Origin of the sequence: Varibaculum prostatecancerukia (assembly GCF_943169825.2) — a bacterium.
In the GTDB taxonomy this organism is placed as follows: domain Bacteria; phylum Actinomycetota; class Actinomycetes; order Actinomycetales; family Actinomycetaceae; genus Varibaculum; species Varibaculum prostatecancerukia.
Window position 1 is genome coordinate 1325757 of sequence record NZ_OW968402.1, and the last position, 57295, is coordinate 1383051.

Here is a 57295-nt window from a genome sequence, read left to right on the forward strand (position 1 = left end):
TTTCGTTGCAGCGTGCTTACCGGCAATGGTGACATTCCCTTTATTTTCCCTGGTAGCGTGCAGCGCTCACACTACCTCATCAGCTTTGCTATCAGCAGCTGGCTATCTACCCTATTCCTTGCCGTCTTCAGCGCTACCCTGGCTTGGGCCGGAACATCACTGTTATTCCCAGGCGCTAATCCCGCCCCGATCATATTGGCTAGTTTGGTATGGGCGCTACAAATCATTCTCATTCACGCAATACAAACGGTCGCAGCCACTTTTAAACCAGGCATCGGCATGCCCCTTGCGGCCGGATTCGGAGCCTACCTACTAATAACGATGTCAGCGATATTTATCCAGGAGGGCAACAAAACTCCCCTTGGCCTCGCCCCCATAATCAACAACCTCGCTCAAGACACACTCGAGGCACCTTGGGTCTGGCCAATCACCAGCAGCCTACTGCTAATCATTGCGCTACTTTTCACCGCCACTTACGTATACAACAGAGTAGAACTTAACTAAAAGCCAAACACGGGCGAGAAAAATAGATCCAACCGAAAAATAGAAATAGAACCACCATCACAAGCACTACAGCTAACGCCACCTATCATCCGTTAGCGAGTTAAACCCCAAAACCCTATTCGAACAGGGAAAACAAGATACTAGGTAACGCAAAACCCAAACCCGCTAACGCAAGCGATTTTTCACACCCCCCTAAGCGATACTCGCTAACGCAAAAGGGTACTTATCAAATCCGACGTCTAAGTGGAGCGAGTGACGGGAATCGAACCCGCATGACCAGCTTGGAAGGCTGGGGCTCTACCATTGAGCTACACTCGCAACTGGCTTTCGCTTCGAGTTAACGGAAGCCGCGAGAAACAGTGTAACCTATTAGAGGTCTGAACTGAAAACTGACGGGGCGTGGCGCAGTTTGGTAGCGCACCTGCTTTGGGAGCAGGGGGTCGCAGGTTCAAATCCTGTCGCCCCGACTTAGTGATGTCCCGCGACATGTGTCCTCATATGTCGCGGGATTTTTGCTTTCTAGCATGGTCTTTAGCTGCATAGTCTGCCTGTACGCGCGGAAAAGAGGTTTTTCCTCCCGCCCAAAGTTCGGAAAATACTTGCGTATTTCCCAAACTTTATGCCCACCGCACCCACTCGAATAAAACCTCTTCCCCGCGCTTTTCTTGCCCAATCCGTGTGGAACTAACTCGTTTTCCCGCCTCTAAAAAACGACCAGAACGGGGTTACTAAACGGGAGAAAACTCCCTACCCTTAGGCAGGAGGAAAAACCAATGCCCCTGCTTGAACTCCAGGTATGGCGACTATGGTGTCCGGCACCTAGAGACCACAAAAGAAATCTGTATTAACCGCTTGACACAGCCACCTCAACGGAGTTACTGTATTACTACATTGATACAGTAACCGAAAGGATTGAAAGGAGGGGACATGGAGCTAAACTCAGCGATTCCGATCTGGAGCCAGCTGCGCGACGAATTTTCTCGCCGCATCACCACCGGAAGCTGGCCACCGGGAAGCAAGATTCCCAGTGTGCGCGACCTGGCGCAAATGGTGGGCGCCAATCCGAATACGGTGCAGCGCGCCCTATCCGAACTAGAACGCGAAGGACTGGCGGTATCAGAACGTACTGCGGGACGGTTTGTCACCCAAGATCAGGACAAGATCTGGCTGACTCGCCAGAAAGTATTCCGGGAGCACACCGACAAGTTCGCCGCCACCATGAAAAAAGCTGGGGCTACCCTACCCCAAACACTCGACTTAGTAGAAAAACAATGGAAGCAGGGAGAATCTCATGACTGACAACCAGTTAAACCAGTTCCCACCCCCTCCGTCTTCACCCCAAGGCGGAAACCCCGAGCAGCTGGCAATGGCGAGCCCTTCAACCGCCAGCGCCGCTCCCCAGCAGGCTGTGCCCGCTATCGAAATAAAGGGAGTGTCGAAGTTTTACGGCTCCCAGATCGGGCTGGCCAACGCCAACCTAACTTTGCCAAGCGGGGGCATAGTCGGCCTCATGGGGCCAAACGGGTGCGGAAAAACGACCTTAATGAAAATCTTGGCGGGGGTGATGCAAGATTACGAGGGCGAGGTTCGGCTTTTCGGGAAAACTCCCGGAGCAGAAACCAAAGCTTTCACCTCCTACCTACCCGACAGTTCTTTGCTGGCTGATAGCCTCACTCCGCGCTCGGCAATCCGCCAATACCAGGATTTCTTCACCGATTTCGATTCGGCGAAAGCCTACGAAATGGTAGATTTTTTCCGTCTTCCGGCCGATCGAAAGCTATCGGCAATGTCCAAAGGGATGCGCGAAAAACTCCAAGTAGCGCTGATCATGTCGCGAAATGCGCGCGTCTATCTGCTGGATGAGCCCATTAGCGGGGTAGATCCGGCGGCCCGGGACGTCATCTTGCGGGCAGTTATTTCCCGCTTCAATCCCCAGGCAGTGATGCTGCTATCTACCCACCTGATCAGCGATGTCGAGCCCGTAGTCTCTACTGCCGTCTTCATGTCGGCAGGACAAGTATTTTTAACCGGAGATGCAGACCAACTCCGCAGCACCTATCAAACCAGTCTGGACGGACTATTTAGGGGGATGTACCGATGATTACTAAAATAATGAAACACGATTTCCTGGCACTGCGTAAACCGCTAGGTATTACCATCGGTTTTACCTTGCTGACCGCAATCTTGAGCGCGATAGCCGTCTCAATTTTACGTAACTCCGTAGCCGCAGGGGCTACCATATTCTTATTGGCATTCTTAGGAATGCTAGCTGCCTACCTGGTGTATTCGATAATCCTTCTGGTTCACTATTACCGTTCCATGTACGGCAAAACTGGGTATTTCACCATGTCAATCCCGGCGCGTCCGACCGAGCTATTTTGGGCAAAAAGCCTTTTTAATCTCTTAGCGCTCTTCTTTTTCGCGCTAGTGTTTTTTGGCGGAGGACTACTTCTATTCACGTCTATATTTTTAGAAGATACCACTGGCGCCGCTCTAAAATCCTTCTTTACAACCAAAGAGACCTGGCAAGTAGCGTTTCTAGTTCTTATGACTCTGTTACTATCCTCGATTTCCAGTGTTTTCTTCTACCAGTTCATAGTTACCGCCGGAAACGGCAAACCTTTCCTGGATCGTTTCGGAAAAATTGGCGGCCCGATATTAGTGGCGGTACTGACCTATGTGGGAATGCAATTTATCGGCTTCCTGCTGATGCTTCTCCCTGGGCAACTGGTATTTTTCGCCCCCGATGCCCCATTCATTTCTCTGGATTGGGATGGAGTTTTCTTCATTATAATTGGACCGATTGACCCCAGTGAGTCTAATCCTGTGGAGCCGCCAGCAGTTCCAATCTGGTGGCTGCTCGGCACCGGTGTGCTCACGGTGGTCGCAGGTTATCTCACTACTATCTTCCTAAAGAAAGGTACTTCCCTGCGCTAAGAAAAGTGAATGACAGAAGGATCCCTCGGTATCCTCCGGGGGATCCTTCATTCGGGAAGCAAACAAGAAAAACCATAAAGGAAAGCCCCTAGCAGGAAACTGCTAGGGGCTTTTTCTTAACTTCGAGCTTTACTCGAAATCGTCTGCCGGGCTGTACAGCCCCAGCTTTACCGCTTTGGCCAGGTGACGAGGTGCCACATAGGAACGTCCATCATTGCCCTTGACCGAAGTAAGCTGGGGTGCCTTGGCTTTCCAAGCAGACCGCCGGGTGCGAGTATTCGCACGAGACATTTTGCGCTTTGGTACTGCCATCACGGACTCCTCTAACTAATACAAATAGAAAAATAACCTATATAACTGTGCCATTTATAGCGGAAAGATTCCAGTTTCAACCATGTGATTTGTCTCGCGAGCACGCTATTTCGGGAAAACGGGACTCCCAAAGCAATTTTTTCCGAGGACGCACTTGGGACGCACTTGCCCCAAAACCTCAAACCTCCCCCTCCCCCGCCTGGCTAGTAGATAGGATCGAGCTATGCGCACTATCTACGCCCCTGCCCGCAGCGAAATCGAGATTAAACGTTCCCGTTTCATTGCCTCCTTAGCGCGCACCGATAGTGAAGAGGACGCCCGCGCGTTTATCGCGCAGATTCGCAGTGAGTTCCCCGATGCTCGCCACCACTGCACTGCTTTTATTATTCACCAAGACTCCGGACCAGATACCGCCCGCAGTAGCGACGATGGGGAGCCGGCAGGCACTGCCGGAGGCCCGATGCTAAACGTGTTAACCGAATCGGGATTAACTAATCTGACCTGCGTAGTTACCCGCTATTTCGGGGGTACAAAACTGGGTACGGGCGGGTTAGTGCGCGCCTATTCCGGCGCGGTACAGCAAGTGTTAAAGGACGCCCAAACGGTGCGGATTGTTACCCAGCCTTCCTACCAGCTGCAGCTACCGATCAGTGAAGCCGGAAAAATCGAGGCAAAACTTACCCAAAACGGTTACCAGATCCTAGATCGAGACTTTGCCGAAGAAGCCACTTTGCGATTCGCTGCCCCGCTGGAAACTAGCCAATCGCAGATCGAAAGCTATCTGTCGAGTATTAGTGGCAGGGAAATCAACGTAGAGACCGCGCCCGATATCACCCGAGAAGTGCGGGAGTAAATGCCACCCAGACAAGTTCGTTTATTAGACCTTTTTATTTACCTCTGCTCGACCGACTAACAAATCAGCTTGCACGCAGCTTCCCGCGCCTACTTGCGCCCCCGGAACAAGAAAACTGGCGACTAACAGCCATCCCCAAGTTTTACTGAGCGCATAAAAGTTGCGCCGCAAAGAGTTAAGATGTTAGAACTTGAAGTGACCGAGTTTTCACGCCAGATTGGAGAGGCAAATGCGTTTTCCCGTTTCCTCCCGCTGTCGCGTATGTCGCTAGGGGCATCCCGCCGACCGCCCAGGCGCGGGTTGTCCCACGGGGCAGTAGGTTATTTTCCGCCCCGACCCCAGATCTTTAAAGCTGGATACCCAGCATTTTCACTTAAAATAATTTGAAGGAAAAGCATGAATATCGCAAAAGACGTAACTGAATTAGTAGGCCGCACTCCCCTAGTAAAAATCAATCACCTGCTGCCGGCAGATTTTGACGGCGAAGTAGTAGCCAAAGTCGAATCATTTAACCCCGCCTCCTCGGTTAAAGACCGGGTGGCCTTAGCGATGGTGAACGCCGCCGAAGCATCTGGAAAGTTAAAGCCCGGCGGCACCCTGGTGGAGTCGACTTCTGGAAATACCGGGGTAGCCCTCGCGATGGTAGGCGCCGCCCGCGGCTATAAAGTGGTGATCACCATGCCAGAATCTATGTCCAAAGAGCGCCGCGCCCTGATGCGCGCCTTTGGAGCCGAGCTGGTACTTACCCCGGCAGCAGAGGGGATGCAAGGGACTGTGGACGCCGCCCAGAAAGTGGTGGCAGAACGCGAAGGAGCCATTTTGGCTTCTCAGTTCACCAACCCCGCTAATCCCCAAGCGCACTATAAAACCACTGCCGAAGAAATCTGGGCCGACGCGCACGGGAAAGTTGACGCTTTCGTGGCCGGGATCGGAACCGGGGGCACCGTCACCGGAGTAGGCAAGCGGCTAAAGGAACTAAATCCCGATATCCAGGTTTTCGGGATTGAACCGGCAGAATCCGCCCTACTCACCAAGGGAGAGGCCGGGGCGCACGGGATTCAAGGCATCGGGGCAAACTTTGTGCCTGAGATTCTTGATTCGGCAGTAATGAACGAAATCCTGACTATAAAAACTGAGGACGCAATCGCGATGGCGCGCCAAGCCGCCGCTAAAGAAGGGCTGCTAGTGGGGATTTCCGCGGGTGCCGCCTTGGTGGGAGCGTTGCGTTTAGCGCAGCGCCCTGATATGAAAGGTAAACGTATCGTGACTTTGCTGCCCGATACTGGCGAGCGTTACCTCAGTACCCCGCTGTTCAAAGATCTAATGGACTAGGAGAAAAAATGGCGAAGCCGGAACCGACTTTGGTGCAACTATGTAAAGAAGATTTAGCGGCTGCCATCAATTCGGATCCGGCTGCCCGCAACAAGTTAGAAGTGGCGCTAACCTATCCGGGAGTGCACGCAGTCTGGGCGTACCGCCTGGCACATATGCTGTTCAAGAAAAACTTGAAACTGCTGGCCAGGATAGTTTCTTCGATTTCCCGCAGCTATACCGGGGTGGATATTCACCCCGGGGCTCGCCTGGGGCGGCGTCTGTTCATTGACCATGCCAACGGGGTAGTAATTGGGGAAACCACCAAGATAGGTACCGACTGTGTATTGTTTCACCAGGTCACCTTAGGTGGGGTGTCGATGTCAAAAGGGAAACGGCACCCCACCCTGGGGGATCGGGTAATGGTAGGAGCTGGCGCCAAAGTTCTCGGCCCGATCCACGTAGGCTCCGATGCTCGGATTGCCGCCAATGCGGTAGTAGTACGCGATGTGCCTGCGGGGTGCTCTGCTATCGGGGTACCCGCGCGGGTAACTCCGGGATGCAAGCAGCAAAAGACCGCTGAACTGATTATCGACCCCACCTTGTTTATTTAGGGCAAGGACTCGTTTTTAGGGTGCCGGCAGCCTACCTGCAGGGATCACGCCCCGGAAGGTAGCGGCCACGCCGGGCAGTAATATCTGGTTTAGGCAGTAAACGTGCAAAATGAGGCGGCACGCCCTCGAAAGAATTCATGGGAGGACGCAATCACGCCGATACCGGGCAAAACTGGTTTAACAGTGGATTAAAATCCGGCTATCGGTGAACGCACGCGCCAAGGCGGAAGCATCTTCGACTACAATTTAGAAGTAACAAGCTAGTTGTGGAGGAAAAATGATTAGCACAGTTCCGGAAATAGTTACAGGAGTTACTCGCGGGGATGCTGACGCCTGGGAGCGGGCACGTTCCCTGCTCACCGACTACTACTGCCAGGCACACAATCCGCGGATTACCCTGTTTTCTCTGACCTCCAAGTTTTCCCCCAGTTTTCCGCTACAACCCCAAGCCGGCGTCTCCTCTGGGGAGGATGCCTGTAACCTGCGCGACTGCGATGTTGTAGCGTTAGCGAACCTAGATATTGAGGTCGATAGCGATAGCCTGGATCAACTTTTTGCTTCCGAACCACTGCCCGAACTTATGGGGCAAATCCCCATCGACACCCAGTTGGTAGATATTCCGCTCCAGGTATTCGAGGACGAAACTGGCCCCTTGTCACAGGTATGGACGGCGCTAACTAAAGATCCGCTGGTGCTAAAACCGAAGGAAGCGGCGGCGCTTTTAGCTCGGCTGCGTCCGGCGGCGCTCCCTCTTTTTTCGAAGGCTGACCGCCGCCCCTGGGGAGAAGTCAGTGACTATGTTCAGTTCTGCCTAGACCTTCATGATCTGTTATTAGCTGACCGCGGACGGCTCGCGCACCAGCTTTATTACCTGCGGGAAGCCTTGGAACTGCCCGAATGGGTTTCGCAAGTACAGCTTTTACAGGCATTAGTATTCGCGGCTTCGCAGGAACAGCGGGCAGCCGAAAAAGAACGGCTTCGCCAAGAAAAAGCGGCTCGCCGTCAAGAACGAGAGGAAGAAAAACTCCGCAAAAAACTAGCTAAGCGCTCTAAGAAGCAGCGCAAAAAACTTGCGAAACAGCAAAAGACGCAAAGCGAGGCACAAAAAGCTGCTGAGGCTAAGGCTAAGAAGGCTCAGGGCAAAGAGTCTCCGAAAGCCGCCCCCGCTAACCAGGTAAAAGAGCGCACCGGAAATGCTCGCCATTTAGGAGGGGAAGAACCGGCTGACTTGGGTAACTCCCGGCAAGCGTTGAACCGTCGCGGACGGCACGTGCGCGAAGATGACGGGGACGACGGTTTCATCTCTACCGACCCGGTATCCCTCTAAGGTAACTCTTGCCCCAAAGGTTCTTCCTGTCCCTTAGCTAGCATCTGCAGCTAAGGGACAGGAACTTTTTAATCCTCTCCCTCTAATATGAAACTATGACGAGTTTTGATCTGGAAACCTACACCCAAGGTTTAACTGACTTTATTACGGCATCCCCCTGTGCCGCCTTCACGGCGCACACCCTGTCTGAGATATATAGCTCCCAGGGCTTTAAACCAGTCGATCCCTCGCAGCCTTGGCCGCAAAAACCCGGACGCTACTTTTTACGCCGCAAGGGCGCCCTCATCGCCTGGATCGTACCTGCGGGCTCCCCCAAAGGGTTCCGGATCATCGGCAGCCACACTGACTCTCCGGCATTCAAACTTAAACCCACCCCCGATAGCCTCAGCCCCGATGGTTGGGGGCAGCTAAACGTAGAAGTTTATGGGGGGATGCTCCCTAACTCTTGGTTAAACCGAGAACTAGGAATCGCCGGGGTCGTTTATGACCGCTCCGGACGTTGCCATCTGGTGCGCACCGGAGCAATCGCGACTATCCCCCAACTAGCTCCCCACCTAGATCGCGAATCAGCCAACAAACTGGAATTAGACCGGCAGCAACACTTGCATCCCCTCTGGTACGTAGGAAGCTCTCAGCGCCGAATCCTTGAGGTAATCGCAGAGCAAGCCGGTCTCAACGGAGCCGGTGAGATCTCTAGCCATGAGCTCTACACTTTCGATACTCACGAACCCCAACGGCTAGGAACTAACCGCGAGTTCCTGGCATCGGCCCGGCAAGATAATCTGCTATCCGTTTACAGCGCCACTCAAGCCCTATTAAGCCTGGCAGAAAAGGACTTTCAGGGAGAAAATATTCTGGTCAGCGCAGCTTTTGACCATGAGGAAGTCGGTTCCCACACCGAAACCGGGGTCGCCGGGCCGCTACTGGAACAGGTTTTACGCCGCTGCGCCCTCACTGAAAATAAACCTGACGCGTTTGAACGGATGCTGGCGGAGTCCTCGTGCCTATCAGCAGATGTTGCCCACTCAGTAAACCCCAACTATCCCGAAAAACACGACCCCGACACCCGGCCGATGATGGGAGCCGGACCGGTACTCAAACTCAACGCCTCCCAGCGGTACGCCACCGATGCGCAGGGCTGGCATATTTGGGAGGACGCGGCCAGGCGCTGCGGGGTTAAAACCCAATGCTTCGTATCCAACAATGCCGTCACCTGCGGGTCAACTATCGCCCCCATGACTGCTACCCGCCTGGGGATCACCACTATTGATGTGGGGGTACCGATTTTATCAATGCACTCTGCCCGGGAAATATGTGCCCTTGGCGACCAGGTGGAGATAGCTAAGATAATGCAGTCTTACCTGCAGAAATAACTGTTAGTGGTGGGCCATACTGGTTTCGAACCAGTGACCTCTTCCGTGTGAAGGAAGCGCGCTACCCCTGCGCCAATGGCCCCTTGAACTGAAACTACGTTACCGGATTTTGAGGGCGCAAACCAAATCCACCAATCTTCTGGTACGCTTCTGGTAGCACGGGAGCTTTCGAGCTGAGAGGAAGCAAAACGCTTCGACCGTTACACCTGATCCAGGTAATGCTGGCGCAGGAAGCTGGTTCACCTGTGCGCATATTTAGGAGGCACAGATGGACCGGGAACAACAGCTAAAAGTGGTAAATAACCAGTGGCCACCCCTTAGCGCCTGTAAAGCCACCGAAGTTTTAAATGAAATCCCAGAGTTTCGCGAGGAGCGAATCGCTAAGCTCTCTCCCTCTTCACGCCCCATGGCTGCCGCCGGCTTGCTGAAAACCGCTAGCGGCAAACAGGTATTTTTAAAGCGCTACCACCACCATCTGGTCAGCGAAAATGAGCTGGAGGCTAAGCACTCCTTTGTTAATCAGCTGGCAGAAAGCGGCTTTTCTACCCCGCGTTTTTTCTCTTTCAACCCCAGGGGGACCGTGCTCCGCTTAGGAGAGTGGATTTTTGAGGCTTCCCAAGGCGCCCCCGGGCAAGACCGCTACCGGGATCTGCGCTCCTGGCTACCCCCGAAAACCAGTGAAGAGGCGGTGGAACTGGGGAGGGTAGCTGCCCGCTTACGCCTGGCCAGTCAAAAAATAAAACCGCTGTCGCTAGAACCCGGCCCCTATCAAAACCGGATAGAGCTAATGCTGGGAGACCCGTTGGCGCGCCTAGCAGACTTCTTAAATACCCATCCGGTACTTGATACCTATTTGAAGGAAAATGGAGCCGACCTAGCGGGAGCGCTGGAGCCTTTGCGACCCTTAGCAATAACGCTTACTCCTTTAAAGAGCGCCCCGCGCTACTTTACCCATGGCGACCTGCATGTTTCCAATACTTTTTGGGAAGGAAATGAAATTACTTCCCTGATTGATTTTGGACTCGCCTGCCCAAATCCCCCGCTTTTCGACCTGGCGGTGCTCCTGGAGCGCCACAGCATCGACTGGATAAGTATTACCGAGGGTAAAACTGACAGCTACTGGCCGGAAGTCGCCGGTGACTTACTAAGTGGCTATGGGCAGGTCTTGCCGCTGTCCGGAGAAGAAATCGAGATGCTCGGCGCCATGATTGCCCTGTGTAACGTAGAGTTTTCCCTTTCTGCTATCGAATACGACCTGCTCGCTCCAATCGATCCGCAGATTAAAGACTGGGCCTGGAATATTGGGTTCCAGGGTCATAGCCAATGGTTTCTGACCGAACCAGGCAAAAAATATTTATCAACCATCAATCAACTAGCGAAAGAAAGAGCATGCGAAAAATAGCTACCGCATTAGCCTGCACTCTAGCCCTAACCCTGGCGGGGTGTTCCACCGGATCTAGTTCCGCAACTAAAGATCCCGAATTGAAGAACACTTCGGTGATTTTAGACTGGACTCCTAACACTAACCACACCGGGATCTATGTCGCCAAAGAAAAAGGTTTTTACCGGGAAGCGGGACTAAACGTAAAGGTAATGGGTTTTTCTAAGAGCGGCGTGGAATCAGTAATGGCTGCCAAAGGCGCGGATTTTGGGTTCTCTGGCACCGACTCTATCGCCTCCTCGAAGGCCTCGAACCTGGGAATCAAAATGGTGTTCAACCTGCAACCGAAATCCTCCTATATGGTGGGATTTTTGGATAAGGCTGATATCCAGCGTCCCCGGGATTTAGACGGTAAAACCCTCGCTGACTTCGGGGGCGGCTATCAACATATCGCCACCAGAATGCTGATTCAAAAGGACGGCGGAAAGGGCGATTTCAAGAAGGTAGTCGCCGGTGCCCAAACCTTACAGGCGGTAGAGAATGAACGCGCCGACTTTGCGGAACTGCTGTCTACCTGGGAGGGAATCGAGGCGGAACAGAGCGGCTATAAACTACGCTACTTTGACTACGAAAAGTACGGGGTGCCTACTACCCCGGCGCTGCTCGGGATATCCACTCGCGCAGATCTGATCAAAGATAATCCGCAGCTAGTGCGCGCCTTCGTGCAAGCCACCCAAAAGGGTTACCAGTGGGCGATAGACCACCCCAAAGAGGCCGCTAAGATCCTGATGGATGCTAATCCGCAGGCAAAGCTAGATGCCAAATTGGTTAACGCCTCCCAGGAGAAACTTTCCAAAGAATATTGGCCAGATGCGGCCGGCACTGTCGGTCACGCCGATATGGACAAGTGGCAAAGCTACTTGGACTTCATTATTGAGCAAAAACTGGTTGCTGACGGAGATGGAAAACCCTACACGCAAAAGATTTCCGCCCCCGAGGTAGTAACCAATGAATTCCTAGCCAAAACCAGCAGTAAATGAAACATAGCTCGCGTCTAGTCGCCGCCGGACTGGTCCTGTTAACCCTGGCTCTGTGGGAAGGGGTGTGCCGTCTGGGGCAAGTTAACCCCAAGCTGCTACCTGCCCCCAGCGTGATTATAAAAGCGGGGATAGCAGACTGGCCGGCGGCCTCGCTCGCCACGCAAGTAACTTTGATTGAAGTACTGGCGGGTACCTCGCTAGCGATTATTTCCGGGATAGCGATTTCTTTCGCCCTGTGGCGGGCGAAAACATTCGGTAAAGCGGTGATGCCGCTGCTGGTAATCTCCCAAACGATTCCTGTAGTAGCCATCGCTCCCCTGCTGATTATCTGGTTCGGCTTTGGTATGACCTCGAAAATCCTCCTGGTGGCCTTGTTTGGGGTTTTCCCACTTATCGTGGCTTTCACTAAAGGGCTATCTGCGCCCTCGCGCGACCAGATAGATGTGGCGCGCTCTCTGGGAGCCTCCCCCGCCTGGATATTCGCCCATCTGCGAATGCCGGCAGCCCTGGGAGACTTTATGACCGGACTACGCATCGCGGTCACCTACGGTCCCGCCACTGCCGCCACTGCCGAGTTCGTGGGGGCAGAAAATGGTTTGGGGATTTATCTACTCACTGCCCAAGGATCTTTCCGAACAGAACTAGTGTTCTTCGGAGCCGGAATCTTGACCTTGATGACCTTAGCAGCCTACCTGCTGGTAGAACTGGCCGAACGCATCTTAATCCCCTGGAAGAAGGCAAAATGAGCCTACTAGAAATATCAGAGGTAACGAAGAAATTTACTACCCCGCCCCTGATTGCCTTGGAGGACGTGGGGATAACTATCACTGCAGGAACGGTAACGGCCCTGGTGGGACCCTCAGGTTGCGGAAAATCGACCTTGCTGCGGATAATCGCCGGTCTCAGCTCCCCAGATCAGGGAAAAATCACTTGGTCTGTGCCAGAACCCCTAGTTGCCTTGATGCCGCAACGCGATGGACTATTTTCTTGGAACACGATTGAAGATAACGTGGCCCTCCCGCTACGTATCCGGGGAGTGACCCGCCGGGAAGCCCGCGAGCGCGCCCGCGCCCTCCTCGCTCAGTTTGAGCTACAACAATTTTCCCGCGCCTACCCGGCGCAACTGTCCGGGGGGATGCGTTCGCGAGTTGCTTTTTTGCGCACTATGCTCGCCAAACCGACCTTAATCGCCCTGGATGAACCTTTCGGGGCTCTCGATCAAATAACCCGGGCTCAAATGCAACGCTGGCTCTGGCAAGCTACTCGCAGCCGCGGTTTAACCCTCCTGCTAGTCACGCACGATATTGCCGAGGCAGTAACCCTAGCTGACCGCGTGTTGGTGATGTCCGAGCGCCCGGGCCGCATCATCGCGGACGTAGCGATCCAGATTCCGGAACGTGCCGAGTTTTTATCGGCAGACTCACCGGCAGCGACCGGAAGTTCTACTCACCGGACCGGTCTACGTACCACACCTAAATTTGTGACCGCTTATCAAGAAATCGAAAACGCCCTCTGGGGCAATTAAATAAGGAGAAAAAATGGATTTAACCCGAATCCGCTTGGAATATGTAGTTACTTGGCCTAACCACGCAGGCCTTTTCGTCGCCCGCAAAAAAGGGTGGTACCAAGAAGCGGGACTAGATGTTGATATCTCTTGGGACGGTTTCGACCGCGGCACCCCCGCACAGCTAACTGCTAAAGGCGAGTTCCAGTTTGCCTCCATTAGGCTGGGAGAACTGCTGGAAACCCGCCACAGCGACCACCCCTTCGTAGCCGTCGCTACCTTTAATCAAAACCAACTAGGTGGGGTGATTACTCTCCAGGAGAAGGGGATTCGCCGTTTTCGAGATTTAGAAGGAAAAACCGTCTCAATTCCGCCGGTTAAACGGCTCATCCAAATGGTAGTGGAAGCCGTCGAAAAAGATGGCGGTGATTTTTCCAAGGTAAATGTCGTGGATCCCGGAGTATTCGAACCCGATATTCGCGCAGTTGAAAAAGGCAAATATGACGCTATTTTCAATGTTCTAGGCTGGGAAGCCTACCAGGGCAGTAAACCATTCTCCGAGGTAGTCCAACTATCCTTTGACGAAATGGGAGTTACTCCCCACCACGCCTATTTCCTGTGCGTGGAAGAAAGCTATCTGCGTAGCCACGAAGATCAGGTACGGGCGTTCCTGGCTGCCACTGGCCGCGGCTACGATTTTGCTCGTGACCAGCAGCCAGAAACCGTAGACATTCTGGCTTCTACTATGTGCGCTAGTGAAGAGGATACCTTGACCGCGTCCCTCAAATTCATGGCACCGTCCTGGCATGCACCCTCGGGGCGCTGGGGCGAGATGGATGCGGAAGTGATTCGTTCCTACACCACTTGGATGAGCGAAAACGGCTTTACTACTGCTACCTTAGCGGACGTGGAGGGTGCTTGGACTAACGAGTACCTGCCCGAAAAGTAGGCATCGTCAATAGAGTTTTCGGCTCGGGTACCTAAAATTGCTAGCAAAACTAGCAGGTATCCGAGCCGAAACTTTTTGGTCCTTAGTCCTGTTGCGGATTAGCTTTCTGGTGCCGCTGAGAGTACCAAATCGACAGCAACGCGGTACCTACGAGGACCACTAGGATGTAGCCCATCGAAAAGCCAATAGAAGGTTCGGGGACCACCTGCGCCCATTTTTCTATTCCCAGGAAGGGGGCTTCGTGAGCGGCGTGGATAATCAGTTTTACCCCGATGAATCCCAGGATTAGGGCCAGGCCGTAATGTAGGAACGCCAGGCGTTCTAAGAGCCCATCTACGAGGAAGAACAGTTGCCGCAGCCCCATCAGAGAGAAAGCGGTAGCGGCGAAAACAATGAAGGGGTGTTTAGTTAGGCCAAAAATCGCGGGGATAGAGTCAAACGCGAACATTAGATCCGCAGATCCAATCGCGATAATCACCAAGAACATGGGGGTTACATAGGTTTTCCCGCGGTGGCGATAGAGCAGTTTTGCTTCTCGGAAGCCTTCGGAGACCGGCAGTACCCGCCGCACCAGGGTAGTGAATTTATTTTCCTGGTACCCTTCTGCAGATTCCCCCTCGTCCTCTTTGGTTATTCCTTCCCGCGCCTGACTGATCGCGGTGTAGATCAAGAACAGACCGAAGAGGTAAAAGATCCAGGCGAACTCGTTGATCAAAGCGGCGCCTATCAGGATAAATGCTAGGCGCAGTACCATAGAGATCACGATTCCTAGCATGATCACTTTTTGCTGATAGGCGCGGGGAACTTTGAAACCATTCAAGATAATAATGAATACAAACAGGTTATCCAGGGACAGCGACCATTCGGTGATCCAACCTGCCCAATACTGTGCGGCTAGATTCAGATCCCATTGCAGCCACACCACTAATCCGAAGGCGGCCGCAATCGCCATATAGATACCGGACCAGATAGCGGCCTCTTTAATAGTGGGTTCGTGGGCTTTGCTGACGTGTCCGCGGAAATCTACAATCAGCAGCGCCAGAATAATCACTGCCAGCAACACCCAGTTCCACCAGTGAATTACCTCGTGTCCAGGGGTGGCATTAAGCGCAGGCATCAGACCCATGCAGCGTTCTCCATTTCGTTGGCGTTGTCTATGCTCAGGTCTTCTTCCGCCTTTTCAGGCCGAACCAGCCGGGCAAGTTTGCCGTGATGACGACTGGCCTGTTGATGGAAGTACTCCCCTTCCGGATTTACTTTCCTATTCTAACGTGTTTTAAGCGCAACCCCGAACCGTGATCTGGCCAATGCCGCCTCTCCCAATAGGTACCAATAATCGCTAGTCCGGTGAGCGAAATGGCGCTGCAGATAACCACGACCAGCCATTGTGAGAAAGATAGGATCTCTAAGGCAAAGAAATTTCGCACCACCGGAACCGCGATCGCCGCGATTACTAGGGTGATCATGGCGACAACTAGACCTCCGCGCCAACTGCGCAGCGGCTGAGACAGGATAGCCAGTAGCCCCAATGCCCCGATTGCCAATACAATAGTGGCCGCCGAAGTAGCTGCCTCGGTGCGACCCAACCACAGGTAGGCGCCAATCGAAGTGGATCCACACAGTAACCCCGCAGGTATGGATAGCTGGCCCACCCTACGCAAGAAACCGGGACGGTAACGGCGGTTGGAGGGCGCAAGGGCTAAGAAAAACGCGGGGATTCCGATAGTACTGGAAGAGATCAGGGTCAGATGCCGAGGCAGATAGGGGTAGCGAATACCTAAAATCCCGACTAAGAGTGCTAGCAAAGCCGCATAGGTAGTTTTTGACAGGAACAAGGTTGATACCCGCTCCATATTTCCCAGTACCCGTCGTCCCTCCCCTAACACTTGGGGCAGGGCCGAAAATTTAGAATCTAGCAGTACTGCTTTCGCCGCGGACTTGGTGGCTTGGGCAGCGTTTCCCATGGCAATCCCCAAATCTGCATCCTTTAAAGCCAGAGCATCATTTACTCCATCTCCGGTCATCGCCACGGTTTTACCCGCGGCCTGTAAGGCTTGCACCAGGGCGCGTTTTTGTTCCGGGGTAACCCGGCCAAATACCCGATGTTTCTCCAGAATTCGCGTGATCCCGGGGGCGTCCTCCGGTAGCTTTCGAGCGTCAAAACCTTCGGTCTTAATCCCCACTCGTCCTGCCAAAGCGGCTACTGTCTGCGGGTTATCCCCCGAAATGATCAGAACATTTACCCCTTCTTGGCGAAAAAAGTCCAAGGTTTGCGCCGCATCTTCGCGCAGGCGTTCGGCGAGCACTATTAACGCGCTCAGCCGCAATCCCGATGGTATAGCGGGATGCTCCGGGTCGATTTCCTGATTTTTAGCCTGTGCCAACGCCAGCACCCTCGCGCCTTGCCCCGCCCAGGTTGCGGTTTGTTCTAGCGCGGGACCGTCAGCTGCCAATATAATCTCGGGCGCTCCCAGTACCCAGGTATCACCCCCGCTGACCACCGCTGACCATTTACGAGCAGAATCGAAGGGCACTAGCAGCGGGTTCTCCAAAGCTGGCGGCATAGTTTCCAAATCGCTAACTATCCGATCATAGATAGCTGCCGAAGTGTCATTTTCGCGCTCGCGAGTCAAAGCTTGCAGGGCGGCGGGCGCCCCTGCAGCTAAATCACCAGCCGACACTAGTTTATTTTCACCGGGGAGGGCGAAGCCGCGCGCCGCAATCTCCCCAGTAGTAAGGGTGCCGGTTTTGTCTAGACAAAGAGTGTCTACTCTGGCCAGGACTTCTACTGCCGGCAATTCTTGGATCAGCACCCCTTGACGCGCCAGTTTTAAGGAGGCCGCCGCAAAGTTTATAGAGGTGAGCAACACCAGACCTTGAGGAATCATCCCCACGATTCCCGCTACTGCCGCCACAACTACCGGTCCGATATTCCCCCAGTTAACCTGGTTAAGTCCCCCCAGGTTACGAATTTGTGCTGCCCCCAGGAGCACGATTACCAGCGGTAAACAATAGGTGATGACTTTCAGAATCTTGTTGATTCCTTCTTCCAATTCCGAATGTGCCATCTGGAATTTTTTAACTTGCAGCGCCATCTCGTTCGCCCAAGAGTGGCTACCAACCGCGCTCACCTTTACATATCCATCTCCGGCTACCACCGCGGCACCGGAAAAAATTTCTTCGCCCTGGGCTCGCGCCCTCGGAACTGACTCCCCAGTAAGGTTAGATTCATCCAGGTAGAGGCCACTGGTGGCAACTACAGTCCCATCGGCAGGCACCTGGTCTCCCCGTCGCAAATGCAACAAGTCCCCCTGCACAATCTGGCGAGGAGAGATTTCTTTTTCTACCCCACTTCGCACCACCATCACCGGGTTTTCTTGCAGAATACTGATTTTTTCCAGCACCCTTTTGGCCTTGAGTTCGCTAATGATGCCAGTGAGGGCATTAACCACCATCACGATCCCAAAAACAGTGTCTGCCCAATGACCGAAAATCAAGGTGACTACGATACAGCTCGCCAGAATCGCATTAAACAAAGTAAACACATTGGCGCGCAGAATCTGCCGGACTGTACGGGTAGCTCGCGGGGTGAATTGGTTAACCAGTCCCGCCTGCGTAAGTCTGGTGACCTCCTCTTCGCTGAGTCCTGCCAAAGCGCCTTCCGGTAGTTCGCTAAGCTCTTCCCCACTGACCGAGGGCGTTAATGCTGGTTGTGTGTTTCCCGCCGCGGGAAAGGGAGGAGTTAGCGCGTCACCCTGAGTAGAGGGGCCGTGACCTTTTTCGGTTTCGCTCAATTCGCCTCCCGCATTTGCCGTAATTCTTTCTTGAGATCGCGCACTTCATCTCGCAGCCGCGCGGCCACCTCGAATTGTAGCTGCCGGGCGGCCTCTTGCATCTGGGAGGTGAGCTCCACAATTAAATCCGCAAGGCTAGCTTCGTTCTTATCTGCTAGCCGTGCCCGTACATCCTGCCCGGTTTCCCGGCGGGTCTGCGCATCAGGCCCGCTGCCCGCGCCCCGATATCCAGTGCCTAGCAAAGATTCGGTATCGATTTCTTCACGCGCCAACATATCGGTGACATCCGCGATCTTCTTACGGAGGGGCTGGGGGTCAATCCCGTGCTCGCGGTTGTAGGCCATCTGTTTTTCCCGCCGCCGCTCGGTTTCCTCAATCGCTGCGCGCATAGAATCGGTAACCTGGTCAGCATACATATGTACTTCCCCGGATACGTTACGGGCAGCGCGTCCTACGGTTTGGATCAGGGAGGTGGTCGAGCGCAAGAAGCCTTCCTTATCGGCATCAAGAATCGAAACTAGAGACACTTCCGGCAAGTCCAGGCCTTCTCGCAGCAGGTTAATCCCCACTAGAACGTTGAAGCGTCCCATCCGCAGTTCGCGCAGCAGCTCTACCCGCCGCAAAGTATCTACGTCCGAATGCAGGTATTCCACCAATACTCCCCGCTCCGCTAGGTATTCGGTGAGGTCTTCGGCCATTTTCTTAGTCAGGGTAGTGACCAAGACTCGCTCGTTCTTTTCGGTGCGTACCAGGATTTCTTCCATCAGGTCATCGATTTGTCCCGCGGTGGGTTTAACTACGATCTTGGGGTCTACCAGCCCGGTGGGACGAATAATCTGTTCGACTACCCCATCGGAGCGTTCCAATTCATAGGGGCCGGGGGTAGCCGAGAGATACACGGTTTGCCCAATCCGTTCTTGAAATTCTTCCCATTTCAAAGGCCGGTTATCCATCGCTGAGGGCAGGCGAAAACCATAGTCCACCAGGGTGCGTTTGCGGGACATATCCCCGTGGAACATGGCTCCGATCTGGGGAACCGTCACATGGGATTCATCGATTACCAGCAGAAAGTCTTCGGGAAAATAGTCGAGGAGGGTGTTTGGAGGGCTACCCGGTCCGCGCCCATCGATATGGCGGGAATAGTTTTCGATGCCCGCGCAAGTGCCGATCTCCCGCATCATTTCCAGATCGTAGGTGGTGCGCATCTGCAGGCGCTGTTCTTCTAAGAGTTTTCCCTGTTCATGGAAGTATTTCAGCCGCTCCCCTAGTTCCTCCTCGATTCCGTCTAGGGCGCGTTGCATCCTCTCTGGCCCCGCCACATAGTGGGAGGCGGGGAAAATAAACACCGAGTCTTCCTCATCAATTACTTCCCCGGTGATGGGATGCAAAGTTGCCAAAGAATCGATTTCATCCCCGAACATTTCGATACGGATCGCCATTTCCTCGTACATGGGAATAATGTCAATAGTGTCTCCCCGCACCCTAAATGTCCCCCGGGTAAAAGCCATATCGTTACGGGTATATTGCATGGTGATAAAACGTTTAAGTAGTTCGTTACGTTCTATTTGCATCCCCACTTCTAAGGGGACCATCCGCGCCACATATTCTTGGGGAGTACCCAGGCCATAGATGCAGGACACCGAAGACACCACGATTACGTCCCGGCGGGTGAGCAGGGAGTTGGTGGCAGAGTGCCGCAGCCTCTCGACCTCGTCATTTATAGAAGAATCTTTTTCGATATAGGTGTCAGACTGGGGTACGTAGGCTTCCGGCTGATAGTAGTCATAGTAAGAAACAAAGTATTCCACCGCGTTATCGGGAAAAAGTTCACGCAACTCCGCCGCCATTTGGGCGGCCAGAGTTTTATTGGGCTCCATTATCAGTGTGGGGCGCTGTACCTGCTCTACCAGCCAGGCAGAGGTCGCGGATTTGCCGGTCCCGGTTGCCCCTAGCAGGACAATGTCTTTTTCTCCGCTGTTGATTCGCTGGGTGAGCTCGGCAATCGCCTGGGGTTGATCCCCAGACGGTTTATAGGGTGCCTGCACTTTAAACGGCTTTTTTGCCCGGCGCAGATCCAGTTGCTCACTCACGTCCCCCAGTCTACTAGGGGCGACAGGATATGCAGTTTTAAGCCAGCCGTCTATAAGCGTTAAGAATCACGTCTTGGTGATTTGCTGGATACTGCCAGGCACCGATAAACTCAGGGAGGTAACGGGCTGTGGCGCAGTTTGGTAGCGCACTTGACTGGGGGTCAAGGGGTCGCAGGTTCAAATCCTGTCAGCCCGACAAATGCGCTGGTAAAATACTGTTTAGGGCAACAGGATTTCCAGCTAAATAGTAAATCTACTCTCAAAACCACTCTCATTACCCGGAAAATTAAGATGCTTTTCTCCACATGGCGGGTGTTATGGGTGGGTGATTTTGGAGGGTGATTACAGCTCCAGTTCATTCACCTTCTGCTGGACAGCAGCACGGATGCGAATCGCGTCTAATACCTCCTGCTCCTCTAGCGTGAGCGCTTCGCCTCGCTGAGCTTGCTTCTGCTGCTTGCGCGGTTTTCACCAGGGCGGATTGTGACCCGACTGGAATCGCAAGATATCAAAGTTTCACCGCAAAGCGTGGATCATTTTTAGGTCTGATGCTCGAAGCTCATATGTTTTACCCGTGCCGCCGGGCCGCACAAGCCCGTTGCGGCGTCAGTCCGGCAACACGGGGCTCAGCGGCAGCGGTTCGGGCAAATCCAGTGTGATACTCAAGTGTAGCGCGGGGTCGGCAAACACCCTCCCGTTGGAAGTCATCGCGAGGGCGCGATACTCCCCACCCAGAACGCCCTTCTGAGTCAATTCGTGCAGCAGGGGGGTTCCTCCCGCAATCAGCGCGGTAGAGAGAGCCTCGCAACTCATCGCGTCAGGTCCCACCACAAGTGCCGCACAAATATCGGTAAACGCGAGCTGCCCGTCCAGACCGCGAATGTGGCTGCGCACCAGACTGGGGACAATCTGGGTTTGCGGCAGCATTGAATTAGAGAGGGACTCGTTTTCTATCTGCAGGTCTCCCAAGAATTCCCGGCCTGTCCAGGGAGATTGCACTCTGATGATGGCCCGGCGGTCCGGCGCCACAATCGACGAACCCCCGAAGGACACCAAGATGTCGCTACCCCCTGATTCTTGAATGAGAGAAGCCAGCTGCGCAGCCGCGTAACCTTTCGCGATACCTCCCAAATCTAGGCCCCCAGCCCCCACACCGTCGGTGAGGCGAGCCTGCTCGCCCCGCAACTGCAGCGTTTCGACGTCCCAGCCCAGGCACGGAAATAGTTTAAAAAAACCCCCGGTGCGCTGCGCCCATTCCTGAGCAGCCCCAAACACCGCGGCACAGTGCGGCCCGACATCTCTCCACTCGGTATCCAAGCGGCTCACGGGAGAATCCGCCCGAAACCGCGACAGGTCATCCTCCAACTGCGCCACCCTTTGCGGCAGACTTACCCGGAGAACCTCCGCAACCTGGGGAGTGCTGCGCCACGATGCCGACACCAGCGTCCCCATCGCCGCAAAGGTAATCGTGGTTTCTCCTGGTGGAGTCGGCGCGAGGTACACGAACGCCTACTTTTGCGCGGCTTCCATAGCCGTCTGAACCGCATCGAGGAACAGCCGATGTGACAACGATGCCCCGGACACCTTATCGACCTTATTTTGATCCCCGGTCTTCTGGAACTGCTGCACATAACGCTGTTCAGCGCTGATAGCGGATTGGGCGCGCTGGTAAAACTCCGTGTCTATCCCGCCGCTAGCGGTTTTCCCGTAATTTTCGTCATGTGCCGTCCCGTCTTTGTCATAGAGACGAAACTCAGCGTCAACCACCTGACCGTGCTTAATCGTGAAGCGAATTTTGCCGACCGTACCGTCCTCTTCGGGCTGCGAGCTGCCCGCGTATTGCCCGTCCGGCAAGGTCGACGCCGCTGGGTAAGACCCGCAGCCACTGAGGGCGACCATGCCGATTGCGAGTAGCGCCCCCGCGGTCGCTTTACGCATCGTTTCGTCCCTTCTCAAGCGTTTGGGGGTCACATTTTTCTGCGGTTTGCGATTGGTTGTGGACTTCTCTGACGATTTTCCCGTGATCCAAAATGATTTGGCGCTGCCCTTGCCGAGCAACGTTGGCATCATGGGTGACGACCAGCAGGGTCGTGCCCTCCCGATGCAGCTGCGAAAAGAAGTCGATAACGATGTTTTCGTTTGCCTCATCGAGGTTTCCGGTCGGTTCGTCGGCCAGGATGACGGAGGGGTGGTTGATGAGGGCACGAGCCACGCACACGCGCTGCTGCTCCCCTCCAGACAGTTCATGAGGGAGGTGGGTGGCGCGAGCGGACATGCCCACCCGGTCTAGTGCCTCCATTGCCTCGGCTTCATCGGGGAGGGAATGGTAGTACTGGGCCATCATCACGTTTTCTACCGCCGAGAGGTGCTTTACCAGGTGGAACTGTTGAAAGATGAGGCCAATCTTGCGGCGACGCACCGCGGCCAATTCCAGTTCACCCATTTTGTCCAGACGCTCGCCCTCCAGGTAAACCAGTCCTTCGGTGGGGGAATCCAGACAGCCCAGAATGTTCATCAAAGTTGACTTGCCCGAACCGGACGGCCCCACTACCGAGAGCCACTCGCCGCGAGTTATGTCGAGGCTGACATTATCCAGCGCCGCCAACTCGCCGTATTTTCGAGACACCTTCTCAACTCGATAAATCAATTGTTCATCATTATTATCTGCCATAGCATTCTCACTCTCCACCAAGAACATTTATAGGATTAATCCGGGCAATACGTTTAGCCGGCCACAGAGAACCGATAACCGCTACCGCTACCGAAAAAACAATCGTGAGGACTAAAATTATCCAGTTAATTTCTACTCGTGCCAGGAAAACTTTTTGCAATATGTAATCGGCCAGACCGATTCCCAGCAAGACCCCTAAGAAGCCTCCGAACAGCCCTAACATTATCGATTCCCCGATAAGTTCCGTGAATACGTCCTTGCTCAAAGCCCCCAATGCCTTTTTCAGCCCAATCTCGCGAGCGCGTTCCGAGACAATCGAACTCAGTGTCGCGGATACCGCAATCAGCATTAGCGCGGAAATAATAATACTGACCAACCAAATTAGGTTGCTTAGAGTATGGGCAATGCGGGTTTCATTTTGGGTAGTTCGACGCACCACTTCAGCGTCAACCCCGTTGACCTTTTTTCCGATGGTTTTCGCTAAAGCGCTCAATTGGGAAGTATCACCTTTCAGTGAATATTCCACCAAACTGTAGCCATCGGCAACCCCACCCATAGCGGTGTAACTGTCCGGGCTTAACACCGCCAGGTCGTCCTCGGGGCCGCCGGTGCGCAGCAGCCCGGAGATTTCCAGCTGTTTGCCAGCCCGGTTGTCATGCCCCGAATCGTCCCCCCCGGTGTTTTCCCGCAGCTGCGCCACCTTGAGGCCAATCAGGTCACCGACGTGCAGACGGAATTTTTCTGCGAGGTTCACCCCTAACAGGATCTGTTCGCTGCCCTGCGGCACTTTCCCGTCGATTGACCAGTAGGGTCGGACTGACCGGGCGTCGGCAAATTTCGTCACCATGAGGGGGACGGGCTGCTGACCGTAGAGCAGGTTACCGTAACTGTAGCCGGCCCGCCCCATCAGACTCTCGCCGCACTGCCGGTCGATGGCAGACACCGTTTCCCGAGTAATTACATTGGAACCTTGCGGCAACACCACCAGGTTTGCCCCAAACGAACGCAGTTCCTTAGCGATGTAATCGGGAACTGTCACCGCCACCAGCCCCAACCCGGACAGGATGGAGGCACCCATTGCGATTGCCAGGGAAGCAATCATAACCCGGGAGAAACGGTGCGCAAAGGCTTTCCAAATGATGCGCACGAACATGCGTTTGTGTGAGTTCATTCCCGCCTACTTTCTGTGCAGAACCCGCGCAGGTTGCAAAGTCACCAGCGCCCGGATGGAAGGTAAACAGCCCAGCAAAACCGTCAGCCCCACGATGACCGCCATCAAGGGGAAAACCACTGGGCGGATATTGATACTGACCCCAAATACCAGGTGTCCGACCAGTTGGGCCAGACCGATGCCGCCCACACATCCGAACGCGGCCCCGACCAGGCTCACGATGAAGGTTTCCGTCAAAATCATCAGCACCACAAACAGATTACGCGCCCCCAAAGCTTTCATCAGTCCGATTTCGGCGGAACGTTCCATCACCGAGGCAGTCACCAGGTTAGCAATACCCAGAGCGGAACCCGCCATGGCCAAAATCGCCACCAAAGTCATAATGAGCTGGGTTTTTTCCAGGATCGCACCCTCACTGTCGGCGATTTGGTGGACGGGGGTGGCTACGGCGTTAGTCATGACTTCCTCAATCTGATAGGCGATTGAGGACGTGTAAGCGGTGCAGTACCAGGTTTCCCAGTCCTCAAGAGATAGTGAGCTGGGATCGCGGGCAGCGCGGCGGGACAAGTCATTTTCCGGCGTGGTGATAGCACGCACCTCTACCCGGTCGACCTGGCCCGGACGACCCGAGAGGCTCTGAGCTACGCTCAAATCCGCAAACAGTTGCCGGTCTTCATTGGAACCGGAAGTAAAGATACCGCTGATAGTCAAAGTTGGACTGGGTGCGGAGCCAGCTAATCCGGGCGGGGGTTTCAAGGTCAGAGAGTCCCCCAGATGCCAGCCGTTTTGCTGAGCCAGTTTCGTTCCGACCATGACTTCATCGGCAGCCTTTGGCCAGTTGCCTTGGACTTCCCACCAGTCGCGCATATCCGCCATGCCGGTATCGACTTTTTCCCCAGTGGGGATGGCTAGCTTCTTGCGAAACCAGGTCCCGACTACGTCAATGTCTTGGCCTGAGGAAGCAGCCTTGGTTCCCAGGAACGGAGCGAAGTTTTCGATGTTGTAAGCCCAAAATATGGTTTTCAGTTTTGCCAGCTCGGATTCCTGCAACGCTCCGGACTGGGAATTCGCCGAGCTACCCGTATCCTCGAAATCATAGAGTTGGGAAACTACGGATTTTCCTTGCGGTAGCACTTGGATATTGGCACCGTAAGAGCCAAGTTCCTGCTTGATTTTATCCCCGACATCCAGCATGACCGCCAGCATGGAAGTTGTGAGACCTGCCCCTAATAAAATCGTTAGCGCAATCATGAGGCGTTTACCGACCTGCCGACGTAACGCCTTGAAAATCATCCTGAAAAAGAACATGGAAACTTATACCTTAGAGCCTTAGATTATTTTGGTTTTAAAGATTTTGGCGTGCCCACTCAGCTCGTCAGCAAAAAACCGTAATTCTTTCGGGCCCACTTCATACTTAATCGGAATAGGGTTACAGCCACCGGGAAAGCCAATAGTTTGAATATTCATCATGACCCCGCAGCGCCGGCAAATGACTTTCCCGCCGTCTTCGTAATAACCGGATTCGCCGCAGATTTCGCAGGCATCCAGACCGCAACCGTAGGCTACGGCGTTCTTTTGAATGACGATGAAACGAACTTGCGTCCCGTCCTTGGTCACGTAGGCGAAACGATGCAGGTGTCCATCAGACACCAGCTCCCGACTGACGGAAACCACATTTCCTTTCACCGTGGAAGGCTCTATCGGGGATAACTCCGGAACAGTCTCCGCCACGCGCCTGCCAACGGTCAAGGCAGAAACGAAAACAACCGTGCCACCCAAGGCCAGCTCTAAAAAGTGTCGGCGAGTAATCCGATCCGCTTTCTCTAAACGGGCTTCGGGGCCAGAAACATTGACGGATTTGGAACCGAACCAAATGGCGATGATGCCAGGAATGGCGGTCAGCACCACCAGGGCCAGCAGTATGACGGTGTTGGCATTTTGAATCCACAACACGAGTTCAAAGATGGTCCGTGAGCGTGGCAGGAAACCACGTATGGCGAGTTGTTGATACAACAGAATGGAACGCGGACCGATAACTACCAAAAATACCGCGGTAGTGATTGCCAAACGCACCATGGCGGGAACCAGCCTGGTGGCGCGCACGTAGGCCCAGCCGGCGATGACCACCAGCAGCGACCCGAAGGCGAATCCAGAAAAGCGCGCCAGCGATTCTGTTTCTAACGGAGAGGACCCCATCAGCACAATTTCGTCGGTAGAAAATGCGTATTCAAAGCCGAAATTGATGATGATACTGACGGCAGTCAACAGCGAGGCCACCAGCAGCGCCCTATGTTTAGCGCTCTGTTTAATGTCATAGAGGTCGGCGGCACCAAACCACCAAGACATTCCCAGGAAGCCCAGCGAGCAAATCAGCATGACTGGAACCAGATAGAAGTTCATGGTCGGAACATCTATCAGATTCGTGTTCAGCCGAAGCCATGCCAGTGTCGCCGCCGCTAGGGCTGCCACCACCAACACCACGGTGGTAATCCGAGCCACGACTCGGCGTTCCATCGGGGTGTGCGGTCGCGTTGCCAGCAAGATTGCCAGCGGCACGAATAACGGCAGCCCGTAGCGGAGGGCGACAACAAATAACTTGAGCAATGAAACCTACTTAGAGAACCTGCCCGTCCCACTGCCAGTTCTTGAACTCAAACTTCAGCGGTTCTTTCCAGAAACGGCCCTTGACCCCGGAGGAATCCTTACCCGTGTGCAGCATGAACTTGTCTTCCGGAGAGGGGATGGTGATGGTCACATCGTACAGGCCGGGCTTGAGCTTGATGTTGTTACCGTAGTGAGGACCGTCAGAGGCAATCATCGGCATCATGGTGCCCAGGTCAGTTTCCTCACCGGTCTTTTGATCCTTAACTGTAACCTTCATATCGTCCAGGTAAGGCATGAAAGTATCCGCCGGGTACCCGAATTCTTCTGCCTTCTTGTTGGTAGAAGCATCAATCTCGAAGTGCATATCGGACTCGGAAGCCGGAGGCATCTTCATCGAGCCGTGCTCCATATCGACAGCCTGGAAATAAACAACGTTTACATTCAGCGGCCCGTTGGTTTGTTCGCCAGAATCCCCAACCGGAATTTCCTTGATACCTACAACATTGGGATCGCTGGGCTTTTCCGGCTGCTTCTGCTCGGTCGCCGACTTGGATTCCTGCGGCTTAGCCTGACCGCCCGACGAAGTTCCGCCACAGCCGCTGAGGCTCATGCCCAACGCCAGGACGGCTGCCAAAGCCAGTAGCTTCTTTTTCATTATTCTTCCTTTCCGCTGTTCGCTTCGACAGCGTCTTTTTTATCTTCCCTCGAAGAGTTTTCTTCGAAAGCTTTATCATTACTTTCCGAGATAGGGGTGTCGGAACGAATCTCGGAGCCGCCCGCCTCGGGCTGGTCAGCTTTTGCCTTGCGGAGTTGCAACAGAGCCAAGACTCCCAATACCGCGGCGGTAATAATTTGGGCACCGAGGGTTTCCGCAGTGGGATAGATTCCCAGGAACACCACGGTAGGAACGCCAGACACCATATGTGCCCCGACCAAAGCAGCCTCTTGCAGCTCTTTAATCGCCCCGCCCACGATGGCTATCGCCAGCAACGCCAGCAATATCGAAGTCCACTTAAAGAAAGGCTTGAGCGGCAGGCGTACCCCGAACTGCCACACTAGCACGAATAGAATCGCGAGGATGACTACCGCCGTTACGCCACCCGCAACGATAAACCAATAATCGCTGTGTGTTTTCGCCCCGGAGACAATCGGGTAAAAGAACAGGATGGTTTCAGCACCCTCCCGAGCCACGGTGAGGAAGGACACAAATGCCAGGGCAAAAACGCCTCCCGAAGCGGTTTTTTCGCCCGCGGTGGCCTTAATATATTCCTCCCAGCGTTTGCCACCGGACTTGCTCAGTATCCAGTTAGACACATAAATCAGCATCAGGGCGGCTGCTAGGCCGGTAATCCCCTCCAGCAGTTCCTGACCCATTCCGCTCTGCACGCTGGCGCTGAGCTGCCCAAACAGAATAGCCAGACTGATGGAAATGACCACGGCGATAACCACGCCAGCTAAGATTCCCCGCAGCTGGTCGCGCCGCCCCGCTTTCAACGCGTAGGTGACCAACGCTGCCACGACCAGCAGCGCCTCCGCGCCTTCACGTAGCAGAATCAGAAAAGCGGAAAAGAAACCGGCAATCCCCAGCGGTCCCGTGTCCTGCGTTTTCGAGTCTAAAAATTTCGCATCCTCAGCCAGCTTCGCAATCAGGTCCTTGCCAAGTTTTTCCTGTTGAGCCTGGTCACGACCGTCTTTGTAGCCCTGTCGCAAGTCACTGAACATGCCCTCAATCTCAGTCACACGATTGAAACCTTTGTGCACAATGGTGTTGTTTTCAAACCCGTCAGCTTCGTAATGCCCCAGGTACGCTTCGGTAGCCAAGGTGAATGCCCGGTCGGCTTGTCCCTTGACGTAGGCGCTTTGGGCATCGGTGATAACTTGCGCAATTGTGTCGGCAACCCTGCTCCACTGATCCGCCACCTTAGGGGCTTTGACCAGCTTAGTTACCGTTTCTGTGAGCAGGTCTGCGACTTTGTCGCTGTCTTCTCGCAGTGCCTCCGGGCTCGCACCGTCACGGCTGAGATTGCGTAAGTTCAATAGTTCGGCGACAAACTTATCGTTTACGTCACGCCCCAAAGCATGTTTGACCTGGTCCTCCAGGCCGCTCGTCTGGTAGTTCTCATAGTAGGCTTGACGAATCAGAGTCTGGACCGCGCTCGGATCGCCAGCTTCGGGAACCGCGGCGAGCTTTTCCTGCATTACCGACACGACCTCAGACCATTCACCCAGATCGGAATCTTGGGCTGCGGCCGCGCTAGACCAGACCACCCCTCCGAAGGCTAGCGCCACCACCAAAGCGGAAAAACCTACGATAAACCGCAGTCCTCGTGCCCACAGAGAAGGCTGGTTTCTGGTTGCGTTCACGATTCTCTCAACTTCTTTCTAAATCAAATACATAACAAGGCTACAAATAAACAATTAACAAGGCAAGCCTTACCTTATAGCAAATCTAGCTATTAAAGGCTGATTCTGAACAAAATCCCCTCGCCCTACCACAGCTCCTCCAAGTGGCCGTCTAGCATATTGAACCTACGGTTGCAGTATTCATAAGCGGCCGCGTCGTGCGTGACCATCACGACCGCGCTACTGCCTTGTGCGAGCTCGTGAAATAGCCGTAGCACCGCCGCCGTGCTGTCGTCGTCCAAGTCGCCGGTCGGTTCATCCGCCAACAAAACTTCCGGTTGGGCCATGAGTGCTCGGGCGATGGCAACCCGACGCATCTCTCCCCCGGAAAGTTCTGCGGGCCAGGCGTGGGATAGATCCGCAATGTCGAGCTTTTCCAGCAAATCCAACGCGCGATTGACAGGCAAAGACCCCACCCCCACCGGCGACGATTTCCCCGACGACCGCCCTTTTGACCGCAAAGTAGCAGGCAACACCACGTTATCCAAGACGTTGAGAGAGCTGACCAGGGTTTGCTGCTGCGTAATCATTCCCAGACGAAACCGGCGCAGCTGGGACAGTTCCCGATCCGAGAGATCAGACAGATCCTCTCCTGCCACCAGAACCGTTCCTGAGCTGGGACGCAGCAAACCCATCATGAGGTTCAGCAGGGTCGTTTTTCCGTTACCCGATTTGCCTGAAACACCCACAAATTGGCCGGCGTCAACACTCAAGCTCACACTGTCTACCGCGTTGAACTCGCGTCCCCGCCGCGAAAACTTCTTGGTCACTTCGCACAGTTCCAACAACATCTATTGCCCCTCCCGCACGACCTGGTAAGTTTCTTTTCGCAGCAGGCGAATCGCCGAGATAGCACTGGACAGGACGGCGCTGAGGCACACCGTCACCAAGATGAGAACGCCCAGAGAACACTGGCTCCACAGATCGCTTTGCAGATAGGGCTGCTTCAAAGCCCTTTGAATGGCATCGCCAAAGGGTCGCAGCAGCGCCGCGCTGAGTCCCAGCCCCAGCACGCCACCCGTCAGGCTGACCAGCAGATTCTCTTTCAGCAACATTGCGGTCAGCATCCGCTTGGTGGCACCCATTATCCGCAACGAGCCCAACTCTTTGCTCCGAGACATGACGCTGACCCAGTTGACCGTCACCATCACCGCCAACGCTACTGCCCAAAAGACAGCCAGAAAGACCTGCAGGGCGCCCACAATGTGACCCACACCCTCCTTGAGCCGGGAACTAATCCCGTTCGCAGACACAAAGCCCAAGCCCTTCAGCTGGGGAGATTTAGAAATATGCTGCGCCACTTCCTCCGGGGCGTAACCGGGCTTGACTTTTACCATCACTGCGGAAACCCGGTGTCCAATCTCATCTGCGGACAAGACCGGATGCCCCACCTTTTCAGCTTGGCGCGCCAGGATTTTCGTGGTCGCCAGATTGGCAAACACAGACGAATCCAGGTTCGTGCCCGTCGGCGCCAGCCGCGCGCTTACCGGGAATTCATAGTTAAACAGGCGAATCTTGCCCTGGGCATTAATCTGAACTTTGGAGCCCGCGACCAGCTCACCGTCCTGCAGACCACGTGAATAAGTGGCTTGAATCCAGGGTTTGATAACAAAGTCGGTGTCCGGATCAATGCCGATAATCTGCAGCCGCACCTCGCAGCAACTCGCCATTAGGGAAGCAATATAGGTTTGCGTGGTGACCTGTTCCACCCCGGCAACATTGGCGACCGAATCCGAAACGTCATCTGGCAGCAAAAACCCGCTCGGTTTTCCCCCGCAGAGGTAAATATCCTTTGCGGATTGCTCAAACTGGGAAGGCACAATCATTATGTCCGCCCCCAAGCGTTCCTTGACCGATGACAAACCTTGGCTGAGGTTCAGCGAAACCATCCCTGCACCGAACGTTATCGCGCTGAGCAGGACTGCCACCAGGAACAGTCCTAAACTGCGGTAACGGTAATATTTGAGATTACGAAAAGGGAGTTTACCCCAGGTTATCTGGCTGCTTTGCATTGCAGTTTATGCCGCAGCTTTCTGAAGCTCCGGGCGGTTCCTTTGATCCAGGAATATCGCCGCACCGACTGCCAGGATCCCTATACAGCTCAGCGCCAACAGCGTGGGCATCGCGTAAACATTGCAAGACATTTCCTCGTTTTTGCACGTTCCAATAAGCACGGTGACAATCGAAATTTCCAGCACATAGATGAGCGCCGCACTCAGGTTCAAACCGGTGCGAATCTGGGAGTTCATAAACAATGCCAGCAGCCCAATGACCAGCAGGAGGATTCCAATCCCCAAGCTGGCTTGAGCGGACCAGTAGCACGCCATATGTTGATGAGCCTCACCCATCGCTTTGCCAGCCTGCCCCATGTGGTTCATATGGTCCATACCACCGGAGCCTTTCATCCCGGACATATGTTCCTTGCCGGAGCTGTGTTTGGCAGCGAACTCGCAAACCGGCGCAAAAGTCCGCGGCGCGATGGCAATGAGCAGGCCCAACACTACGGTAGGCAGCGAACCAATGATTCTATCCTTCATGCGATTTCCTCCTTAAGATTTAACGACAACGCCAATCATCACACAGCTCAAAATAATTAGCAAGGTTAGCCTTACCTAATTAGAAAGAAAATATCGGAGGGTGTCAGGACAGTGCCCGGAGGCTCAAACGTATCTACGATACCCCTGCCACCCCCTTAGACCGTTTGCTTACCCCCGGGATACTTTCAAGGACGCAAATACACGAACTACGCCAGTTGCGTGAGATCACTAATCCCGCTGAACTCACCCGCGATATCCTGCGCTATCAAAGCATCCTCACCGGTCTAGCCAAAACCCCGACCGAGCAACTACTAGCCAAGACAGAAGAAACACGCGAGAAACGAAAAACAAACTCACCATCGGCATCAAAACCCACGCTGCCGAAAAAGTTTCGCGCTCAAATTGGCATGAGACACCACGGGGTCGCAGGTTCAAATCCTGTCAGCCCGACCATTTATTTTTGCTGCTAGTGCCGTTTTATGGGCAGCTGGTTATGATAGAAACATGACTGAGATTTCTAATATCATTCACGGCCGTTGGAGCCCGCGCGAATATGACCCTGACTTTCCCATAAGCAGCGAGGATATGAGCCAGCTTCTAGAGGCAGCGCGTTGGGCGCCCTCGGCAATGAATGCTCAAGAATGGTGGTTCGTGCCCGGGATTCGCGGCGATAAAAACTACGAGATTCTGCGCCGGGCAGTAGCCGGTTTTTCGGATTGGGCGCTTGATGCGTCCGGGCTGATTCTTAACATTCATCAGGAATATCCGTCTCGCCACGGCCTAGATTTTGGCCCCTACGACTTGGGTAGCGCGGTGCAAAATATGTTGCTGCAAGCCGAAGTCATGGGACTACATATGCGCCCCTTTGCCACTTTTGATCGGGAGCTAGTATGCCGGGAGTTCCAGATCGCCGCTCCCTACGTGCCCTTCACCATGTGCACCGTAGGTAAAGAACCTGCTGGGCTCACTAAAGACCGGGAACGCAAACCGCTTGATCAGCTACTTTGGGAAAACCACCAGGCTTAGCCGAAGCCAACGGTTAGGTATAGCCCAAAATACTTTGAAAGAAAAACAGGTTCCCCCGCGATAGTTTCGCGGGGGAACCTGATCGCTTGGTACGCCACTATAGAAAACTAGGTTTCTAAGGGCGCTGCAGGCACCCTCTTAAGCGGCCGGGCGCAGTTGCAAGCCCAGATACTGGGCAGCGCGAGCTCGCAGAGATTCATCTGCCAGAGCCGCGATGGCTTCACGCACCTGACGGTTTTGGCTAACGTCCGCAAACCAAGGGCTGATCGCATCAGAGATTGCGTTAATCAGCAGATTGTTTGCTTGGCGGCCAGTGCCTGCTTCGACAATGTTATATTTTTCCATTTTTGATACTCCATTCACTTCTTCTTCTCACGGGGTTGGCGCATTGTCCGCACCGGTAACCCCGGGGTTCAAAAAGAACCCTGCCTGTTTAGGTCAACCTCAGCACACCACACCGGAAGTACACAGTCAACCAAATTTCCGAGAAAACCCGAAAACTTCAACAAGTGTTAAACCTTATTTTACCATCTGGGCTCTGTCAAGCGTTGTTAGCTATTTCACCGCGCGCCAGCAGTAAAGATAATGCCGCAACGCAAAAACCTGGGTACACCCTCGGAAAAAACATATTACAGGCTAACGGTAGTCGTTTTCCATTCCCACCGTATGAATCCGCATCGAGTTAGTGGATCCGGGAACCCCCGGAGGCATTCCTCCCAGAATAATTACTTGATCTCCGCGTTTGGCTAAACCTTGGGCTTGCAGCACCTGGTCAACTTGCCAAACCATGTCATCGGTGTGGGTCACATAAGGAACCCGGTAAGTGTGAATTCCCCAAGAAACCGCCAATTGGTTACGGGTAGATTCCAGGGGAGTAAATGCCAACATCGGGATGGGGGAACGCAGCCGCGACATGGTGCGCGCGCTGGTGCCTCCTTGAGTGAAGGCAATCATGAACTTCAGGTCTAACATTTCCGCTGCTCGCGCCGCCGCAATCGAAAGCACCCCGGCACGGTCATGGTCGTAAGTAGTTAGCGGGGCGATCCGATCTCCCCCGTTTTCCTCTACATTATTAATCACCGAAGCCATAAGGCGCACCGCATCAATCGGGTAGGCCCCCACCGAGGTCTCCCCCGACAACATCACCGCATCAGCACCGTCTAAGATTGCATTCGCACAGTCAGAAGCTTCCGCGCGGGTAGGACGGGGATTATGAATCATAGAGTCAAAAACTTGCGTAGCCACGATTACCGGCTTTGCATAGCGGCGCGCCAGCTCAATCGCCCGCTTTTGCACCAGCGGTACTGCCTCTAAGGGCATTTCTACCCCCAGGTCGCCGCGCGCCACCATAATCCCATCAAAAGCCTGCACAATCTCTACCAGACGCTCTACAGCCTGCGGTTTTTCAATCTTGGCGATAACCGGAATATGGACTTCCTCTTCTTCCATAATCCGCTTTACATCCGCAAAATCATCGGCACTGCGCACAAATGATAGCGCAATCAGGTCGGCTCCTTGCTGCAAAGCCCAACGTAAATCATCTTCATCTTTTTCGGACAGTGCCGGTACCGAAACTGCAACTCCCGGCAGGTTTAGTCCCTTGTGGTCAGAAACCACCCCCGGCACTTCCACCTCGGTAACTACATCGGTAGCGGTAACTTGCTTTACCCGCACTTGCACATTGCCGTCATCAATCAAGAGGACGTCTCCCGGGGTGCAATCCCCCGGCAACCCTTTGAAAGTAGTACCCACGATTTCCTTATTCCCCGGCACATCCCGGGTAGTAATCGTAAAAGTGTCACCCTTTTTCAAGGTCTGCGGACCGGTGGCGAAAGTTTCTAAACGAATCTTGGGACCTTGCAAATCCACCAGTACCGCAATCGCTTTACCGGTTTGCAGCGCTACTCGCCGAATATTAGCGATAGTAGCTTCCGCTTCTTCTTGGCTGCCGTGCGAACGGTTAATCCGCGCCACATTCATTCCGGCCATAGCCAGTTTTTCAATTTGCGATGGGGAGTTCGTTGCCGGTCCTAAAGTACATACAATTTTTGCTCTGCGCATGTTTCTATCCTAGCTAGTTCAGGAGTTCTTTCCACCTCATCGAGGGGATAACTTGCATTTACCAGTGTCAATGTCACTACTGTGAGATTGACTTAGCCTCGCCAGCCTCCTCCGGCTTTTCCTCTTTATCTGGAGCCACCTGCAGGCGAGGGAAGTTTTGCCTATAGCACCACACGGCAATCAGAATCCCTAAGGCAAACACCAACAGCGAGGTCCAGGCATTTATTCTTAGCCCCAAGAACTGATTTGCCTGGTCAATCCGGAGATTCTCTATCCAAAAACGCCCCAGGCTATAGGCGCAAAGGTAGAAACCCATCATCATCCCTCCCCGGGGATGAAAGCGCCGCTCAATCCATAAAAGCACCGCAATCGCCGCCAGGTTCCAGAGCATTTCGTAGAGGAAAGTTGGGTGAAATGTCGCGTATTCTTCAAAGCCAAGCGGGCGATGCTGCAAATCAATCTGCAAAGCCCAAGGCAAGGTAGAAGGACCACCGAAAAGTTCTTGGTTAAAGTAGTTTCCAATCCGACCAAAAATTTGTCCCACCAAAATGGCAGGCGCTATCGCATCCGCTACCGGCGCGATTTTTAGTTTCCGGTGACGAAGCACCAGGCAAGCGGTGATGGTAGCCGCAAAGACCCCTCCCCAGATAGCCAGACCGCCATGCCAGATTAAAGGAATCTCTTTAGGGTCACCGGTGGGACCAAAATAGTCTTGCCATTTGCTTAAGACGTGGTAGATGCGGGCTCCTATAATCCCAAAGGGAATCACCCAAAGCGCCAAATCCACTATTACATCCGGGTTGCCGCCTCGCTGCTTATAGCGCCGGGAAGCCCACAGGCATGCCAAGAAAATACCAAGGAGAATCGCAAAAGCATAAGCCCGTAGGGGAATCGGGCCTAAATACCAGACGCCCTGGGAGGGAGAGGGAATAAAAAACGGGTTCATCCCATCACTTTCTAGTCGTGTTTCTTTTCTCGAGTTACCCGCGACTTGCGGGAAGTAGCTAGCGCCGGATGCGCCCCGGCCGCCACCATTTCAGCCACCAAGGATTGCGGATTATTTGACATTACCAAAGCCGAACCGATTAGGACTGCATCCGCGCCTTGCTGGGCATAGTTAAAAACATCGTGCGGGCCGGCTACCCCAGATTCGGCCACGGCCACTACTTGCTCGGGAATCACATCCACTATTTGCGCGAAAGTATCCATATTAAAATCAAGAGTGCGCAGGTCTTGGGCATTTACTCCGATAACCTGGGCTCCGGCTTCCAGAGCTCGGAAGGCCTCTAGGCGGGAATGAACCTCGACTATCGCCGTCATCCCCAGGGAATGTGCCCTCTCTACTAGGGAAGTTACTACTGTAGGCTCCGCGGAAGTTTGCAGAATCAAGATTAGGTCAGCACCTAACGCTCGGGCTTCATGTACCTGGTAGGGGGTAATCACGAAGTCCTTATAAAGAACCGGGACTGCTACCGCCGCCCGCACCTGCCGTAAATCCTCAATGGAACCACAAAAGAAATTCTTTTCGGTAGACACCGAGATCACCGAGGCTCCCCCTGCCTCGTAGGCACGCGCTAGTGCCGCCACATCTGGTACTTCCCGCAAGAATCCTCCGCCGGGAGTAGCCCGTTTTATTTCCGCAATTACCGAAACTGCGCCCTCAGTGCGTAGCGCCTGAACCCCATCTTGAGGGTGAGGACGCTGGGATGCTAACTTTTTTATCTCGGCGAGGCTAATCTCAGATTCGCGCCGAGCCACCTCTTGGCGCACGCCGGCAAGCAAACGTTCCAAAGCGTTCATCTGAGTATCACCTCCGAGACTATGTTATGTATTTGTCACCTTGAGTAAAAACTCTAGCTACTATTTGAACGTTCCCCCACTAGGGCAGGCAGCCTCCCGCCGGCTTCAAAGCAGCTGCGGCGCCCGGTGTGACAAGCTGCGCCCACCTGGTCAACTTGGATTAGGAGGGCGTCCCCATCGCAATCAATCTGCACCTGCTTTACATATTGCGCGTGTCCCGAGGTGTCGCCCTTGCGCCAGTACTGGGAGCGTGAACGCGACCAGAAAGTGACCCGACCAGTACTTAAGGTGCGCCGCAGCGCCTCGTCATTCATATAACCAACCATTAAGACTTGCCCGCTTTGCCAGTCCTGGATTACCGCACAAACCAGCCCTGCCGCATCGCGTTTCAAACGGCTAGCTACCTGCGGATCTAAAGTTTGTTCATTCACCGAACTTCAAACCCCGCTTCTTTTAGCCCCGCTTTTACCTGCGAAATTGCAATCTCCCCGAAGTGGAAGACGCTGGCTGCTAGCACTGCGTCTGCCCCGGCTCGCACCGCCTGCACAAAATGTTCAACTTTGCCGGCTCCCCCAGAGGCAATCAAAGGCACCGCCACCTGCGAGCGCACCTGCTCTAACATTTCCAGGTCAAAACCAGTTTTCACTCCGTCGGCATCCATAGAGTTTAAAAGGATTTCCCCTGCTCCCCGCGCAGTTACTTCCCGACACCACTCCAAGGCGTCAATACCGGTAGAGCGGGTTCCCCCGTGGGTAGTGACTTCAAATCCACTGGGAGTTTCCACTCCGGCAGGGCAGCGGCGGGCATCTACGGAGATTACTAACACTTGATTGCCGAAGCGCTTCGCTATCCGGTCAATTAAATCCGGGTCAGCAATCGCGGCAGTATTAACCCCTACCTTGTCAGCACCTGCCCCCAACAGCTGTTCAACGTCGGCAACTGAACGCACCCCACCACCTACGGTGAGCGGCACAAATACCCGCTCGGCACAGCGCTGCACGGTTTGCACCATGGTGGCACGCCCCTCTTTAGAAGCCGAGACATCCAGGAAGGTAATTTCGTCGGCGCCTTCCTCGCTATAGCGTTCTGCCAGTTCCACCGGGTCGCCAGCATCTCGCAGGTTCTGGAAGTTCACGCCCTTAACCACGCGTCCCTGATCAACATCTAGGCAAGGAATCACCCTTATCGCTACCGCCATTTAGCCCTCCTTAGAGTGTTCTGGTCTCAGTCTAGGAAACTACTTTCGGCGGCGGCAAAAACTGCCGTCTACTGGACTTAAGACAGAACCAGCACAGATAGCGAGGCGCGCCACGGCTTAGTTGGCAGGTGCCAATACATCCATAATTACCGCCAACGCGCTATCTCCGGTGGCTTGATCAGCAGGAATGATTGCCAAGATTCGGGAGTTGGCACGCAAATCTGTTAGCTGTTGCGACAGAGATTGGAAAGTACTTCCCCCTAAAATCTCTTGCGGACCAGCCTTACCCCAGGTGTAGGCACGAGTCTTGCCCGAATCCAACTCCCACACCCCGTATTGAGCCAGGATTTTCTGCTTCGGATCTAGTTGCTGCCCTTTCCCTGGCACCAAAACCGAGGTAAATGCTTCTTTAGGGTGCGTCTCGGATGCTGATTCAAACTGGGGCAACCCTGCAGGGAAACTAAAAGTTACTCCCGCCTCTGGCGGAATCTGCAGCTTGGAAGCATAGACCGCGGTGGGCAAAATGTCGATAATATCTATTTCCATCGCGGTGGTGCCATCATTGGCAGTTGCCGGACGGTGGGCAATCACCCGGGAGCCTTCACGCTGCCCTACCACCTCCGATAGTAAGCCTGCAGGTAGAGTCGAGGCATTTGCTTTACCAGCAAATAAGTTAGCTTTACCTCCTTTAGAGACTAGCTTGCCGGTCACGCCCTCATAAACGCTAACCATTACCCGCACATCGGTATTTTCCTTTACCAGCGGACCTTTTCCCCTTATGGCTAGGCGCGAGTTTGGCAGGGTGAAGGGCATGCGCCCTTGGAACTGAACTACCGGTTGTTCTCCCAACTTTCCACTAACTTTTACCCGGGTGGAAACCCCGCTCATTTCTTGTGTACGACTGGCCTGCCAAAGATAAAAACCTAAAACCACGCAAGCAGCTACTGCCACTATCGCGAGCAAAGCCAACCACCACTTCAGAATACGGGCAGGCACCGGGGTCTTCTTGGCGGATACTTCCGTTTTTCGAGAGGGGTAACGCCGCGCTCGCAGTGCTATCGGGGATAGGTGAGGACGTTTGGGCGGGGCAAGGGGGGTAGGTTGCGGGATTCTATCCCCGAAAATAGTTGCGCCCGACTCTCCCTTTTGTAGGTGATCTTCCGGCATAGCTGCCGATCCCGCCAAGGGCTTTTGATTCTTCATGCTCGCTCCTGTAGTTCGAGCAACAGTTTATCGAGGATTTCGCCCTCACTTGCAAAAGGATCCCCGAGCATCACCGTTGGCATTTTAGATTCATCAATGCGTACGTGTAACCAGTCTACTGAAACATCTCTACGTAGCCGCTCCGCTTCCCGTAAAACCTTGCCCCGGATATTTGCCCTGGTAGTGCAGGGAGGATAAGTTTTCGCAGTCGCTATTTCTTCACGGGTTAGCAATTGTCGCATCAGTCCTGCCCGCTTCAGCGCCGGGGCTAGACCAGCCGCAGTAATATCGTGATAAGCCAAATCAAGACGCGAAATCACCGCCGAGTTCATAGGAACCTGGTGCCGCTTTGCACTTTGCTCCAGAAGATTCTTCTTAATCACCCAATCTATCTCGGTGTTTACCGCCCCAAAGTCTTCTTCCTGGAAACATTGCAGGGTCCGCTCCCACAGTTCTAAGGGGTCAAAATCGCCTACTTTTATCCGTTCCCGGGTAGCTTCCAACTCCCCGGCATCACTTAGAGTGTTAATAACCCGCTGGTAGATACGGTTTTGAATCTCTACCGCATCTAGGTAACCGCCCGCCTTGAGCTTTAGGGGAGCCCGCCCCGATAAATCCGCGTTAATTTCTCGAATTGCGCTCATCGGGTCAGCAATTGCCAGGTCAGCCAGATTAAGCGAACAGTCAATCGCATCCAGTAAAGCAATCGTCATCCCCACTTTTAGGGCGGTAGTGGCTTCACCGATATTAGAGTCCCCTACGATTACGTGCATCCGGCGATATTCGCTAGAGTCCGCGAGCGGTTCATCACGAGTGTTGATAATGGGACGCGCCCGGGTAGTGGCCGCCGAAATCGGATCATACATTTTATCGGCGCGCTGAGAGAAATGATATCCTCCCTCTTCATCGATTAGCCCGGCTCCCACCAGGATTTGGCGGGTAATAAAGAAGGCGATTAGCGCATCTGCCATTCCCATAAAATCGGCGGAGCGATGCAGCAGATAGTTTTCGTGGCACCCGCAAGAGTTCCCCTGAGAGTCACGATTATTCTTAAAAAGGTGAATCTGACCGTTAATACCATCAGCTGCTAGTTGCTGATTAGTGGTGGCTACCAGATCGGAAAAAATTTCTTGTCCCGCTATGTCTTGCGCCAGTAAATCCGTTAAGCAGTCACATTCGGCAGTCGCATATTCCGGATGTGCCCCCACATCCAGGTAAAGGCGTCCTCCGTTACCTAAGAACACATTGGAGGAACGATGACGGTTAACTACCGGGTTGAAGAGGCGGCGTGCAGCCTGTTCCGCATCGATGGGGGGACGCCCCTGAGGGGCAGCACAAATAATGCCATACTCGGTTTCTATCCCGAAGATTCTCCGCAAGGGTTATTCCCCACCCTTTTGTACGAAGCCTTCCACAAAGGCTTGGGCATCGGTTTCCAGCACGGTATCGATTTGCTCTAAGAGGGCGTCTATCGCGGGAGCGTTGATTTGTACCTGCGCAGCTTCTACCGCCTCGTCAAGAGCATCATTCTTCCCGCCGGGGGCATTTATTTGTTCCTGTACCACTTTTATTTCCTCCTAATAGGGTAAAGCCTAGAATTTTTTTACCGGTTTTTCCTTATCGCCGCTTTTGGCAAGGGCGCGGGCAAAAGCGGCGGCGTCCCCTTTTTCGAGGGCGCGCATTTCTGCTTCACTGGCGCAACGCGCCGGATCCCCCAGGTTGAAGCGTAAAAGTTTTTCGCCCCCTAAGTCTAGGAGCAGCGATTCCCACGATCCTTTCTTGACCTGGGGAAGTTTAGCTACCGCCATGCCTCGCACCCAGGCTCGCCCTCCGCGCGGAGGCTGCGAGACTGCTTGCGATACTTCTGCCTCGCTAAACAGTTGCTCGACCATTCCGGCTGCGCACAGACTTTCAAAAATCCCCGGCTCTAATGCAGCCCACTGCAAATCCAGGGCTTGCAGTTTCGGGTGATCCCATTCGCAACTAAGCCGCTTACGCATCCGTTCCAAGAGCTGAAATTTTCCTACCCACTCTACTTTGCGCGCCGCCTGCGCGCGGTCAGTCGCTAAGGAATCGAGGATTTGCTGCCAGTCGGCAAGCAAAGCGGCACTGGCTTCCTCTGCTCCCCCACGTTTTTCTAACGCCCCGTCGATAGCGAGCAGGATTTCCTTTTGAATCTGAAGGGCGGTAAGCGCTCCCGAGGCGGTTTCCAGGCGATGGGTCAGCGACAAGTCATGGGAAACTGCCCAGGTTTCCTCTACCGGATCAGTAGTGATTCGCAGGTCTTCCAGGACTTTCAGCTCCGAGGGATTCGCGTTTTCCAGGAACCACAAGTAAGCAGCGGTACTCCCTAACCGCAGGTAGGTTGAATATTGGAAACGGTTGGCGTCTCCCCCGATAATATGTAGCCGCCGCCACTTGCGGGCATTGGCATGCGGTTCATCTCGGGTATTAACTATAGGCCGGTTAAAGGTAGTTTCTAGACCAATATCATTTTCTACATAGTCGGCGCGTTGAGAAATCTGGAAACCAGCTTTTTGGGAGCGCTGCCCGATACCTACCCGCCCGGCTCCGCAGATAAGCGGACGAGTAACCAGGAAGGGAATCAGGTTTTGGGCGAGTTCAAAAAAGTCTAGGTCGCGGCGCAAAAGATAGTTTTCGTGGCTGCCGTAGGCGGCACCTTTACCGTCTACATTGTTTTTAAAAAGCCGAATGTCATTACCGCTTTGGGCAGCTAGTTGCATTGCGCGGCGAGCAATCAGGTCTCCGGCCGCGTCATAGAGCGCCCCCTGCTTGGGATCCAAAGTTTCCGGGGAAGAGTATTCCGGGTGGGCATGATCCACATAAAGGCGTGCGCCGTTAGTCAGTACGCAGGCGCTCGGCTTGGGCAGCGCAGTCTCTTGGGCGCTGGGGCGGGCAACCGCGCGCACTCCGGGACCTGCAGGTGCCAGTTGCTCGGGATTATTGGTTAGCTGCGAGGGGTCAGCCTCGCGGGGGCTGAGGGAGAATCCTCGCATATCCTGCAGGGGATTTTCGCCCTCATAATCCCAAGTAACTGCCTCCCAGGGGCGCGATTGATCCCGGTAGGCAGCCACTACCTGAGTAGAGAGGGCAACCGGATTGGCATAGATATTTCCCGGCTGGATAATCCCGAACTCAGTTTCGGTGCCTAAGGGACGATTAATAGCGTTTTCGGTCATGGTTTCTCCTATTGCAGGCTACGCACGTCCACTATCCGCGTGCCTCTCACTCCCAGAGTTCGCGCCCATTCACCGGGATCAGTGGAAGCTCCCAGAGCCGCGGTTTCTCGGATTTCTTCTGCGGCGGCACTTTCCACGTGACTAAAACTTAAACCATTAACTTTGCCCTGATTTTGCAGCGAATCTTTAATCGCGGCTTTCTTTGCCCGCTCCACAATGGAAGCAATCATCGCTCCGGAAAGCAGCGAATGCGCATACACTATTTCTCGTTTACCGTTCTCATAAGCAACTTCATAAATCTGGGTGCGTGGGGATTCCTCCGCAAGCAAAGCCACCAGTTTTTCCCGCAGTTTTTCCCGCCCAGCTGCGGGAGAAGTTTCCTCCTCGATTTCTACTGGCACGTTATTTCCCAGGTGAATATCAAAAATTTGCCCGGCCTGCTCCAAATTAGGTCGCTCAATGCGGACCCGTACATCCAGGCGCCCCGGTCGCAGCACTGCGGGATCAATCATGTCTTCGCGGTTAGATGCCCCAATCACGATTACATTAGAAAGCGCCTCTACCCCATCAATCTCGGAGAGCAACTGGGGAACAATCATAGTTTCCACATCGGAAGAAATCCCTGAGCCTCGGGTACGGAACAGTGCCTCCATCTCGTCAAAGAAAATCACTACCGGATGCTCGTTGCTAGCAAGTTGGCGCGCCCGCGAAAAAATCGCCCGGATTTGCCGCTCGGTTTCCCCTACGAACTTAGAGAGCAGTTCCGGGCCTTTTATTGACAAGAAATAGGAGGATTTTCCCTGGGCGTTTGCCCCTAAGGATGTAGCTACTGCCTTGGCTATCAGGGTTTTTCCGCAACCGGGCGGGCCATAAAGCAAGATTCCTTTCGGGGCGCTCAGCCCGTAGCGCCGATAAAGTTCGGGGTGTATAAACGGCAGCTCTACGGCGTCTCGGATAGTTTCAATCTGCTTTTCCAATCCTCCAATCTGTTTATAGGAAACATTGGGGATTTGGGGAGCGAGCAGCTGCTCGACCTCTCCTCTTTGGACTTTTTGCACTGCAATCCCGCTGCGTGCTTCCAGCAACAGCGAGTCCCCTACCTGCACTTTTCCAACCAGGGGAGCCGCTAACGGAACGATCTCCGTATCGGTATTTGCCAGCCGCACCAGGACGCGCCCCTTAGACATCACCTCTCCTACCTGCGCCAAGGTGCCGGTATGGGGATAGGAAAGGATTTTAGAAACCACCATTTCCTCATTAACTAAAACTTCTATCCCGACCTGTAAATGTTCTGCTTTCACGTCCGGGTGTACTCGCAAGACCATCGGTTTCCCGTTCAAAAACAGGCGCACCTGACCGGCGTTAACTGGATTTTCGGCAATCACTGCCACCGTGGCGGGGGGTTTACCTAGATCAGCAAGCTGTTGGTGGATCGCCACTACCTGTTCGCGAGCTGCCCCCAGAGCTGCTGATAGCCGCTTATTTTTCCCCTTTAAGGAAATAACTTCGCTTTTTAGCGCCTGCAACTGCTCTTCATTAGCATCCGGCATGAGTTTCCTTTCCCTAAAGCTCTTTCAGCCTATTAGTTTTGCCCGCTAGCTGCCGCAAGTGTCCAAGGTGGCAAACATTTTAGGAGGGCGCACCCAAGCTAGTGTCGGGCTCAGGCGGGGGTGAACTGACTTCAGATCTATTACCACGTACCCAGTATTCGGCGCGGTTCACTAGGTCGCGGCGCACCCGGCGAGTCTTCCTCTCCGCAGGGTTGCGTTGCCCGACTTGTACCTCTTCCCAGTTGTTTTCCGGATTCCATTGCCCCCCGTTGATTTTCGCCGCTTTAGTAGCATTACCGAGTTTTTTCGGTCTTGCGGATTCTGGCGCCAAAGTGCGGCAAGTAACCAAGAAGCCGGTGTGTCCCACCATCTGATGTTCCGGTCGCAGCGCTAACCCCTCGGTATGCCATTGTCTTTGGATAGTTTCCTCGCTGGCAGTAAACCCATAACGCCCATCACTTCTAAGCGCCTCTACCAGGGTAGACATCTGAGTAACGGTAGTAACGTAACAGCACAGCACCCCTCCGGGAACCAGCAGCTTATAGAGGGTATCGAGGTGGCTCCAAGGGTCTAGCAGGTCGATGACAGCGCGATCAAAATAGTGGTTGCCGTAAATATTTTCCAGGTTGATTTCCCCGAGGGAGCCGCGGCGTAGCTGCCAGGCAGGATGGGGCTGAGCAAACCACAAATCCACGTTCGCCTGGGCGATATCGGCGAAGTCTTCTCGTTCTTCTAGCGAAACCAACTCCCCGGTTTCCCCGATCATTTCTAATAATGAAATCGTGAGCGCCCCAGAACCCGCTCCACATTCAAAAACGCGAGCACCAGCGAAGATGTCGGCAGATTGCAGGATTTGAGCCGCATCCTTCGGGTAGATAATGGCGGCACCTCGGGGCATCGAGAGGGTATAGTCCAGGCGGCGCGGGCGAAAAGCCAAGAATTCTCGCCCTTCCCGGGAACGAATCAGGGTACCTTCTTCTCGCCCTAGCAGCTCCGCCAAAGCGAAAGAAGCTTTCGCAGTGTTAAACCAACCATTTTGGGTGATAGTGACAGTATGTAAATCCCCGGAGGCACCTTGGAGCTGCACCCGGTCACCTACCCGAAAGGCTCCCCTCCGGCGCCCGAGGGCACCCCTTCGGCCCGCGTCCGCTTGTGCCTGCGCATTTGCTGGTTCTTTGTGAGTCATCTTCCTAATTCTAGCGGTTATTAGTTTCTTCAGGCACGGCGCCCTCACCCTAGAATACTGTTATGAGTTCTTCTAAACGCGCCGCTGCCCTTTCCCCCTCTAGAATCGGTACTTTTCGCAACTGTCCCCTACAGTTCCGTTTCCAGGTAATCGATAAACTCCCCACTAAAGAATCTCAGGTACGTCAGCGAGGAACCTTGGTACATGCGGCGCTGGAGCATCTTTTCGACCTGCCAGCTCCAGAGCGCACTTTTTCCGCAGCTAGCAGCAAAATGGAAGAAGCTTGGGAAAAAACAGTTAGCGAAAAACCGGATTTACTGACCGAACTTTTCGAGGAAGACAAAAGTGAAGAAAACCAGTTCTTAGAAACTGCCCGCCAGCTGTTAGCTAATTATTTTCAGATGGAAAACCCCGATCGCCTAAGCCCCGCCCACCGAGAAAAATATCTGCGAGTTACTGATAAAGAGCGCCTTAACCTGCATGGGTACATTGATCGGGTAGATATTTCTCCCACCGGCTTGGTGCGAATCGTGGATTATAAAACCGGTAAAGCCCCTGCCGAGCGCTATATCGCCCCCTATCAGTTCCAGATTCGTTTTTATGCGCTGCTGTGGTATCTAACGCAAGGGGAACTGCCTGCCCGCCTACAATTACTGTTCCTAAAAGACCGCCAGGTCTACACCTACACCCCCACCCCGGCCGATATCGACGCCACCAGCGAGGAAATCCTCGCGGTTTGGGAACAAATCGCTGCCCAGGCACGTTCGGGTTACTTCCCGCCGCGTCGCTCCCCGCTGTGTAATTGGTGCGACTACCGCGCTTACTGCCCACTCATGGAGGGAACCGCCCCGGAGATTTCCAGTGAGGGCGTGGCACAGCTGCTTACTGTCCAGGCAGATTTAGAGGACGAAACATCCCTTTAAGCCAAAAGCTCTTTAACATCCTGTAGGCTCATCTGGGCTACCGAGCTAAAACGTGCCGCGGAGATTTCAGGAATATCCCTTCCCCCTACCAACGCTAATCTTGCCCCCGCGTCCTTACCGGAGGCTAGTCCGGGCGCAGAATCTTCTACTACCAAGCAATTTTCTATCGGTACTTGCAACCTGCGCGCCGCCAGCCGGTAGGGGTCGCCAAAAGGTTTTTGCCGCATATTCGGCTCGGTGCCGGTCACCATCACTTCTAGAGAACCTGCGGGGGCGGTGGCGCATACCTCGCGCACCAAAATTTCATAAGAAGCTGACACCAGAGCAGTGGGAATCTTAGCTGCAGCCAGTTCCCTTAGTAGTTCACGCGCCCCCGCCATCCAGGGAACTCCTTGGTGAATATAAAAGTCATGCATCTTTGAAATCATCATCTCGATGACCTCGTGAGGTGATAGCGGCAGATTTTTGCGCTCAATCATTATCGAGGCGCTATTAACCAGGGAGTTTCCGGTTAAGGCCTGCCCGTCCTCGTAGCTCCATACCTGGCCAAAATCAGCAGCTATCTCCTCTTCTGCGCGTTGCCAGAGTGGCTCGGAATCAATTAAGGTTCCGTCCATATCAAAAAGAACAGCCCCCATGATCCTCCTTTATTTTTAAGCGAAAGCCGAGAGGGCGCCCACGGCCAGGGCGACTCCTACCGCAGACCCTAGTAGCAGCCGGTAGATGACGAAGGGTGTGAAAGTTTTAGTTTCCAGCAGGCGCATGAACCACACGATCACCGCGTATCCCACAGCGAAAGCCACCACGGTCGCAAGAATCGTAGCCCCCCAACCTACAGGGTTGTTTCCTACCGATTTAGCGGCCTGGTAAAAGCCGGAAGCAAATACTGCCGGCATCGCCAATAAGAAAGAATAACGGGCAGCAGCTACCCGGGTAAAACCCATTAGACGTCCGGCAGTAATAGTTCCCCCAGAACGAGAAACCCCCGGTACCAGTGCTAACGCCTGTGCCAAGCCAAAGAGGATTGCTTGCCCCCAAGAGAGCTGATCCAGGGTTTTTTCTTTCTTACCCCAACGGTCGGCTGCCCCTAAGAACAGGGCGAAGACAATCAGCATCACCACCGTGATCCACATATTGCGGAACTCTTTTTCAATCCAATCTTGGCCTAGTAGACCTAAGATTCCGATCGGCAGGGAGCCGACGATAATCATCCAGCCCATCCGGACATCCGGATCGGATTGATTAACTCCGCTGCGCTCGGGGGCAAAAGCTTGGAACCACTTGCCCACTATCCGGCTAATATCTTTCCAAAAGTAGATTACAACGGCGGTTTCTGTCCCAATCTGGGTAATTGCCGTGAATGCAGCACCGGGATCCTCACCAAAAAGCGAGCCTAGAATCCGCAGGTGGGCAGAGGAGGAAATCGGCAGGAACTCGGTCAATCCCTGCACCAGACCCATAATGATGGCTTCAAAAGTATTCACGACCACCTAGCCTATCGCCTTCGCGGTCGATACTCCCCTCCTACCTAGGTGTTTTCCCTCACGCCTCACAGTTATTACCTCGGTGCTCCCTTTTGCCGGGGTTGCCCTACTCCAGCTAGCCGCGCTTAGCGACTTTGCAACTTCGATCGAAACCGCTCATGCTTCTCCAGTTCGCTCCTATTTTCTACTCTTACGCCGTGCCTGAAAACTTCTGCGACCCTTGCCCCTTAGCCTGGAAATATGGAACAAAGAAGATTAGGACGTACCGGACTTTTAGTTTCTAGCCTGGGGTTAGGAACTCTCACCTGGGGGCGAGACACTGACCTGGAACAGGCCAGCGAACAGTTAAGAATGTTCCTAGATGCCGGGGGAAATTTACTGGATACCGCTTCCACCTATGGGGAAGGAGAGGCTGAAAAGCTGATCGGCACTTTGCTAGATGGTGATTTTTCCCGCGATGACCTGGTGATTTGTTCTAAAGCGGGGGTGCGCGCCGGGGATCCTCCTTCGGTAGATGCTTCGCGGGCGAATCTTTTGCGCGGCCTGGATGAGACTTTAGAGCGGCTAGGTACCGCCTATATTGACTTGTGGTACGTCCACCACTATGACCCGTTTGTGCGGGTAGAAGAAACTCTAACCGCGCTAGAGATGGCGCTGCGTTCGGGACGGGCTCGCTATGTGGGGGTATCAAATTATCCGGCCTGGGCAATGGCGGAGCTAGCGGTAATGCTGGGGCAAGATCGCTACGAGGTAGCTGCGGTGCAAGGCGAATACTCGCTACTTAACCGCCAGGTGGAAGAAGAAGTGTTAGCGGCAGCCGAGCACTTTGACTCTAGTTTTATCGCCTGGTCGCCCTTGGGACGCGGAGTTTTGACCGGTAAATATCAAACCAATATTCCCCCGGATTCCCGGGCTGCTTCCCAACATTTGCAGGGGTTTGTTGCCCCTTATCTTTCTTCCGACTATCAGCCGATTATCGAGGCTGTCTTGGCGGGGGCAGAAGGACTGGAGTGGGATCCTCTCAAACTGGCTTTGGCCTGGGTCAAGGATGCTCCTGGAGTTACCAGTGCCCTAACCGGGGCGCGCACCGCTGGGCAATTCGCGGCGGTACTAAAAGCTGCAGACGCGCATGTTCCCCACCAGATTCGGGTGGCCTTAGATGAGGTAAGTTCTTAGAGCGAATTTAGCCCTCGTCGTCTTCGTCGTCCTCGTCGAAGTCATATTCGTCGCCATAAAGGACTTCTTCGGCTTCATCTAGATCTTCATCGCTATCTTCTTCGTCGTCCTCGTCGAAGTCGTATTCTTCATCTTCGTCGAAGTCTCCGTCGTAGTCTGCGGATTCTTCCTCTTCTAAAACCTGGTCTACGTGGTCAAAAAGAGTATCGGAGTCGATATCTTCATCATCGAAAATATCTAGGGGAAGATCGCATCCCAGCTGGGAATATAGGGCTTCATCATAGGCGGAGAATGCGGATTCTAATTTTTCACCCGCCAAAGCTACCTGGGGATCAGATTCGGGATCTTCAGCGGCGCGCGCGGCCTCCAGATGAGCTTGCAGCGCCCCCACGAAATTATCGAAGGTCACTTGTAAACGGTCAGCCACGATACACTACCCCCTTGGCCTTAGAGCAACCTGAACGCTTAGGGCAGGTGAAGCTGACCGCGAATCATGGTCACCATCAGGTCGGTGCCCTTGATTTCTGCGGTTTCTTCCGGTCCGACGATCCGCGTCGTACCGTCGGGGTCAACTAGCTGCGAGGCGCCACCATCGGGGCCTAACGGCAAAATGACCCACTCCTTGCCCGGAGCATAGGTTGTCGAAGGAACCCGCCCAGAAAGTTGATCGCGAATATTCGCAATCACTACGCGGGCGTGAGCGCGGGCAGCATCTGCTCGCTTTGATTCTGGCACATCGGTAATGTCACCAACTGCGTAGACATTTTCCATGTCTTTAACGCGCAGGTGTTCATCTACCATAACGGTGCCATTTGCATGCATTACTTGGGAATATGACCCGTGGAGGTATCCGGAAGAAGTTTGCGCTCCATAGCATAGGAACCACATATCGGCTTCGATAGGTACCCCGGCCAGGGTTTCAACCCGGAAGGTGGAGAGCATACCGACATCCGTAGGAGGCATGTAAGCTAAGGGGGCGCCCAGTACCAGCTCGATACCGCGTTCTTCTAGCTGTTTCGTTATGGTTTCGCGCAAGGAATCCAGGTATCCGGGAGTTCCCAGAATATACGGCTCCTTGTCAACCATGATGATCTTCAAATCGGGGTAAGTAGAGGTGAGCTCACCAGCGAATTCCACGCCAACGGTGCCCGCACCGACCAGCATCACTCGTTTCGCCCGCGCCAAGTTGTCGCGGGTTTGGTCTAGGCGAGCTTTAGCTACCGAAGCCTGAGAAACCATGTGTTTTGCCGGGAAGGGGTAGGTGGTTCCCGTTGCCAACACCAGGAAATCTGCCTCGATAGGATCGTGCCCGGCTACATAAACCGTACGACCATCTACGCGCATACAAGTACCATGAACAACCTTGCCACGTTCCAGCAGCCTGCTGTAAGGCATAAATACGGTGTGACCCCACACGGAATCGACCGCTGCCCTAAGCGCCGCAGCATGGTGCACGAACTGGTCTTTTTGTTCGACCAGCGTGACGTCTGCTACGTCATCCAGGCCACCTGCCACGGTTATGCCTCCATAACCGCCGCCAATGACTACTACTTTAGCCACGCTACCTCCCCTTTTTATCTGCTCTCGGTAATACCCAAACAGATGCGAGCTAAATCAGACCGGAACCCGCTGCTCGCCACCTGTCAGGTAGCGAACAAAAAGTTACCAACCTAAAGATTGTTTCTTCGGTTTTACTCTACCTTACGCTATCAAAAAGAACTACTCTTTCGTAACCATCCTACTCAGGAATAGAAGTTTTTAACGCTTTTTTGATGTTTGGCGGAAAGAAATTTTTTCCTTTGAGTACTTTCCCGTCTTCGCGATAAATCGGCTTGCCCTCTGAATCCAGTTTCGAGAGGTTCGAGGCCTGGACTTCCCGCAAAACGGCCGGCAGTGAAATCCCGCATTCTAGAGCCATTCCATAGATTACGTAAACCAGGTCGGCGAGAGCATCAGCGGTCTCAATCGTGTCGCGGGTACCGTCATCAGGCAAGGAAGAAATGGTTTCTTCTAGGAGGCGGCGAGCCTCGGCTCCGTAAACCGCGCCGGTAAGTTCACTAACTTCCTCGTAGATTAAACGCATCCGCATATGCACCCGCTCGCGATCTACCTGCGCCTCGTCGTGTTGAATCGGCAGACCGTAGACCTGATGAAACTGTCGCACTAAATCTTCTGGGCGGTGTGGGTCGGGAATCTGCTGTTTCAGTTCGGGCTTCCCCACTGGCTGCACGTTCGCGTCCTCGTTAATCAAAATTTTCCCTTTCTTTTATTTCTTTGCCAGCAAAGTATTTTTCAGTTCTGCCACCGAAGTCACCCAGGGCGCACCTGGGAACTCCTCTCGGCTGCCTGCTCCCCAAGACACCCCGATTACCTCGATACCGATGTTCTTTGCAGCCTGATAGTCATCTTCGCGGTCTCCCACCATGACTGCTCGCCCGAGCGAACTTTCCATTCCCAGCTGCTCCAGGGCATAACGGATCACTCCCTCTTTGCCACGGCGAGTTAGGGGGTTAGCAATATCGCGGGGATCCTCGGCGCTAGTTCCGGTTTTCTCTTGAGTGCCGGCGGTGTAATCAAGGTAGGGACTCATTCCGGTTCCCCGCGCAATCTCCCGCACTAATTCTTCTAGTTTCGAGGAGGCAACCGCTATCTTCATCCCCTTGCCATGCAGCTGTTCCAATAGTTCTTTGATTCCTGGAAATAGCGGCACCTGGGTCATACGCGGCCGGTAAAAGCGCCGATAAACTTCTACCGCTTCATCCAAGCTACTGTCCGGTAGATCCAGGTATTTCTTGAAACCAATTCGCAGCGGCGGCCCTACAAAACGTTTAAGTTGCTGCGGAGTTTGCTCACTCAAGTGGTAGTGGGAAATAACTTCCTGCACTCCCTGGGTAATTAGGGGAACGGAATCGGTCAGGGTGCCATCCATATCGAAAATCACGGTCTGGAAATAATTTTTCCCCATCGGTTTGTGTTTCTTCCCTTCGGCTGCTGCCATTTCTTTGACTTGAGGATGTGTACCCCGGTTCTATTGTAGGCAGCTTTTGTACGAACTTAATTTTGGAGGTTTAGCTCCTCACTTTTTCGCCCTCACTTTTTCTGCGGGCTCAAAGGTGTGCTAATCTCACTGGTGTCCTCGAGCGCGGGTGGCGGAATCGGTAGACGCGCTAGCTTGAGGTGCTAGTGGCCAACTTAACGGCCGTGAGGGTTCAAGTCCCTTCCCGCGCACCAGCGGTTTTTGCGCTATTTCCCTACATCTTCGCCCCTACCATCCCGGATAGTGGGTGTTTTAGTTGGTTTCCGCAGGTTTTCCTGCGGCCTCAAGTGTTGCTTGCACAAATAAATCATCGGCTTCTGCTGGTTGTTGGTGTCCCATCCCCGGAACTAAGTGCAACTGAGAGTGCTGAATTAGGCGATGCAATTCCCGACCGGCAGCTGCCGGGATTACCGGGTCTTTTTCTCCGTGCACAATCGAGGTCGGCACTTTGATTTCCTTCAGGCGTTGAGCCCACGGCGCGGTTCGCTCCATGGCTTGACGCTGGCGCTCTGTGCCCTCCCAGCTAAAACCGCGCTGCCAACACCTTGCCACTAAATCGTGTAGTCGCTTTTCCTCCCAGGGATATTTAGAACCGGCGATCTCTGTTATCTGGTGAAAGTGCCAGGCTAGGAACTGGTCGCGATTGGAAAAAGGTACTTCCCGCACCGGTTTTACCAGCTGCGTACTGCTTTTTGCATAGGTAAAGAACAGCCCTAGCCCGGAAACCAATTGGGGGTAATCGAGGGCTAACAGTTGGGCGATTGCCCCTCCCATAGAGCGTCCGGTAACTGTGGCCGGCGATCCGTAAAAGCGAATCAAGGCTGCCACGTCGTCCGCCATATCCCGCAAATCGTAAGGGCAGGGAGCAGGCGAGGAGCGCCCTACGTCCCGGTTATCAAACCTGATAACGAAGAATCTTGCGTCCGCCAGGCGCTGGCAATAGCTTTCAGGAACCGAAACCAGTTGAGCCCCGTGTCCTTCGATATGAATAATGAGCGGATCGCCCGGATTCCCGAATTCTTCGACGCAGATGGTTCTTCCGCCGTCCAAAGAAAGCATTTTTTCCATGTCCTCAGCCTACGCCCGCCAAAAGAGCACCCCCAGATATCCCCCGACCCTAAAGTGTGGAAAATCCACTTTGGAGCAGAAAGGCGTTTCTTAGCTGTTTAGCAAAACGAAACTCTCCCCTTGCCTAAATAGGGAAAGAACTTTTGGGTTTTTAAGTATCAGCAAGGGATTTTAAGGAAAGAAATCGGAATAACCCCAGGATTTAAGCCTTATTTTCGGAGAATTAACCAGACAATTGAATATCTCCATTTTCTACCGCTTTCCCCCTACAATTGGGTGAGATTTGCCGGCGTGGGCGAATCGGTTTATTCGACAAGGAGTAAATAATGCGAGCGGTGCAACCGGCCAATACCCGTCCTTCTCGGCGTACCTTCTTAAAATGGTCAGCGATAGCTGGCAGCACTACTGGACTGGTGGCCTGCTCCGCCCCCTCGCCCTACTCCCCCGACAAGAACGGAAAACTAGTTGCAAATGGCACCGGACGCACCGATGTGGACAAAACCGTCTGGTCAGCCTGCACGGTAAACTGCGGTTCGCGATGCCCGGTGCGTTTGCAAGTAAAAGATGGTCGGGTGGTGCGGGTACTGCCTGATAACACCGGTAACGATGAACTGGGCAGCCAACAGGTGAGGGCGTGTCCGCGAGGACGCTCCATCCGCCACCGGATTTACAATCCCGATCGCTTAAAAAAGCCCATGAAGCGCAAGCCGGGTACTAAACGTGGTGAAGGACAATGGGTGGAAATCTCTTGGAAGCAAGCCCTCGATGAAATTGCCGAAAAGATGAAGGCACTGAAAGCCAAGTACGGAAACGAGTGTTTCTATATCCAATACGGCACCGGAGTTCTGGGTTCCACTATGGCTTGTTCCTGGCCTCCCGAAGCCACCCCCATGGCGCGGATGCTTTCCCTGTATGGCGGCTACTTGGATCACTATTCTGACTATTCCACCACTAATATCACTCAGGCTTACCCCTATTTCTACGGCGATTGGGTCGCTGGAAACAGCTTCGATGATGCGGCGAACTCCAAGCTCCAGGTAATGTTTGGCAACAACCCCTTGGAGACCCGAATGTCTGGTGGGGGGCAAACCTTCGTCACCCAAGCTACGAAACGTAAATCCGGGGTAAAAACCATCGTTATTGATCCCCGGTACTCCGAAACCTCGGTGGCGCTCGGTGACGAGTGGGTGGCGCTGCGTCCAGGCACCGACGCCGCCCTGATCGCCGGCATGATTTATGTGATGGTCAAAGAAAACCTGCAGGATCAGGCATTCTTAGATAAATACTGCATCGGCTTCGATGAGGATCATATGCCCGAGGGCGCGCCCGAAAACGCCTCCTATCTGGCTTATTTGCAGGGCAAAGGTAAAGATAAAACCGCTAAGACCCCCGAGTGGGCAGCCAGGATTACCGGCGTTCCCGCGGACGAAATTCGCCGCCTCGCCCGGGAAATCGCCTTAGCGAAACCCTGTACCATCACCCAAGGCTGGGGACCACAACGGCACGCTAACGGGGAAGGGATCGCCCGCGCAGTATTCCTACTGGCCTGCGTAACCGGGAATATCGGTTTGAAAGGCGGCGGCACCGGAGGACGCGAGGGCGGACAGGCTCTGCCGATTACCCGAACTTTCAACACGGAAGTGGCCAATCCTTCCGAAAAAATCATTTCCGTCTTCAGCTGGTTAGATGCTATTGACCACGGTCCCAAGATGGATACCTTCAATGCCGGAGTGGGAGTTAAACCAGAACCGGGCGTACGCGCCCTAAAGGTACCGGTGGATGAAGCCGGTAATCCCACCAACACCAAGTTGGAGGTTCCGATTAAAGCGGTCTTCAACTATGGATCGAACTCGCTGGTAAACCAGACCGGAGACAACAACAAATCAGTAGAGATCCTGCAGGATGACACCAAGTGCGAACTCATTGTCACCTGCGACATTATGCATACTGTCAGTGCCCGCTACTCCGACTATCTGTTACCGGGCACCTCTACTTCCGAAGAATCTGACTACCACAGCGGGGAAAATGCCACCCCGATGGCTTACGGCATTGTTTCCCAGCAAGCTATCAAACCGCTCTACCAGTGCAAATCTATTTTTGATATTTGCACCGAACTGGCCGATCGCCTAGGGGTTAAAGACAAGTTCACCGGAGGTAAGACCCGGGAGGAATGGCTGAAAGAAATCGTTGAGACCGGGCGCGCTGAAGACCCCACTCTGCCCACCTATGAAGAGTGGAAGAAAGTGGGGATCGTCCGCCGCAACGCGGGTTCCGATATTCCTTTGGAAGATTTTCGTAAAGACCCGGCGGCGAATCCGCTCAGTACTCCTAGCGGCAAGATTGAGATTTATTCCCAGCGCCTAGAAAATATGGCAAAAAAGTGGACTTTCGGAGATTTTCGTCCTCGCCTAGACGGTGACGAACTCTGCCCCATCCCCGCCCACCTAGCTACTTGGGAGGGAGCTGAGGATGCCGCCAAGAATAAGAAGTATCCGCTGCAAGTAATCGGGCATCACTTCAAAGCCCGTACTCACTCCAGTTACGGCAACGTGGATTGGCTCAAAGAAGCCCATATTCAAACCGTGTGGATGAATCCGAAAGATGCGGAAGAACGCGGGATTAAGAACGATGATTTGGTGTTCGTCTACAACGAACGCGGCACTTTGCGCCTACCCGCCAAGGTCACTACCAGAATTGTTCCGGGAACCATTTCGGTACCCCAGGGCGCCTGGTACGATCCCAAGCCGGCTTCGGAGGTTACTCCCCCCGAGGGTGCAAATCCGAAGAAACCGGTGGACGTGGCCGGTTCGGTGAATACTTTAAGCTCACTGCACCCAACTCCGATTGCTAAAGGCATGGGGGTTCATACTATTTTGGCGCAGGTAGTTAAGGCCTAGGCCGGATGTGGTCGCGTTAGGTAAGCGAGGTTAGCAGCAATGTTTGGGATTAGTGGCAGCGAGTTCTTAGTGTTGGCGGTGGTCGCTGCCCTGGTGCTAGGTCCAAAGAACGTGGCGCAAGCACTTACGGCTCTCCGCAAAGTTCTCGCCAGTTTTCGCGGCTGGTCTGCCAAGTTGCGACAAGAAACCTCTGGGGAATTTGCGGGGCTAACTCCCGAAGATTTAGAGAACCTAAAAGTGTTGCGGAATCTCAACCTCGCTAGGTACAGCCCTAAACAGATGATTCGGGAAACTATCCAAGAAGAAATCGAAGCCTGGGCGCAATCAGCCAGCGAATCCGGGGAGGTGTTAAAAAATGCCGGCTCCTTAAATACAGAAAATAAAGATTAAAGATAGCGAAAATAATACAAAAAGGGAAGGGCGTTTAGTTGATTTCCTAGCGGAATAAAGCAATCATGCAATGCCCTAAAAATCACGAAAAATACCACTATTACCTGCAAGAACAGTCAATCTCATATATTTGTTAAAAGGCAGCAAGTGGGGCTGCCAGAGTTATTTCAACAGTCTTCGCAAGGAGGACGCAATGGCCGAAGATGCGATTCCTACTCCCGGCAGGAATAACACTTTAAGCGAGCCTTTAACTAAGAAGGGCGCGAAATACGGTTTCGTGTTTAACCAAAACCTTTGTAATGGTTGCAAGGCCTGCCAAATCGCTTGTAAAGATAAGCACGATTTACCGGTGGGAATGTCCTGGCGGCGGGTTATCGAATATACCGGTGGTTCCTGGAGAATAAATGAAGCTGACGGAACTTTCCACCACAATGTTTTCAGTTACTACACCTCCATTGCTTGTAATCACTGCGAAGATCCTATCTGTGTCCATGTCTGCCCCACTACCGCCATGACCCGGCGCGAAGACGGCACCGTCTATGTGGATCAATCTAAATGCGTGGGTTGCCGCTATTGCCAGTGGGCTTGCCCCTATGGCGCACCGCAACTGGATGCTCGCAGTGGGCATATGTCGAAATGCGATTTGTGCTACGACTATCGCAGCCAGGGGCAAAATCCCGCATGCGTAGATGCTTGCCCCACTCGCGCCCTCGGATGGGGGCCAATCGAAGCCCTGCGTAAAGAATTCGGTCAGGAAGCCGGAATCGCTCCCCTACCTGATCCTTCGATTACTCACCCACATCTGGTTATTAGGCCGCACCGCGACGCCCAAGAATGGGATAAGGGCTCCGGTATTATCCAAAGTCCCAAAGAGATATAAACCGTGAATACCGTATTCACCAGCTAGGTTAAGGAGCATCATGCATATCGGCGAACTGCCCATGATTATCTTTACTACTGTCGCGCAAATGTCAGTAGGGGCGTTTTGGATTCTGGGAATCATCCAGCTGATTGGACGGCGCGCAGGGATTGATAAATCCGCGATTGACAGTCTGACCAATGCGGGAATGTACGCGGCAGGGCCGCTACTGGTTCTGGGGTTCTTTGCGGCGTTCTTCCACCTTAATGACCCTTTCCACGCTCCGTTTACTCTATTGCATTTGGGATCGTCTTGGCTTTCGCGAGAACTGATCTCCGGGGTGCTTTATGCTCTATTCGGTCTGATTTTTGCCCTCACCCAATGGTTTAACCGTTTCAGCCGGACTGTCCGTGACGTGTTCGCAGCCCTGACCGCTCTAGCAGGTTTGTCGTTGGTGGTGTCGATGTGCGGAGTTTACTTCTTCGCGATGACCGTTCCCGCCTGGCATACCTGGTTCGTTTGGGTTTCTTTCTTTTCCTCTGCCTTCTTTACCGGCTCCCTGGCGGTGGCGTTAGCGCTACTGACCACTTGGCGGATGAAACTGCGCGGAGCCAGTGAAAAGCACGGTGAACCAAAGAATGCCTGGCAAAAACTAATCGCTGCTCTGCGCCGCGGGCTATTTCCTCCCGGAAAACTACCGGAGGGCTTAATCGATCTGACCAAGCGGTCGATGCGGATTACTACCGGGATAGCGGCCGTGGCAGGGCTAATTATTTTAGTTTCTTACGCCTTCTTTATGACCCAGCTTGGTCTGGGTAGCCCGATAGAACAGCAAGTCGCTCGAAACATGATGGCGCACGGC

At 53.8% G+C, this 57295-nt stretch carries 56 protein-coding genes, 5 tRNA genes and 1 riboswitch (2 of these 62 only partly in view); of the genes, 25 read left to right on the forward strand and 36 right to left on the reverse strand.

All coding sequences use genetic code 11. The features are described 5' to 3' along the window. A protein-coding gene (locus KO216_RS05725) for a hypothetical protein (RefSeq protein WP_309547284.1) crosses the window boundary here: on the forward strand, positions 1–504 show its 3' portion. It extends 276 nt beyond the left edge of the window; only the last 504 of its 780 coding nucleotides appear in the window; the start codon falls outside the window, past its left edge; the stop codon is at positions 502–504. Positions 505–748: 244 nt separating this feature from the next. Here KO216_RS05725 and KO216_RS05730 read toward each other — a convergent pair. Then, positions 749–822: transfer RNA gene (locus tag KO216_RS05730), tRNA-Gly, on the reverse strand. A 75-nt stretch (positions 823–897) separates the two neighbouring features. On the opposite strand from KO216_RS05730, the gene KO216_RS05735 reads away from it, so the two are divergent. From KO216_RS05735 to KO216_RS05750, 4 genes are all read left to right on the forward strand, one after another. Continuing rightward, positions 898–971 (forward strand) — tRNA-Pro (locus KO216_RS05735). Between the two features lie 460 nt (positions 972–1431). Next, entirely contained in the window at positions 1432–1803 is a 372-nt protein-coding gene (locus tag KO216_RS05740; RefSeq protein ID WP_215523314.1) for a GntR family transcriptional regulator, read from the forward strand. A 67-nt stretch (positions 1804–1870) separates the two neighbouring features. Beyond that, entirely contained in the window at positions 1871–2605 is a 735-nt protein-coding gene (locus tag KO216_RS05745; protein ID WP_215524072.1) for an ABC transporter ATP-binding protein, read from the forward strand. Continuing rightward, the gene (locus KO216_RS05750) at positions 2602–3441 is read left to right on the forward strand and encodes a hypothetical protein (RefSeq protein WP_215523315.1); all 840 of its coding nucleotides are present in this window, start codon (positions 2602–2604) and stop codon (positions 3439–3441) included. Before KO216_RS05745 ends, KO216_RS05750 begins: the two co-directional genes overlap by 4 nt. Positions 3442–3570: 129 nt before the next feature. Here the strand turns inward: KO216_RS05750 and rpmF are convergent, their stop codons facing one another. Continuing rightward, positions 3571–3753: a 50S ribosomal protein L32 gene (rpmF, locus tag KO216_RS05755; protein ID WP_022863893.1), complete on the reverse strand. Its 183-nt coding sequence runs from the start codon at positions 3751–3753 to the stop codon at positions 3571–3573. A gap of 223 nt (positions 3754–3976) precedes the next feature. On the opposite strand from rpmF, the gene KO216_RS05760 reads away from it, so the two are divergent. The 5 genes from KO216_RS05760 to KO216_RS05780 all read left to right on the forward strand — a co-directional run bounded on the left by KO216_RS05760 (position 3977) and on the right by KO216_RS05780 (position 9231). Continuing rightward, the gene (locus tag KO216_RS05760; RefSeq protein ID WP_215523316.1) at positions 3977–4606 is read left to right on the forward strand and encodes a YigZ family protein; all 630 of its coding nucleotides are present in this window, start codon (positions 3977–3979) and stop codon (positions 4604–4606) included. A 396-nt stretch (positions 4607–5002) separates the two neighbouring features. Beyond that, the gene (cysK, locus tag KO216_RS05765) at positions 5003–5938 is read left to right on the forward strand and encodes a cysteine synthase A (RefSeq protein WP_215523317.1); all 936 of its coding nucleotides are present in this window, start codon (positions 5003–5005) and stop codon (positions 5936–5938) included. An 8-nt stretch (positions 5939–5946) separates the two neighbouring features. After that, positions 5947–6531, forward strand: a complete 585-nt coding sequence (gene cysE, locus KO216_RS05770; protein WP_215523318.1) for a serine O-acetyltransferase — start codon at positions 5947–5949, stop codon at positions 6529–6531. Positions 6532–6808: 277 nt separating this feature from the next. Continuing rightward, the gene (locus KO216_RS05775; RefSeq protein WP_215523319.1) at positions 6809–7858 is read left to right on the forward strand and encodes a DUF6308 family protein; all 1050 of its coding nucleotides are present in this window, start codon (positions 6809–6811) and stop codon (positions 7856–7858) included. Positions 7859–7953: 95 nt separating this feature from the next. Then, entirely contained in the window at positions 7954–9231 is a 1278-nt protein-coding gene (locus KO216_RS05780) for a M18 family aminopeptidase (RefSeq protein ID WP_215523320.1), read from the forward strand. 7 nt (positions 9232–9238) lie between these two features. Here KO216_RS05780 and KO216_RS05785 read toward each other — a convergent pair. Beyond that, positions 9239–9313: transfer RNA gene (locus tag KO216_RS05785), tRNA-Val, on the reverse strand. 66 nt (positions 9314–9379) lie between these two features. Then, positions 9380–9481: riboswitch (TPP riboswitch) on the forward strand. Between the two features lie 18 nt (positions 9482–9499). Here KO216_RS05785 and KO216_RS05790 point away from each other — a divergent pair. From KO216_RS05790 to KO216_RS05810, 5 genes are read left to right on the forward strand one after another with little or no spacing between them, the layout of a single operon-like run. Further along, on the forward strand, positions 9500–10633 hold the full coding sequence (locus KO216_RS05790) for a phosphotransferase enzyme family protein (RefSeq protein ID WP_215523321.1): 1134 nt from the start codon (positions 9500–9502) through the stop codon (positions 10631–10633). Continuing rightward, the gene (locus tag KO216_RS05795; protein WP_215523322.1) at positions 10621–11652 is read left to right on the forward strand and encodes an ABC transporter substrate-binding protein; all 1032 of its coding nucleotides are present in this window, start codon (positions 10621–10623) and stop codon (positions 11650–11652) included. The genes KO216_RS05790 and KO216_RS05795 overlap by 13 nt, the downstream gene beginning before the upstream one ends. Further along, positions 11649–12398, forward strand: a complete 750-nt coding sequence (locus tag KO216_RS05800) for an ABC transporter permease (RefSeq protein WP_215523323.1) — start codon at positions 11649–11651, stop codon at positions 12396–12398. Before KO216_RS05795 ends, KO216_RS05800 begins: the two co-directional genes overlap by 4 nt. Beyond that, positions 12395–13177 carry an ABC transporter ATP-binding protein gene (locus KO216_RS05805; protein ID WP_215523324.1) on the forward strand — a complete coding sequence of 261 codons (783 nt, stop codon included), beginning with the start codon at positions 12395–12397 and terminating at the stop codon, positions 13175–13177. The genes KO216_RS05800 and KO216_RS05805 overlap by 4 nt, the downstream gene beginning before the upstream one ends. A 13-nt stretch (positions 13178–13190) precedes the next feature. Beyond that, a complete protein-coding gene (locus KO216_RS05810) occupies positions 13191–14105 on the forward strand; it encodes an ABC transporter substrate-binding protein (protein WP_215523325.1) in 915 nt (304 codons plus the stop codon). A gap of 82 nt (positions 14106–14187) precedes the next feature. Here KO216_RS05810 and KO216_RS05815 read toward each other — a convergent pair whose 3' ends face one another. From KO216_RS05815 to uvrB, 3 genes are all read right to left on the reverse strand, one after another. Then, complete coding sequence (locus KO216_RS05815) at positions 14188–15231, reverse strand: TerC/Alx family metal homeostasis membrane protein (protein WP_309547285.1); 1044 nt, start codon at positions 15229–15231, stop codon at positions 14188–14190. A 127-nt stretch (positions 15232–15358) separates the two neighbouring features. After that, positions 15359–17899, reverse strand: coding sequence for an HAD-IC family P-type ATPase (locus KO216_RS05820; RefSeq protein ID WP_215523326.1), 2541 nt, complete (start codon positions 17897–17899; stop codon positions 15359–15361). After that, positions 17896–19989 carry an excinuclease ABC subunit UvrB gene (gene uvrB / locus KO216_RS05825; protein ID WP_251451917.1) on the reverse strand — a complete coding sequence of 698 codons (2094 nt, stop codon included), beginning with the start codon at positions 19987–19989 and terminating at the stop codon, positions 17896–17898. Before uvrB ends, KO216_RS05820 begins: the two co-directional genes overlap by 4 nt. Positions 19990–20111: 122 nt before the next feature. On the opposite strand from uvrB, the gene KO216_RS05830 reads away from it, so the two are divergent. Next, a tRNA-Pro gene (locus KO216_RS05830) sits at positions 20112–20185 on the forward strand. A 410-nt stretch (positions 20186–20595) separates the two neighbouring features. Here the strand turns inward: KO216_RS05830 and KO216_RS05835 are convergent. The 11 genes from KO216_RS05835 to KO216_RS05885 all read right to left on the reverse strand — a co-directional run bounded on the left by KO216_RS05835 (position 20596) and on the right by KO216_RS05885 (position 31375). After that, on the reverse strand, positions 20596–21492 hold the full coding sequence (locus tag KO216_RS05835) for an FAD:protein FMN transferase (protein WP_215523327.1): 897 nt from the start codon (positions 21490–21492) through the stop codon (positions 20596–20598). 6 nt (positions 21493–21498) lie between these two features. Continuing rightward, the gene (locus KO216_RS05840) at positions 21499–21927 is read right to left on the reverse strand and encodes an FMN-binding protein (RefSeq protein ID WP_215523328.1); all 429 of its coding nucleotides are present in this window, start codon (positions 21925–21927) and stop codon (positions 21499–21501) included. After that, entirely contained in the window at positions 21920–22660 is a 741-nt protein-coding gene (locus KO216_RS05845; RefSeq protein ID WP_251451920.1) for an ABC transporter ATP-binding protein, read from the reverse strand. Before KO216_RS05845 ends, KO216_RS05840 begins: the two co-directional genes overlap by 8 nt. A gap of 7 nt (positions 22661–22667) precedes the next feature. After that, complete coding sequence (locus tag KO216_RS05850; RefSeq protein WP_235858511.1) at positions 22668–23831, reverse strand: ABC transporter permease; 1164 nt, start codon at positions 23829–23831, stop codon at positions 22668–22670. A gap of 6 nt (positions 23832–23837) precedes the next feature. Next, entirely contained in the window at positions 23838–25139 is a 1302-nt protein-coding gene (locus KO216_RS05855) for an ABC transporter permease (RefSeq protein ID WP_071128460.1), read from the reverse strand. A gap of 21 nt (positions 25140–25160) precedes the next feature. Continuing rightward, a complete protein-coding gene (locus KO216_RS05860; RefSeq protein WP_251451923.1) occupies positions 25161–26435 on the reverse strand; it encodes a DUF2318 domain-containing protein in 1275 nt (424 codons plus the stop codon). Positions 26436–26445: 10 nt separating this feature from the next. Next, on the reverse strand, positions 26446–27090 hold the full coding sequence (locus tag KO216_RS05865) for an iron transporter (protein WP_022863911.1): 645 nt from the start codon (positions 27088–27090) through the stop codon (positions 26446–26448). Continuing rightward, positions 27090–28799, reverse strand: a complete 1710-nt coding sequence (locus KO216_RS05870) for an FTR1 family iron permease (RefSeq protein WP_235858513.1) — start codon at positions 28797–28799, stop codon at positions 27090–27092. The genes KO216_RS05865 and KO216_RS05870 overlap by 1 nt, the downstream gene beginning before the upstream one ends. Positions 28800–28924: 125 nt before the next feature. After that, positions 28925–29629, reverse strand: a complete 705-nt coding sequence (locus KO216_RS05875; protein WP_022863913.1) for an ABC transporter ATP-binding protein — start codon at positions 29627–29629, stop codon at positions 28925–28927. Beyond that, positions 29630–30850, reverse strand: coding sequence for an ABC transporter permease (locus tag KO216_RS05880; protein ID WP_071128462.1), 1221 nt, complete (start codon positions 30848–30850; stop codon positions 29630–29632). Between the two features lie 6 nt (positions 30851–30856). Further along, complete coding sequence (locus tag KO216_RS05885) at positions 30857–31375, reverse strand: DUF4418 family protein (protein WP_071128463.1); 519 nt, start codon at positions 31373–31375, stop codon at positions 30857–30859. A gap of 215 nt (positions 31376–31590) precedes the next feature. On the opposite strand from KO216_RS05885, the gene KO216_RS05890 reads away from it, so the two are divergent. Continuing rightward, positions 31591–31845 (forward strand): hypothetical protein, encoded by a 255-nt coding sequence (locus KO216_RS05890; RefSeq protein ID WP_143036999.1) that lies wholly within the window; start codon positions 31591–31593, stop codon positions 31843–31845. A 34-nt stretch (positions 31846–31879) separates the two neighbouring features. Beyond that, entirely contained in the window at positions 31880–32401 is a 522-nt protein-coding gene (locus tag KO216_RS05895) for a nitroreductase family protein (protein WP_071128464.1), read from the forward strand. 138 nt (positions 32402–32539) lie between these two features. Here the strand turns inward: KO216_RS05895 and KO216_RS05900 are convergent, their stop codons facing one another. From KO216_RS05900 to KO216_RS05955, 12 genes are all read right to left on the reverse strand, one after another. After that, the gene (locus KO216_RS05900) at positions 32540–32764 is read right to left on the reverse strand and encodes a hypothetical protein (protein ID WP_083378291.1); all 225 of its coding nucleotides are present in this window, start codon (positions 32762–32764) and stop codon (positions 32540–32542) included. Positions 32765–33037: 273 nt separating this feature from the next. Continuing rightward, the gene (pyk, locus tag KO216_RS05905; protein ID WP_215523330.1) at positions 33038–34462 is read right to left on the reverse strand and encodes a pyruvate kinase; all 1425 of its coding nucleotides are present in this window, start codon (positions 34460–34462) and stop codon (positions 33038–33040) included. Positions 34463–34538: 76 nt separating this feature from the next. After that, complete coding sequence (gene lgt, locus KO216_RS05910) at positions 34539–35408, reverse strand: prolipoprotein diacylglyceryl transferase (protein ID WP_215523331.1); 870 nt, start codon at positions 35406–35408, stop codon at positions 34539–34541. A gap of 11 nt (positions 35409–35419) precedes the next feature. Beyond that, positions 35420–36262 (reverse strand): indole-3-glycerol phosphate synthase TrpC, encoded by an 843-nt coding sequence (trpC, locus tag KO216_RS05915; RefSeq protein WP_071128467.1) that lies wholly within the window; start codon positions 36260–36262, stop codon positions 35420–35422. Positions 36263–36315: 53 nt separating this feature from the next. Then, positions 36316–36693: a phosphoribosyl-AMP cyclohydrolase gene (gene hisI / locus KO216_RS05920; protein ID WP_215523332.1), complete on the reverse strand. Its 378-nt coding sequence runs from the start codon at positions 36691–36693 to the stop codon at positions 36316–36318. Next, positions 36690–37460 carry an imidazole glycerol phosphate synthase subunit HisF gene (gene hisF, locus KO216_RS05925; protein WP_215523333.1) on the reverse strand — a complete coding sequence of 257 codons (771 nt, stop codon included), beginning with the start codon at positions 37458–37460 and terminating at the stop codon, positions 36690–36692. The genes hisI and hisF overlap by 4 nt, the downstream gene beginning before the upstream one ends. Positions 37461–37577: 117 nt before the next feature. Further along, positions 37578–38663, reverse strand: coding sequence for a hypothetical protein (locus KO216_RS05930; RefSeq protein ID WP_215523334.1), 1086 nt, complete (start codon positions 38661–38663; stop codon positions 37578–37580). After that, complete coding sequence (gene pafA, locus KO216_RS05935) at positions 38660–40042, reverse strand: Pup--protein ligase (protein WP_215523335.1); 1383 nt, start codon at positions 40040–40042, stop codon at positions 38660–38662. Before pafA ends, KO216_RS05930 begins: the two co-directional genes overlap by 4 nt. A gap of 3 nt (positions 40043–40045) precedes the next feature. Further along, a complete protein-coding gene (locus KO216_RS05940; RefSeq protein ID WP_215523336.1) occupies positions 40046–40228 on the reverse strand; it encodes a ubiquitin-like protein Pup in 183 nt (60 codons plus the stop codon). Between the two features lie 27 nt (positions 40229–40255). Next, on the reverse strand, positions 40256–41863 hold the full coding sequence (gene dop / locus KO216_RS05945) for a depupylase/deamidase Dop (RefSeq protein WP_215523337.1): 1608 nt from the start codon (positions 41861–41863) through the stop codon (positions 40256–40258). Positions 41864–41871: 8 nt separating this feature from the next. Beyond that, entirely contained in the window at positions 41872–43413 is a 1542-nt protein-coding gene (gene arc, locus KO216_RS05950; protein WP_215523338.1) for a proteasome ATPase, read from the reverse strand. A 79-nt stretch (positions 43414–43492) separates the two neighbouring features. Beyond that, positions 43493–44599: a tRNA (adenine-N1)-methyltransferase gene (locus KO216_RS05955; protein ID WP_215523339.1), complete on the reverse strand. Its 1107-nt coding sequence runs from the start codon at positions 44597–44599 to the stop codon at positions 43493–43495. Between the two features lie 62 nt (positions 44600–44661). Between KO216_RS05955 and KO216_RS05960 the strand changes: the two genes are divergently transcribed. Beyond that, a complete protein-coding gene (locus tag KO216_RS05960) occupies positions 44662–45522 on the forward strand; it encodes a RecB family exonuclease (protein WP_215523340.1) in 861 nt (286 codons plus the stop codon). Here KO216_RS05960 and KO216_RS05965 read toward each other — a convergent pair. Both KO216_RS05965 and KO216_RS05970 read right to left on the reverse strand, forming a co-directional pair. Then, on the reverse strand, positions 45519–46160 hold the full coding sequence (locus KO216_RS05965; protein WP_215523341.1) for an HAD family hydrolase: 642 nt from the start codon (positions 46158–46160) through the stop codon (positions 45519–45521). The genes KO216_RS05960 and KO216_RS05965 overlap by 4 nt on opposite strands. A 15-nt stretch (positions 46161–46175) precedes the next feature. Continuing rightward, positions 46176–47006, reverse strand: a complete 831-nt coding sequence (locus KO216_RS05970) for an undecaprenyl-diphosphate phosphatase (RefSeq protein WP_215523342.1) — start codon at positions 47004–47006, stop codon at positions 46176–46178. 240 nt (positions 47007–47246) lie between these two features. On the opposite strand from KO216_RS05970, the gene KO216_RS05975 reads away from it, so the two are divergent. Next, a complete protein-coding gene (locus KO216_RS05975) occupies positions 47247–48182 on the forward strand; it encodes an aldo/keto reductase (RefSeq protein ID WP_215523343.1) in 936 nt (311 codons plus the stop codon). A gap of 7 nt (positions 48183–48189) precedes the next feature. Here the strand turns inward: KO216_RS05975 and KO216_RS05980 are convergent, their stop codons facing one another. The 4 genes from KO216_RS05980 to KO216_RS05995 all read right to left on the reverse strand — a co-directional run bounded on the left by KO216_RS05980 (position 48190) and on the right by KO216_RS05995 (position 51180). Beyond that, the gene (locus KO216_RS05980) at positions 48190–48609 is read right to left on the reverse strand and encodes a DNA primase (protein WP_215523344.1); all 420 of its coding nucleotides are present in this window, start codon (positions 48607–48609) and stop codon (positions 48190–48192) included. A gap of 38 nt (positions 48610–48647) precedes the next feature. After that, a complete protein-coding gene (locus KO216_RS05985; protein WP_215523345.1) occupies positions 48648–49742 on the reverse strand; it encodes an FAD-dependent oxidoreductase in 1095 nt (364 codons plus the stop codon). Between the two features lie 178 nt (positions 49743–49920). After that, positions 49921–50433: a pyrophosphohydrolase domain-containing protein gene (locus KO216_RS05990; RefSeq protein WP_251451927.1), complete on the reverse strand. Its 513-nt coding sequence runs from the start codon at positions 50431–50433 to the stop codon at positions 49921–49923. A 15-nt stretch (positions 50434–50448) separates the two neighbouring features. Then, positions 50449–51180: an HAD family hydrolase gene (locus KO216_RS05995; RefSeq protein ID WP_215523346.1), complete on the reverse strand. Its 732-nt coding sequence runs from the start codon at positions 51178–51180 to the stop codon at positions 50449–50451. 142 nt (positions 51181–51322) lie between these two features. Here KO216_RS05995 and KO216_RS06000 point away from each other — a divergent pair. Further along, positions 51323–51413, forward strand: a tRNA-Leu gene (locus KO216_RS06000). Positions 51414–51471: 58 nt separating this feature from the next. Here the strand turns inward: KO216_RS06000 and KO216_RS06005 are convergent. Continuing rightward, positions 51472–52287 (reverse strand): alpha/beta fold hydrolase, encoded by an 816-nt coding sequence (locus tag KO216_RS06005; protein ID WP_215523347.1) that lies wholly within the window; start codon positions 52285–52287, stop codon positions 51472–51474. A 326-nt stretch (positions 52288–52613) separates the two neighbouring features. Here KO216_RS06005 and KO216_RS06010 point away from each other — a divergent pair, with 326 nt between their 5' ends. The 4 genes from KO216_RS06010 to KO216_RS06025 form a co-directional block, all read left to right on the forward strand. Then, on the forward strand, positions 52614–55184 hold the full coding sequence (locus KO216_RS06010; RefSeq protein WP_215523348.1) for a DMSO/selenate family reductase complex A subunit: 2571 nt from the start codon (positions 52614–52616) through the stop codon (positions 55182–55184). A 39-nt stretch (positions 55185–55223) separates the two neighbouring features. After that, a complete protein-coding gene (locus KO216_RS06015; RefSeq protein WP_215523349.1) occupies positions 55224–55574 on the forward strand; it encodes a twin-arginine translocase TatA/TatE family subunit in 351 nt (116 codons plus the stop codon). A gap of 193 nt (positions 55575–55767) precedes the next feature. Next, positions 55768–56454 carry a DMSO/selenate family reductase complex B subunit gene (locus KO216_RS06020; protein ID WP_215523350.1) on the forward strand — a complete coding sequence of 229 codons (687 nt, stop codon included), beginning with the start codon at positions 55768–55770 and terminating at the stop codon, positions 56452–56454. Positions 56455–56494: 40 nt separating this feature from the next. Further along, positions 56495–57295: the 5' portion of a dimethyl sulfoxide reductase anchor subunit family protein gene (locus tag KO216_RS06025; protein ID WP_215523351.1), read on the forward strand. The gene runs 213 nt beyond the window's last position; 801 of the gene's 1014 nt are visible here — the first part of the coding sequence; the start codon lies at positions 56495–56497; its stop codon lies beyond the right edge, outside the window.

Bases quoted from the DNA above. Each gene is read 5' to 3' on its own strand.
- KO216_RS05775 (WP_215523319.1), top strand. From the start codon at position 6,809: ATGATTAGCACAGTTCCGGAAATAGTTACAGGAGTTACTCGCGGGGAT.
- KO216_RS05795 (WP_215523322.1), top strand. From the start codon at position 10,621: ATGCGAAAAATAGCTACCGCATTAGCCTGCACTCTAGCCCTAACCCTG.
- KO216_RS06020 (WP_215523350.1), top strand. From the start codon at position 55,768: ATGGCCGAAGATGCGATTCCTACTCCCGGCAGGAATAACACTTTAAGC.
- lgt (WP_215523331.1), bottom strand. From the start codon at position 35,408: ATGAACCCGTTTTTTATTCCCTCTCCCTCCCAGGGCGTCTGGTATTTA.
- KO216_RS05800 (WP_215523323.1), top strand. From the start codon at position 11,649: ATGAAACATAGCTCGCGTCTAGTCGCCGCCGGACTGGTCCTGTTAACC.
- KO216_RS06015 (WP_215523349.1), top strand. From the start codon at position 55,224: ATGTTTGGGATTAGTGGCAGCGAGTTCTTAGTGTTGGCGGTGGTCGCT.
- rpmF (WP_022863893.1), bottom strand. From the start codon at position 3,753: ATGGCAGTACCAAAGCGCAAAATGTCTCGTGCGAATACTCGCACCCGG.
- KO216_RS05745 (WP_215524072.1), top strand. From the start codon at position 1,871: ATGGCGAGCCCTTCAACCGCCAGCGCCGCTCCCCAGCAGGCTGTGCCC.
- KO216_RS06005 (WP_215523347.1), bottom strand. From the start codon at position 52,287: ATGGAAAAAATGCTTTCTTTGGACGGCGGAAGAACCATCTGCGTCGAA.
- KO216_RS05805 (WP_215523324.1), top strand. From the start codon at position 12,395: ATGAGCCTACTAGAAATATCAGAGGTAACGAAGAAATTTACTACCCCG.
- KO216_RS05840 (WP_215523328.1), bottom strand. From the start codon at position 21,927: ATGCGTAAAGCGACCGCGGGGGCGCTACTCGCAATCGGCATGGTCGCC.
- KO216_RS05850 (WP_235858511.1), bottom strand. From the start codon at position 23,831: ATGAACTCACACAAACGCATGTTCGTGCGCATCATTTGGAAAGCCTTT.
- cysK (WP_215523317.1), top strand. From the start codon at position 5,003: ATGAATATCGCAAAAGACGTAACTGAATTAGTAGGCCGCACTCCCCTA.
- KO216_RS05855 (WP_071128460.1), bottom strand. From the start codon at position 25,139: ATGTTCTTTTTCAGGATGATTTTCAAGGCGTTACGTCGGCAGGTCGGT.
- KO216_RS05790 (WP_215523321.1), top strand. From the start codon at position 9,500: ATGGACCGGGAACAACAGCTAAAAGTGGTAAATAACCAGTGGCCACCC.
- KO216_RS05750 (WP_215523315.1), top strand. From the start codon at position 2,602: ATGATTACTAAAATAATGAAACACGATTTCCTGGCACTGCGTAAACCG.
- KO216_RS05965 (WP_215523341.1), bottom strand. From the start codon at position 46,160: ATGGGGGCTGTTCTTTTTGATATGGACGGAACCTTAATTGATTCCGAG.
- KO216_RS05780 (WP_215523320.1), top strand. From the start codon at position 7,954: ATGACGAGTTTTGATCTGGAAACCTACACCCAAGGTTTAACTGACTTT.
- KO216_RS05930 (WP_215523334.1), bottom strand. From the start codon at position 38,663: ATGAAGAATCAAAAGCCCTTGGCGGGATCGGCAGCTATGCCGGAAGAT.
- KO216_RS05815 (WP_309547285.1), bottom strand. From the start codon at position 15,231: ATGGGTCTGATGCCTGCGCTTAATGCCACCCCTGGACACGAGGTAATT.
- KO216_RS05955 (WP_215523339.1), bottom strand. From the start codon at position 44,599: ATGACTCACAAAGAACCAGCAAATGCGCAGGCACAAGCGGACGCGGGC.
- KO216_RS05865 (WP_022863911.1), bottom strand. From the start codon at position 27,090: ATGAAAAAGAAGCTACTGGCTTTGGCAGCCGTCCTGGCGTTGGGCATG.
- KO216_RS06010 (WP_215523348.1), top strand. From the start codon at position 52,614: ATGCGAGCGGTGCAACCGGCCAATACCCGTCCTTCTCGGCGTACCTTC.
- pyk (WP_215523330.1), bottom strand. From the start codon at position 34,462: ATGCGCAGAGCAAAAATTGTATGTACTTTAGGACCGGCAACGAACTCC.
- KO216_RS05885 (WP_071128463.1), bottom strand. From the start codon at position 31,375: ATGAAGGATAGAATCATTGGTTCGCTGCCTACCGTAGTGTTGGGCCTG.
- cysE (WP_215523318.1), top strand. From the start codon at position 5,947: ATGGCGAAGCCGGAACCGACTTTGGTGCAACTATGTAAAGAAGATTTA.
- KO216_RS05875 (WP_022863913.1), bottom strand. From the start codon at position 29,629: ATGTTGTTGGAACTGTGCGAAGTGACCAAGAAGTTTTCGCGGCGGGGA.
- dop (WP_215523337.1), bottom strand. From the start codon at position 41,863: ATGACCGAAAACGCTATTAATCGTCCCTTAGGCACCGAAACTGAGTTC.
- KO216_RS05895 (WP_071128464.1), top strand. From the start codon at position 31,880: ATGACTGAGATTTCTAATATCATTCACGGCCGTTGGAGCCCGCGCGAA.
- KO216_RS05810 (WP_215523325.1), top strand. From the start codon at position 13,191: ATGGATTTAACCCGAATCCGCTTGGAATATGTAGTTACTTGGCCTAAC.
- KO216_RS05880 (WP_071128462.1), bottom strand. From the start codon at position 30,850: ATGCAAAGCAGCCAGATAACCTGGGGTAAACTCCCTTTTCGTAATCTC.
- KO216_RS05740 (WP_215523314.1), top strand. From the start codon at position 1,432: ATGGAGCTAAACTCAGCGATTCCGATCTGGAGCCAGCTGCGCGACGAA.
- trpC (WP_071128467.1), bottom strand. From the start codon at position 36,262: ATGAACGCTTTGGAACGTTTGCTTGCCGGCGTGCGCCAAGAGGTGGCT.
- hisF (WP_215523333.1), bottom strand. From the start codon at position 37,460: ATGGCGGTAGCGATAAGGGTGATTCCTTGCCTAGATGTTGATCAGGGA.
- KO216_RS05845 (WP_251451920.1), bottom strand. From the start codon at position 22,660: ATGGCAGATAATAATGATGAACAATTGATTTATCGAGTTGAGAAGGTG.
- KO216_RS05995 (WP_215523346.1), bottom strand. From the start codon at position 51,180: ATGGCAGCAGCCGAAGGGAAGAAACACAAACCGATGGGGAAAAATTAT.
- KO216_RS05760 (WP_215523316.1), top strand. From the start codon at position 3,977: ATGCGCACTATCTACGCCCCTGCCCGCAGCGAAATCGAGATTAAACGT.
- KO216_RS05960 (WP_215523340.1), top strand. From the start codon at position 44,662: ATGAGTTCTTCTAAACGCGCCGCTGCCCTTTCCCCCTCTAGAATCGGT.
- arc (WP_215523338.1), bottom strand. From the start codon at position 43,413: ATGCCGGATGCTAATGAAGAGCAGTTGCAGGCGCTAAAAAGCGAAGTT.
- KO216_RS05975 (WP_215523343.1), top strand. From the start codon at position 47,247: ATGGAACAAAGAAGATTAGGACGTACCGGACTTTTAGTTTCTAGCCTG.